The organism is Pseudomonas sp. D(2018) (genome assembly GCF_005502555.1).
GTDB classification, from domain to species: Bacteria; Pseudomonadota; Gammaproteobacteria; order Pseudomonadales; family Pseudomonadaceae; genus Metapseudomonas; species Metapseudomonas resinovorans.
In genome coordinates this window covers 1-55,444 of sequence record NZ_SCOK01000028.1, presented here as the reverse complement: position 1 = coordinate 55,444, position 55,444 = coordinate 1, and the positions used below count along the sequence as shown (strand labels likewise).

At 64.2% G+C, this 55,444-nt stretch carries 53 protein-coding genes, 1 tRNA gene and 2 pseudogenes (1 of these 56 cut by a window edge); 25 read left to right on the top strand and 31 right to left on the bottom strand.

Translation table 11 applies throughout. From position 1 onward, the window contains the following. The 15 genes from madM to FFS60_RS17970 form a co-directional block, all read right to left on the bottom strand. A protein-coding gene (gene madM, locus FFS60_RS18040) for a malonate transporter subunit MadM (protein WP_137822743.1) crosses the window boundary here: on the bottom strand, positions 1-641 show its 5' portion. It extends 124 nt beyond the left edge of the window; the window shows 641 of its 765 coding nt (coding positions 1-641); it begins with the start codon at positions 639-641; its stop codon lies off the left edge, out of view. 5 nt (positions 642-646) lie between these two features. After that, positions 647-1,048 (bottom strand): malonate transporter subunit MadL, encoded by a 402-nt coding sequence (gene madL / locus FFS60_RS18035; RefSeq protein ID WP_137822742.1) that lies wholly within the window; start codon positions 1,046-1,048, stop codon positions 647-649. Between the two features lie 61 nt (positions 1,049-1,109). After that, positions 1,110-2,030, bottom strand: coding sequence for a malonate decarboxylase subunit epsilon (gene mdcH / locus FFS60_RS18030; protein ID WP_028629125.1), 921 nt, complete (start codon positions 2,028-2,030; stop codon positions 1,110-1,112). Then, a complete protein-coding gene (locus FFS60_RS18025; RefSeq protein WP_028629126.1) occupies positions 2,027-2,644 on the bottom strand; it encodes a malonate decarboxylase holo-ACP synthase in 618 nt (205 codons plus the stop codon). Before FFS60_RS18025 ends, mdcH begins: the two co-directional genes overlap by 4 nt. Positions 2,645-2,732: 88 nt before the next feature. Further along, entirely contained in the window at positions 2,733-3,515 is a 783-nt protein-coding gene (gene mdcE, locus FFS60_RS18020) for a biotin-independent malonate decarboxylase subunit gamma (RefSeq protein WP_137822741.1), read from the bottom strand. Continuing rightward, on the bottom strand, positions 3,512-4,366 hold the full coding sequence (locus tag FFS60_RS18015) for a biotin-independent malonate decarboxylase subunit beta (protein WP_137822740.1): 855 nt from the start codon (positions 4,364-4,366) through the stop codon (positions 3,512-3,514). Before FFS60_RS18015 ends, mdcE begins: the two co-directional genes overlap by 4 nt. Beyond that, positions 4,359-4,676 carry a malonate decarboxylase subunit delta gene (locus tag FFS60_RS18010; RefSeq protein ID WP_028629129.1) on the bottom strand — a complete coding sequence of 106 codons (318 nt, stop codon included), beginning with the start codon at positions 4,674-4,676 and terminating at the stop codon, positions 4,359-4,361. Before FFS60_RS18010 ends, FFS60_RS18015 begins: the two co-directional genes overlap by 8 nt. 2 nt (positions 4,677-4,678) lie before the next feature. Further along, a complete protein-coding gene (locus FFS60_RS18005; RefSeq protein WP_137822739.1) occupies positions 4,679-5,530 on the bottom strand; it encodes a triphosphoribosyl-dephospho-CoA synthase in 852 nt (283 codons plus the stop codon). Next, positions 5,530-7,191: a malonate decarboxylase subunit alpha gene (mdcA, locus tag FFS60_RS18000; protein WP_137822738.1), complete on the bottom strand. Its 1,662-nt coding sequence runs from the start codon at positions 7,189-7,191 to the stop codon at positions 5,530-5,532. Before mdcA ends, FFS60_RS18005 begins: the two co-directional genes overlap by 1 nt. A 197-nt stretch (positions 7,192-7,388) precedes the next feature. After that, complete coding sequence (locus FFS60_RS17995) at positions 7,389-9,755, bottom strand: TonB-dependent siderophore receptor (protein ID WP_371926448.1); 2,367 nt, start codon at positions 9,753-9,755, stop codon at positions 7,389-7,391. Positions 9,756-10,041: 286 nt separating this feature from the next. Continuing rightward, complete coding sequence (locus FFS60_RS17990; RefSeq protein WP_137822736.1) at positions 10,042-11,046, bottom strand: FecR family protein; 1,005 nt, start codon at positions 11,044-11,046, stop codon at positions 10,042-10,044. Further along, positions 11,043-11,636, bottom strand: coding sequence for an RNA polymerase sigma factor (locus FFS60_RS17985; RefSeq protein ID WP_137822735.1), 594 nt, complete (start codon positions 11,634-11,636; stop codon positions 11,043-11,045). The genes FFS60_RS17990 and FFS60_RS17985 overlap by 4 nt, the downstream gene beginning before the upstream one ends. 148 nt (positions 11,637-11,784) lie before the next feature. Then, positions 11,785-12,756, bottom strand: a complete 972-nt coding sequence (locus tag FFS60_RS17980; RefSeq protein WP_137822734.1) for a sensor domain-containing diguanylate cyclase — start codon at positions 12,754-12,756, stop codon at positions 11,785-11,787. 75 nt (positions 12,757-12,831) lie between these two features. After that, on the bottom strand, positions 12,832-13,860 hold the full coding sequence (locus FFS60_RS17975; protein ID WP_137822733.1) for a DUF2955 domain-containing protein: 1,029 nt from the start codon (positions 13,858-13,860) through the stop codon (positions 12,832-12,834). Continuing rightward, entirely contained in the window at positions 13,860-14,921 is a 1,062-nt protein-coding gene (locus FFS60_RS17970; protein WP_137822732.1) for an HlyD family secretion protein, read from the bottom strand. The genes FFS60_RS17975 and FFS60_RS17970 overlap by 1 nt, the downstream gene beginning before the upstream one ends. Before the next feature lie 152 nt (positions 14,922-15,073). On the opposite strand from FFS60_RS17970, the gene FFS60_RS17965 reads away from it, so the two are divergent. After that, positions 15,074-16,039, top strand: a complete 966-nt coding sequence (locus FFS60_RS17965; protein WP_028629138.1) for a LysR family transcriptional regulator — start codon at positions 15,074-15,076, stop codon at positions 16,037-16,039. Between the two features lie 89 nt (positions 16,040-16,128). After that, the gene (locus FFS60_RS17960; protein WP_137822731.1) at positions 16,129-16,332 is read left to right on the top strand and encodes a hypothetical protein; all 204 of its coding nucleotides are present in this window, start codon (positions 16,129-16,131) and stop codon (positions 16,330-16,332) included. Between the two features lie 230 nt (positions 16,333-16,562). Here FFS60_RS17960 and desA read toward each other — a convergent pair whose 3' ends face one another. Beyond that, positions 16,563-17,747 (bottom strand): delta-9 fatty acid desaturase DesA, encoded by a 1,185-nt coding sequence (gene desA / locus FFS60_RS17955; protein WP_137822730.1) that lies wholly within the window; start codon positions 17,745-17,747, stop codon positions 16,563-16,565. Between the two features lie 172 nt (positions 17,748-17,919). Here desA and dibA point away from each other — a divergent pair, with 172 nt between their 5' ends. The 6 genes from dibA (at position 17,920) to FFS60_RS17925 (ending at position 24,221) form a co-directional block, all read left to right on the top strand. Beyond that, complete coding sequence (dibA, locus tag FFS60_RS17950) at positions 17,920-19,824, top strand: phosphodiesterase DibA (RefSeq protein ID WP_137822729.1); 1,905 nt, start codon at positions 17,920-17,922, stop codon at positions 19,822-19,824. A gap of 204 nt (positions 19,825-20,028) precedes the next feature. Further along, on the top strand, positions 20,029-20,211 hold the full coding sequence (gene oscA / locus FFS60_RS17945; protein WP_028629142.1) for a sulfur starvation response protein OscA: 183 nt from the start codon (positions 20,029-20,031) through the stop codon (positions 20,209-20,211). Between the two features lie 113 nt (positions 20,212-20,324). Next, positions 20,325-21,323, top strand: a complete 999-nt coding sequence (locus tag FFS60_RS17940) for a sulfate ABC transporter substrate-binding protein (protein ID WP_137822728.1) — start codon at positions 20,325-20,327, stop codon at positions 21,321-21,323. Positions 21,324-21,524: 201 nt separating this feature from the next. After that, complete coding sequence (cysT, locus tag FFS60_RS17935; RefSeq protein WP_137822727.1) at positions 21,525-22,343, top strand: sulfate ABC transporter permease subunit CysT; 819 nt, start codon at positions 21,525-21,527, stop codon at positions 22,341-22,343. Positions 22,344-22,353: 10 nt separating this feature from the next. Continuing rightward, complete coding sequence (gene cysW, locus FFS60_RS17930; RefSeq protein ID WP_028629145.1) at positions 22,354-23,226, top strand: sulfate ABC transporter permease subunit CysW; 873 nt, start codon at positions 22,354-22,356, stop codon at positions 23,224-23,226. Between the two features lie 5 nt (positions 23,227-23,231). Continuing rightward, complete coding sequence (locus tag FFS60_RS17925) at positions 23,232-24,221, top strand: sulfate/molybdate ABC transporter ATP-binding protein (protein ID WP_028629146.1); 990 nt, start codon at positions 23,232-23,234, stop codon at positions 24,219-24,221. 62 nt (positions 24,222-24,283) lie between these two features. On the opposite strand, the gene FFS60_RS17920 is transcribed toward FFS60_RS17925, so the two are convergent. Further along, positions 24,284-24,685, bottom strand: coding sequence for a hypothetical protein (locus tag FFS60_RS17920; RefSeq protein ID WP_028629147.1), 402 nt, complete (start codon positions 24,683-24,685; stop codon positions 24,284-24,286). A gap of 124 nt (positions 24,686-24,809) precedes the next feature. On the opposite strand from FFS60_RS17920, the gene FFS60_RS17915 reads away from it, so the two are divergent. Both FFS60_RS17915 and FFS60_RS17910 read left to right on the top strand, forming a co-directional pair. After that, on the top strand, positions 24,810-25,598 hold the full coding sequence (locus FFS60_RS17915) for a helix-turn-helix domain-containing protein (RefSeq protein WP_137822726.1): 789 nt from the start codon (positions 24,810-24,812) through the stop codon (positions 25,596-25,598). A gap of 120 nt (positions 25,599-25,718) precedes the next feature. Then, positions 25,719-26,471 (top strand): hypothetical protein, encoded by a 753-nt coding sequence (locus FFS60_RS17910; RefSeq protein WP_028629149.1) that lies wholly within the window; start codon positions 25,719-25,721, stop codon positions 26,469-26,471. Between the two features lie 322 nt (positions 26,472-26,793). On the opposite strand, the gene FFS60_RS17905 is transcribed toward FFS60_RS17910, so the two are convergent. Next, positions 26,794-27,318, bottom strand: a complete 525-nt coding sequence (locus FFS60_RS17905) for a DUF962 domain-containing protein (protein ID WP_137822725.1) — start codon at positions 27,316-27,318, stop codon at positions 26,794-26,796. An 84-nt stretch (positions 27,319-27,402) separates the two neighbouring features. Between FFS60_RS17905 and FFS60_RS17900 the strand changes: the two genes are divergently transcribed. Continuing rightward, complete coding sequence (locus FFS60_RS17900) at positions 27,403-28,095, top strand: Crp/Fnr family transcriptional regulator (protein WP_137822724.1); 693 nt, start codon at positions 27,403-27,405, stop codon at positions 28,093-28,095. 77 nt (positions 28,096-28,172) lie between these two features. Here FFS60_RS17900 and FFS60_RS17895 read toward each other — a convergent pair whose 3' ends face one another. Then, positions 28,173-29,180: an AraC family transcriptional regulator gene (locus FFS60_RS17895; RefSeq protein WP_137822723.1), complete on the bottom strand. Its 1,008-nt coding sequence runs from the start codon at positions 29,178-29,180 to the stop codon at positions 28,173-28,175. 100 nt (positions 29,181-29,280) lie between these two features. Here FFS60_RS17895 and FFS60_RS17890 point away from each other — a divergent pair, with 100 nt between their 5' ends. Both FFS60_RS17890 and FFS60_RS17885 read left to right on the top strand, forming a co-directional pair. Then, positions 29,281-30,354 carry a fatty acid desaturase gene (locus FFS60_RS17890; protein WP_137822722.1) on the top strand — a complete coding sequence of 358 codons (1,074 nt, stop codon included), beginning with the start codon at positions 29,281-29,283 and terminating at the stop codon, positions 30,352-30,354. A gap of 96 nt (positions 30,355-30,450) precedes the next feature. Beyond that, positions 30,451-30,615: a rubredoxin gene (locus tag FFS60_RS17885; RefSeq protein WP_028629154.1), complete on the top strand. Its 165-nt coding sequence runs from the start codon at positions 30,451-30,453 to the stop codon at positions 30,613-30,615. A gap of 99 nt (positions 30,616-30,714) precedes the next feature. Here the strand turns inward: FFS60_RS17885 and FFS60_RS17880 are convergent, their stop codons facing one another. After that, positions 30,715-31,638, bottom strand: coding sequence for an autotransporter domain-containing protein (locus FFS60_RS17880; protein ID WP_137822721.1), 924 nt, complete (start codon positions 31,636-31,638; stop codon positions 30,715-30,717). A 144-nt stretch (positions 31,639-31,782) separates the two neighbouring features. On the opposite strand from FFS60_RS17880, the gene FFS60_RS17875 reads away from it, so the two are divergent. Both FFS60_RS17875 and FFS60_RS17870 read left to right on the top strand, forming a co-directional pair. Further along, positions 31,783-32,685, top strand: a complete 903-nt coding sequence (locus FFS60_RS17875; protein ID WP_137822720.1) for a DMT family transporter — start codon at positions 31,783-31,785, stop codon at positions 32,683-32,685. A 61-nt stretch (positions 32,686-32,746) separates the two neighbouring features. After that, positions 32,747-33,667, top strand: coding sequence for a LysR family transcriptional regulator (locus tag FFS60_RS17870; protein WP_137822719.1), 921 nt, complete (start codon positions 32,747-32,749; stop codon positions 33,665-33,667). Here the strand turns inward: FFS60_RS17870 and FFS60_RS17865 are convergent. Then, positions 33,656-34,228: a TetR/AcrR family transcriptional regulator gene (locus FFS60_RS17865; RefSeq protein WP_137822718.1), complete on the bottom strand. Its 573-nt coding sequence runs from the start codon at positions 34,226-34,228 to the stop codon at positions 33,656-33,658. The genes FFS60_RS17870 and FFS60_RS17865 overlap by 12 nt on opposite strands. 187 nt (positions 34,229-34,415) lie before the next feature. Between FFS60_RS17865 and FFS60_RS17860 the strand changes: the two genes are divergently transcribed. The 3 genes from FFS60_RS17860 to FFS60_RS17850 all read left to right on the top strand — a co-directional run bounded on the left by FFS60_RS17860 (position 34,416) and on the right by FFS60_RS17850 (position 36,523). Further along, positions 34,416-35,006 (top strand): 2-hydroxychromene-2-carboxylate isomerase, encoded by a 591-nt coding sequence (locus tag FFS60_RS17860; RefSeq protein ID WP_137822717.1) that lies wholly within the window; start codon positions 34,416-34,418, stop codon positions 35,004-35,006. A 78-nt stretch (positions 35,007-35,084) separates the two neighbouring features. Further along, on the top strand, positions 35,085-35,825 hold the full coding sequence (locus FFS60_RS17855) for an SDR family oxidoreductase (RefSeq protein WP_137822716.1): 741 nt from the start codon (positions 35,085-35,087) through the stop codon (positions 35,823-35,825). Positions 35,826-35,932: 107 nt separating this feature from the next. Beyond that, on the top strand, positions 35,933-36,523 hold the full coding sequence (locus FFS60_RS17850; RefSeq protein WP_028629160.1) for a 2-hydroxychromene-2-carboxylate isomerase: 591 nt from the start codon (positions 35,933-35,935) through the stop codon (positions 36,521-36,523). 232 nt (positions 36,524-36,755) lie between these two features. Here the strand turns inward: FFS60_RS17850 and FFS60_RS17845 are convergent, their stop codons facing one another. From FFS60_RS17845 to gabD, 3 genes are all read right to left on the bottom strand, one after another. Further along, positions 36,756-37,967, bottom strand: coding sequence for an HDOD domain-containing protein (locus FFS60_RS17845; protein ID WP_137822715.1), 1,212 nt, complete (start codon positions 37,965-37,967; stop codon positions 36,756-36,758). A 227-nt stretch (positions 37,968-38,194) separates the two neighbouring features. Then, positions 38,195-39,472, bottom strand: coding sequence for a 4-aminobutyrate--2-oxoglutarate transaminase (gabT, locus tag FFS60_RS17840; protein ID WP_137822714.1), 1,278 nt, complete (start codon positions 39,470-39,472; stop codon positions 38,195-38,197). 168 nt (positions 39,473-39,640) lie between these two features. Then, positions 39,641-41,092 carry an NADP-dependent succinate-semialdehyde dehydrogenase gene (gabD, locus tag FFS60_RS17835; protein ID WP_028629163.1) on the bottom strand — a complete coding sequence of 484 codons (1,452 nt, stop codon included), beginning with the start codon at positions 41,090-41,092 and terminating at the stop codon, positions 39,641-39,643. Positions 41,093-41,413: 321 nt separating this feature from the next. On the opposite strand from gabD, the gene FFS60_RS17830 reads away from it, so the two are divergent. Next, positions 41,414-41,490: transfer RNA gene (locus tag FFS60_RS17830), tRNA-Arg, on the top strand. Between the two features lie 298 nt (positions 41,491-41,788). Here the strand turns inward: FFS60_RS17830 and FFS60_RS17825 are convergent. Genes FFS60_RS17825 through FFS60_RS17815 form a run of 3 tightly spaced genes read right to left on the bottom strand, consistent with a single transcriptional unit; the run spans position 41,789 to position 45,765 of the window. Then, positions 41,789-42,598: a hypothetical protein gene (locus FFS60_RS17825; protein WP_245586536.1), complete on the bottom strand. Its 810-nt coding sequence runs from the start codon at positions 42,596-42,598 to the stop codon at positions 41,789-41,791. A 20-nt stretch (positions 42,599-42,618) separates the two neighbouring features. After that, a complete protein-coding gene (locus FFS60_RS17820) occupies positions 42,619-44,208 on the bottom strand; it encodes a hypothetical protein (protein WP_137822713.1) in 1,590 nt (529 codons plus the stop codon). Positions 44,209-44,229: 21 nt separating this feature from the next. Beyond that, entirely contained in the window at positions 44,230-45,765 is a 1,536-nt protein-coding gene (locus FFS60_RS17815; RefSeq protein ID WP_137822712.1) for an OmpA family protein, read from the bottom strand. A 162-nt stretch (positions 45,766-45,927) separates the two neighbouring features. On the opposite strand from FFS60_RS17815, the gene FFS60_RS28725 reads away from it, so the two are divergent. Further along, positions 45,928-46,101, top strand: a complete 174-nt coding sequence (locus FFS60_RS28725; RefSeq protein ID WP_171016537.1) for a hypothetical protein — start codon at positions 45,928-45,930, stop codon at positions 46,099-46,101. A 72-nt stretch (positions 46,102-46,173) separates the two neighbouring features. On the opposite strand, the gene FFS60_RS17810 is transcribed toward FFS60_RS28725, so the two are convergent. The 3 genes and pseudogenes from FFS60_RS17810 to FFS60_RS17800 all read right to left on the bottom strand — a co-directional run. After that, a complete protein-coding gene (locus FFS60_RS17810) occupies positions 46,174-47,778 on the bottom strand; it encodes an inorganic phosphate transporter (protein WP_137822711.1) in 1,605 nt (534 codons plus the stop codon). A gap of 181 nt (positions 47,779-47,959) precedes the next feature. Next, positions 47,960-49,079: pseudogene (locus FFS60_RS17805) on the bottom strand (amidohydrolase). 99 nt (positions 49,080-49,178) lie between these two features. After that, positions 49,179-49,619 (bottom strand): annotated as a pseudogene (locus FFS60_RS17800) (MFS transporter); the annotation flags it as partial. Positions 49,620-49,695: 76 nt separating this feature from the next. Here FFS60_RS17800 and FFS60_RS17795 point away from each other — a divergent pair. Continuing rightward, complete coding sequence (locus FFS60_RS17795) at positions 49,696-50,784, top strand: porin (protein ID WP_171016538.1); 1,089 nt, start codon at positions 49,696-49,698, stop codon at positions 50,782-50,784. On the opposite strand, the gene FFS60_RS17790 is transcribed toward FFS60_RS17795, so the two are convergent. Beyond that, entirely contained in the window at positions 50,781-51,632 is an 852-nt protein-coding gene (locus tag FFS60_RS17790) for a LysR family transcriptional regulator (protein ID WP_137822709.1), read from the bottom strand. The genes FFS60_RS17795 and FFS60_RS17790 overlap by 4 nt on opposite strands. 54 nt (positions 51,633-51,686) lie before the next feature. Between FFS60_RS17790 and tnpB (FFS60_RS17785) the strand changes: the two genes are divergently transcribed. From tnpB (FFS60_RS17785) to FFS60_RS17770, 4 genes are all read left to right on the top strand, one after another. Next, positions 51,687-51,890, top strand: coding sequence for an IS66 family insertion sequence element accessory protein TnpB (gene tnpB / locus FFS60_RS17785; protein ID WP_256658109.1), 204 nt, complete (start codon positions 51,687-51,689; stop codon positions 51,888-51,890). Positions 51,891-52,401: 511 nt separating this feature from the next. Then, on the top strand, positions 52,402-53,670 hold the full coding sequence (ltrA, locus tag FFS60_RS17780) for a group II intron reverse transcriptase/maturase (RefSeq protein ID WP_137822708.1): 1,269 nt from the start codon (positions 52,402-52,404) through the stop codon (positions 53,668-53,670). A gap of 27 nt (positions 53,671-53,697) precedes the next feature. After that, positions 53,698-53,904 carry a transposase gene (gene tnpB, locus FFS60_RS17775; protein WP_256658111.1) on the top strand — a complete coding sequence of 69 codons (207 nt, stop codon included), beginning with the start codon at positions 53,698-53,700 and terminating at the stop codon, positions 53,902-53,904. A 19-nt stretch (positions 53,905-53,923) separates the two neighbouring features. Beyond that, positions 53,924-55,444: IS66 family transposase (locus tag FFS60_RS17770; protein WP_137822707.1), on the top strand; the 1,521-nt coding region annotated here is incomplete at its 3' end.

Sequence of the window (55,444 nt, the reverse complement as noted above, 5' to 3'; positions counted from 1 at the left end):
CCGCCCGCCACACCGCTGGAGGTGCCCATCAAGCCACCGAAGATGACCGCCGTGCGCGGGTTGTTCAGGCCGATCAGCGGCGCCACGAAGGGCGTCACCACCATCACCAGGATGGCCTTCACCAGGCCGGCGGCGATGGACAGCGCCATGACCTCGGAACTGGCGCCGATGGCCGCACCGGTCACCGGGCCGACGATGTAGGTGACTGCGCCAGCGCCGATGGTAGTCAGACTCACCGCATCCGTGTAGCCGAAGGCCAGGGCCACGCCGACACCGGCAACGAACGAAGTGCCGATGCCGAAGAACAGCGACACCACGCCCGACACGCCGGCACGTTTGAGCTCCTCAATATTCACCCCGAACGCCGTGGCGACGATGGCGAAATCCCGCAGCATCGCACCGCCCAGCAGGCCAATGCCGGACAGCAACGGGATATCCACAAGGCCCTTCTGCCCGCCGGTCATCACGCCGCCGACATAGGACAGCACCAAGCCGAGGAAGATGGCGATGGCCGAGCCGTGCAGGCGGCCACGGGTGAGCTTGTCGGAGAGCCAGTAGGACAGCCACATGGTCACGCCGATCACGGCGAAACCGCTGATCAGGCCGTAACCGTTGATCACTTTCAGCATGGATTCGTACATGGCGGTCACCGCTGGGCAGGATTCAGGGATTCAGCGGCGGCCGCCACCGGCTTCTTTTGCCCGAGACGATCGAGCACCGGGACCATGGCGAAGCCAAGCACCACCGCAGCGACGCCGGCGAGGATGGCCATGGGGCCGCCGGACAGCGCGCCAAGTACGTTCTGCTGGGCAGCCATGGCGACGACGATGGGGATGTAGACGGCGCTCCAGAACTCCACGCCCACTTCGGACTTGGCGCTCATGAGGCCGCGCTTGTGCAGGTAGCTGCCGACGAAAATCAGCAGGAGCATGGCGATACCGACGCCGCCGACATTGGCCGGGACGCCCAGCAGTTTGCCCAGCAGTTCACCGATGAACAGGCCTGCCAGGGTGCACAGGGCCAGGAAGGCCACACCGTAGATGATCATTGTTGTTGTCCTCGCATTCGGGTCGAAGTTGCTTGTTCTTGTCCTTCGAAGTGCACGGCGGTTATCGGGTCCGGCTTACCTCCTCACGCAGCAAGGCGTCCAGCGTATCCAGACGGGCGCCCTGGAAGGCGATCACCGTACCTTGGTCGAAGACCCGCCGCGCCAGGCCGCTGAGCACGGTGCCGGGCGGCAGTTCGATATGCAGGCGCACGCCGCGCTCGTACGCGGTGCGCAGGGTGGCGTGCCAGTCGATGACACGGCACATGTTGAAAGCGAGGTCGTCGCGCAGGCGCTCCGGATCGAAGATCGGCCGCGCCGTGCTGCCGCTGAGGTAGCGGATCGCCGGGCGGCGCAGTTCTACCCCGGCAAAGGCGTCGGCCAGCTCGCGGGCGGGTTGTTCCAGCAGTTCGCAGTGAGACGGCACGCTCATCGCCAGACGCTTCGCCGCACCGGCGCCGAGCACCCGGGCACGCTCGGCGACGGCGGCCATGGCGGCATCGCTGCCGGCGATCACCAGCTGGTTGTCGGCATTGATATTGGCGAGGTAGACCGGCCCTGGCGCGTCAGCCAGCAGGCGCTCCACGGTGCCCTGATCGAGCCCGATGATGGCGGTCATGCCATAGCCCTGTGGATACGCCTGCTGCATCAGTTCGCCGCGCAGGGCCACCAGGCGCACGGCATCGGCGAAGTCCAGCGAACCGGCGATCACCGCTGCCGCATAGGCACCGATGGAGAGCCCGGCGACATAGTCCGGCGCCGGGCTGCGTTCGAGCAGCAAGCGCGCGCACGAAACACCGGCCACCAGCAGGCAGAGCTGCACGGCACGGGTGGATTGCAGCGCCTCGGCCGAATCCAGCGCCAGCACGTTTTCGCCCAGGGCAGCGCTGGCTTCCTCCAGGACGTCGGCGGTTTCCGCCGGCAGCTGGTGGAGCATGCCCACCTGCTGCGCGCCCTGGCCAGGAAAGGCGAACAGGCTGCTCACGCGGCATGCTCCAGAACGTGCCAGGGGTTATCCACAAGGCGGGCCCCTTCGACGCATTTCAGCAGCACGCGACGCGCCTCACCGGCCCATTCGCGCAAGGCCACTGCGCCATTGGGGGTTTCCAGTTGCAGGTCGATGCGACACGGCGCGTCGTCCAGCACTGCCAGCAGCGCGCGGGCGTGCTGGCGGTCGATGGCACATGGGGTACGCAGGATCAGATCGAGGTCGCTGGCCTCGTGCAGCACGGCAATACCGGTGGCGAGCTGGAAGCCGACGCTGCCGGTGGGGCCCCAGGGCAAGCCGGTGGCGGCCAGTATCGGGGCAACGACTTCCAGCGCCCGCAGCGCCGGGAAATCGGCTACAGCACGAGGTCGCAGTTGTTCGGGGCTGAGCAGGCGCTGGATGGCATGGACCGGCATGACAGCAGCAAGGCGCTGGTCACGGCTGGTGCCACGGATGCCGACGGCAACCCAGCCGTCCGCACAAACAGCACGGCGCACCACCACAGGATGCCCGGCGGCCAGGGCCTGATGTGCCCAGGCAGGGGCATCAGCGGGGAGCTGGTCCGATGTCATGCCCCAGAGCAGGTCGTGGGGTTTTGGAGTCTTGTTCATTCGTGGCTCCTTGAAGTTCGGCGGCTCGGGCCTCCCCCTCACCCCCGGCCCCTCTCCCTGAAGGGAGAGGGGCCGGGGGTGAGGGGCTCTACCACTGCACCCTTAACATCTCCCTGACTCTCGAAGACGCCACACGGTTTTCCGCACCCAGCCTTCCAGCCAGATCCGTGCTCGCACCGGTGTCCTCGACTGCCCGCAGCAGGCACTCACGCACCCGGCCGATATCGGCTTCGTTCGGCTGCTCCGCATCACCCACGGCAACCCGCTCCCACAGCAATCCGAGGGAGGCGTAGTTCTCCAGGTCATAGGCCATCGGCGGCACCTTGGCGGCCAGCACTTCCAGCTCCTCCACACTACGCAGGGTGATGCGTGCGGCGGCGGCCTTGCCCATCGCGTGGACCATCACCCCGCTGTCATCCAGGGCGATCAGGCGCTGGGCCTGGTAGCCATGGGCGAGGAAGGCACCGGACATGGCCTTGCCCACCAACAGGCCGATCACCGGGTGGCCGGCAAGGCGGGCACGGGCATAGGCGTCTACCGCGCCGGCCAGTGCCTGGTGAATGCCAAGGGCTTCCTCGCGGCGGCCATAGGCCTGGCTGGGAACATCCACCAGGGCCACGAGCACGCGCTTGGCGCCGTCTCGATCAGCCTCGATGGCCTCATCCACCGCCTTGGCCAGGCCCCAGCCTTCCAGCAGGCCGACCTCGCCATTGCGGGCGCGGGGAAACGGGTTGTGCGGGTCGGGCACAACGGCGATGAAGCGCGCGGCGCGATTGCCCAGCTCACGGTCGATCACCTTCACCGAAGACGGGAAGCCTTGCAGGGTTTCGCCGCCGGCAAGGCCTTGCAGCCAGTTCAGTCCACGGCTCATGTCCGGTCTCCTTGGTAGAGGGCACGCACAGCGGCGGCGTCCAGTTGTTCGCACGCGTCGCCCAGTTGCGCCAGGCGCTCCAGGAACCAGGCGTGTCGGCGGCTGCGCGGCAGGCCCTGTTCCGGTTGCACGAGCAACGCTTGCAGGGTTTCGCGGATGGCGTCGATGTCGTCGGCGACATAGGCGTCCACCAGGCCGCTGGCCATGCGCTGCTCGCCACCGGTGATGCTCCAGATGAAGGGACGGTCGCGGGAGTCATATTCGTCGATGCCCGCCTCCTGCTCGATCACCTGCGGGCCGTTGAGGCCCAGGCGCGCTTCGCGGGTGACGATCAGGTGGCTGCACAGGCCGGCGGCGATGGACATGCCGCCGAAGCAACCCACCGGCCCTGCAACCAGACCAATCACGGGCTGGTACTGGCGCAGCTCGACGATGGCCGCCTGGATCTCCGCAATGGCGGCGAGCCCCAGGTTGGCTTCCTGCAGGCGCACGCCGCCGGTCTCCAGTAGCAGCACGGCGCAGGTCGGAATGCCCTGACGGTTGTCTTGCGCCGCCAGTTCCAGCGCACCGGCGATCTTGGCACCGCCGACTTCGCCCATGCTGCCGCCCTGGAAGGCGCCTTCGATGGCGGCGACCAGCGCCGGCTGGCCATTGATGCTGCCCTTGGCCACCACCACGCCGTCGTCGGCCTGGGGCACGATGCCCTGCTGCGGCAGCCAGGGCGAAATGACCCGGTCGAAGGGGCCGATGAGTTCGCGGAAGCTGCCGGCATCCAGCAGCTCGCGGGCGCGCTGGCGGGCGCCAAGTTCGACGAAGCTGCGCGCTTCGAGCAGGCGTGCGATATCAGTCATGTGCGGGCTCCTTTTGAGAAGAAAGGGCCTCCAGCCCCTGTTCCAGGCGCAGGCGCACCACGCCGGGCGTGGCGCCGAAGTCGTGGATGTCGATGTTCAGGGCCGGCAGCGACTGGCCGTCGAAGAGGCGCTGGAACAACTGCTGCCAGCGCGGGCCGCTGCCATTCACCGAGGTCACCACCTGGATCGACAGGGTGCCGGCGCTGCCGGGTTCCAGCAGCACTTCGAGGTCGCCGGAGCCGACGCAGCCGACCAGGGCGCGGCCTCGGGCCGGCTGCCCGGCGGGGAATTGGAAGGACAGGGTTTCCATGGTCACAGGCTCCCGGCTTTATCGAGGAACAGGCAGGCGGCCAACAGGTCGGCGGCACCACCCGGCGAGGCGTTGAGTTGCAGCAGGCGGGCGTCCAGCGCGCGCAGTTGGCGGCGGCCGGCGAGGCTGGCACTGCCACCGGCGTCGAGCACGGCACGGGCGCCCTGCTGCATGGCGGCGAGACCTTCCAGGCCGGCGCGCCAGAGCACGCAGGTGTCAGCCAGGGTGGTCATGATTGCCAGCAGTGCATCGAGGCGGGCGTTCTGCTCACCGGCACCGGCGGCACGGCTGCGGGCCAGTTGCGGCAGGCCCTGTTCGATCACGGTGGGGAAGCCGAGTTGGGCTTCTTCCCGCGCACCACGGGCACCGTAGCGGCGGGCGACCTGGGCACCGTGGCTGTCGTTGTGCGGCGCGGCGCGGTCGTCGATCAGCGCGATGCGCGCAGCGCGCAGGGCGATGGCATGGGCGGCGCGGCTAGCGGGTTTCAGCGCCAACGCCGCCACCAGCAGGCCCAGGGCCCAGATCGCGCCGCGATGAGTATTCACCCCGCCGGTGATGCTGAGCATCGCCGCTTCACCTTCGCGGCCAATCCGGCCAAGCGCTTCGCGCAGCGGCTGGCCGACTTCGCCATGCTCCAGCGCCGCCTCGGCCATCTGCTTGAAGCAGGGCCAGAGAGACAACGCAGAGGCATGCATCAGGCCCAGGTGCAGGTCGCTGTGGGCACCACTGCCACGGCGGTCAACCAGCGCCGGCTTGGGCGAGAGGTCGGCTTCGTCGATCAGGGCATCGACCGCCAGGTCCGCCAGCCAGTCGGCGAGCGGCAGGTCGGCGTTGCGTAGGACAAGTGCGCTCATCACCAACTCCTGAAGCGGGCTGGGGGGTTGTAAAGGCCGCCGGACCACTCCACCAGTTCGGCGATGCTTTTCGCCGCCAGCAGTTCCCGCGTGGCTTGTGTACGGCGGATGCCGAGGTCTTCCGGCAATGCAATCAGTCCCTCGCGGCGCATGCGCAAGGTGTCTTTCGGGTCGTGGCGCAGGCCGATGGTGGTGACACCGGCGACCGCCGCGATCATTGCGCGACGCTCTTCGAGGCTGCGCGCCTTGTAGAGGTAGGCGATGCCTTCCTCGGTGAGCAGGTGGGTGACGTCGTCGCCGTAGATCATCACAGGTGCCAGGGGCATGCCGGCCTTCTTCGCCACATCGACGGCATCCAGCGTCTCGACGAAGGTGGGTTTGCCGCCTTCCTGGAAGGTCTCGACCATCTGCACCACCAGCTTCTTGCCGCGTTCGAGCATCGTCACCGGCTCAGTCATGTCGAGCCAGGCGGGCGTGGCGTGACGACGGCCGCGCGGGTCATGGCCCATGTTCGGCGCGCCGCCGAAACCGGCCAGGCGGCCCCGGGTGACGGTGGAGGAATGACCATCGCCATCCACTTGCAAGGTGGCGCCGATGAACAGGTCGACCGCGTACTGCCCGGCCAGTTGGCACATCATCCGGTTGGAGCGCATGGAGCCGTCGCGGCCGGTGAAAAACACGTCCGGGCGCTGGGCGATGTAGTCCTCCATGCCCAGTTCGGTGCCGAAGCAGTGCACGCTTTCCACCCAGCCGGTCTCGATGGCGGGGATCAACGTCGGGTGCGGGTTGAGCGTCCAGTTGCGGCAGATCTTGCCCTTCAGGCCGAGGGATTCGCCGTAGGTGGGCAGGATCAGCTCGATGGCGGCGGTGTTGAAACCGATGCCGTGGTTGAGCGACTGGACCTTGTGTTTCTCGTAGATGCCACGAATCGCCATCATCGCCATCAGCACGTGCACCGGCTTGATGTGGCGCGGGTCGCGGGTGAACAGCGGCTCGATGTAGAAGGGCTTGTCGGCGACCACCACGAAGTCGACCCAGGACGCGGGGATATCCACACGCGGCAGGTCGCGCACGTCGTCCACCAACTCGTTGACCTGGACGATGACGATGCCGTCGCTGAAGGCGGTGGGTTCCACCAGGGCAGGGGTGTCTTCGGTGCTTGGGCCGGTGTAGATGTTGCCTTCGCGGTCGGCCATGAAGCCGGCCACCAGGGCGACGTTGGGGATCAGGTCCACCAGCAGGCGCGAGTAGAGCTCGATGTAGGTATGGATGGCGCCCACTTCCAGCAGGCCGTCTTCCAGCAACTGGCCGATGCGCAGGCTCTGTGGGCCGGCGAAGGAGAAGTCGAGCTTGCGGGCGATGCCGCGTTCATAGAGATCAAGGTGCTCGGCGCGGCTGACGCTGGGCATGATCATGTGCAGGTCATGCAGGCGGCCGGGATCCGCCTTGGCCAGGGAGCGGGAAAGGAAATCCGCCTGCTTCTGGTTGTTGCCTTCGAGCACCACACGGTCGCCTGGGGCGATCAATGCTTCGAGGGCTTCGACGATCCGCTCACTGGGCAGCACGACGCCATCGGCGAGGTTGCGTACCTGGTCGAGACGGCGCTGCTTTTCTGTGCGCCGACGCGACCATTGCGGCGGGGGAGAGGGTCTTGTTGTCATGGTGGCTCCACGAGTTCCGCTGTCGTGGGGCCCACATTAGGAGCGCGACCGGTTGGTCATCAATCAAGCCCGCGAGGGGGTCGTTACGGCGAAGTTAACGATCCGACATGGGCCTCGTCGGGTGGGTCACGCTTCACCGACCCACCAATCGGAGCCGGCCCGAACACCTGAGGGTGGAAGTGAAAAGCGCAGCGCGGTCAGAACTCCAGAGTGGTCGCTACCTGCACCTGGCGCGGATCGCCGATGGAGACGTTGAGGTTGTTCACCGCCGAACTGTAGTAGGTCTTGTCGAACAGGTTCTTCACGTTCAACTGCACCTTGAGACGATTCTCGCCCAGCGGTGTTTCGTAGCTGGCGAAGGCATCGGCCACGGTATAGGCGTCCAGGTCGAAGGTGTTCTCCGCATCCCCCGCGCGTTTGCCCACGTAGCGCGCGCCGACGCCGGCACGCAGCCGGTCGCCATCGAACAGCGGGCCGAAGTCATACACCGCCGACAGCGAGCCGGTGTGGCGGGCGACGTTCTGCAGGCGATTGCCTTCCAGCACCGGGTCCTGGGTCACTTCGGCATCGATGAGGGCGAAGCTGCCGATCAGACTGATCTCGTCGGTGAGCTGGCCGGTGAGGTCCAGCTCCAGCCCGCGCGAGCGCACCTCGCCGGCGGCAGTGGCATAGGCGATGCCGTCGATGCTCTGGGTCACCAGCACGTTGGACTTGTCGATGTCGAACAGCGCCAGGGTGCCAGTCATGCGCCCCGGCAGGTCCAGCTTGGCGCCGATCTCCCAGCTCCTGCCCTCCTCCGGATCGACGCCGTTGATGGAGGCATTGCCGGTGAGCGGGGCGATGGTCGAGTTGGGCTTGAAGGACTCGCTGTAGCCGCCGTAGAACGACAGCGAATCGCTCCACTTGTAGACCAGCCCGGCGCGCGGCACCCAGGTCTGGCCGTTGATATCGGTGTTTTTCACGAACGGGCGACCGCGTCCGGCAAGCTGGTCGTAGAGCTGGTAACGGGCGCCGGCGACGAATATCCAGCGATCGGTCAGATGCAGCGAATCCTGGATGAACGCCGACTGGGTTTCGATGCGGTCGGTCTGGTCGCTGTCGCTGGCGACCACGGTGGTGGGCACCGGAACCTGGCCGTAGACCGGCGCGTTGTAGTTCAGCTGCTGACGGGTGGTCTGGCGGATGAGGTCCTCGCGGAAGAACTTGCGGTACTCGTGGTCCACGCCCATCAGCAGGTCATGTTGCATGCCGCCAAGCTCGATCTTGCCGTCCAGGTCGAAGGTGGCGAAGTGCTCGGTGCTGACGGCGCCACGGGTGCCGTCGAGGCGACGGATAACGGTGCCGTCGTTGTTCACCCGGGTCACCCGCGCCTGGTAGTCGTCGTAGGTGTCGCGGTTGTAGCTGTAGGCGAAATGGGCGTTCCAGTCGTCATTCAGGCGGTGCGCAACGTCGAAGATGGTCAGGTCCGAGCGGCCCTCGGTGATGTTGTAGGGCTCGTCCAGACGGCGCTCGGCAGGAATCGCCAGGGGCTTGCCGTTGACGAACACCGTGCCTCGGTCGAAGGGCACGCGGTACTCGCGATGCTCGTAGCTGAGATTGATCGTGGTGTCCTCGCCGAACCAGGCGAAGGACGGTGCGATGGTTTTCTCGCGGCTGTGGCCGAAGTTGCGCCAGTAGTCGGCATCGTCATAGTCGGCGATCAGGCGGTAGGCCAGGCCGGTTTCACTCAGCGGGCCGGTGACATCGAGCTGGCCACCACTGCCGTTCTTGCCGTCGCCATAGGTGGACGCACGGCCGGTGATGGCGTGGTAGGCCGTAAGCTGCGGTTTCTTGCTGATGACGTTGATCACCCCGCCCGGATCGAGAATGCCGTAGAGCATGGAGGCCGGCCCCTTGAGCACTTCGACGCGGTCGGCCGTGGCGGTGAGGTTGCGGCCCTGGATGGTGCGCATGCCGTCGCGCAGGATCGAGCCGTCGCGGTTGTCGCCGAAGCCACGCTTCATCACCGCATCCAGGGTGCTGCCGAGGGTGTTGGCCTGGGTGATGCCGCTGACGTTGAACAGGGCATCGTCGAGGTTATGCGGTTGCTGGTCTTCGAGCACCTGGCTGGGCACCACCGCAACGGCCTGGGGAATTTCCAGCAGCGGCGTCTCGGAACGCATGATCGAGGTCTCGGGCGGCGGCTGGTAGCTGTCCACCCGGCTCAGGCGCGAGTCGATGTTCACCGCATCCAGTTTCAGGGCGCCATCGTTGCCGCTCGGTTCCAGGGTCAGGGTGCCGGCGCCCGCCTGGCGCCAGGTGAAACCGGAACCGGCAAGCAGCCGGCCAAGGGCTTCGTTCGCGCTCATACGGCCATTCACCGCCGGGGCAGTGAGCCCGTAGGGCGCATCGACGGTATAGACCACGCTGAGGCCGGTGACACGGCTGAAGGCATTCAGTGCCTGGGGCAGCGGCTGGGCGGGAATCGCGAAGTCGTAGGCCGTTGCGCTGACCTGCGCCGAGGCCGCCTGGGCCAAGCCCGCCGCCAGCGGCAGCAACGCCCCCGCCAGCAGCAGAGAGGCCATCCCCAGGCCCCTGAGCCCACCACCTTGCACCCGCGTTGTCCTGTACTTCATGAGGTCGTTCACCCTTGGCGTATTGGCTTCTTGTTTGCGAATAACTCGCATTACAAGCACTACACGGATGCCGCCATGAAGTACCTCAGTGACCACGCGAAAAAGTTTCGGGAAGCCCGGTTACACCCGTCGGGAGCGTTCATTCGCAACTGGCCCCTGTTGCCTTCCAGGGCCAGCTTGCAGCGTGCTTGGCGAATGAATCCGCCCCTACAAGGTTTCCCTGGAAGCAAAGGCCTCAGCGCAGGACCATCACCCGCCCCAGCAATTCATCCTGCTCGAACCCCACCACCGCTTGCAGCGAGGCGAGCACCGCCGCCGGATCGTTGCTGGGGAAACTGCCGCTGATGCGCCGGCTGGCCAGATCGCGGTCGAGCAGGACGATGCGGCCGGGGTAGTAACGATCCAGCTCGGCCAGCACCTCGCCCAAGGGCGTGCGGTAGAAGGTCAGGCGACCTTCGCGCCAGGACAACTGCGCCGGAGCGTCCACCGCCTCCACGGTACCGGCCCGGCCGTCCGTGAAGAGCACTTGCTGGCCGGCGCCCAACACCTGTTGCGCATCGCCGGGATGGGCGCGCACGCCGACGCGGCCCTGTTCCACCGTAACCCGCGCACCGGCCGGTCGCAGGCGCACTTCGAAACGGGTGCCGAGTACGCGTGCCTCGCCGCCGTTGGCCGTGACCACGAAGGGAACCTGCCCCGGCGTGACCCTGAAGAAAGCCGCCCCACGACGCAGTTCCACCTCGCGGACCTGGGCGCCGTAGTGGATGGCCACCGCGCTGTCGGCATCCAGGGTGAGCACCGAGCCATCGGCCAGGGTGACGTCGCGCACCTCACCGGCGGCCGTTACGTGGTCGGCGCCGAGGTCGTCCAGCCGATACAGGGGTTGCCAGCCCCCCGCCCAGACCACCAGCAACAGACTCGCGGCCATGGCCAGGGCGGCGCCCCAGCGGCCTGCGCGACGACGCGGCGGGGCGTCCATGCGCGCCAGCAACGCATCCAGTTGCTCGGCTTCGTCGACCGCCAGGCGCGAGGCGCCGGGCTGGGTCATCCGCCAGAGATCCTCGGCACGGGTATACGCGTCGACATGCTCGGGCGCTGCGTAGAGCCACGCTTCGAACGCCTCGCGCAGGGCTGGCGCCGGCTGCCCCTGTAAACGTCCGAGCCAGAGCCAGGCGACCTGATCCAGGTCGGACTCGGGGCCGCCCTCGACGGCGCGCAATGGCGGTGGTTTGAGGCTCATGGCTTGGCGCTCCGGCTGCTGTGACGCGCCTGTGCGGCCTGGGTGAGGCTCGCCTTGCAGGCATCCAGGGCGCGCATCATATGTTTTTCCACCGCGCTCTGGGTCAGCTCCATGGCACGGGCGATCTCACCGTAGGTACGGCCATGAATGCGGTTGAGCAGGAAGATCTGCCGCGTCCGCTCCGGCAGCCCGCGCAGGGCCGCCTCCACATGGCGCAGCTCGCTGCCGGCTTGCAGGGCGGCCTCGGGCGAGGCGGGCTCGGCCAGGTGCTGCTCGGGCAACAGCGCGTTCTCGGCGCGGCTGCGCGAACCCTCGCTGCGCATATGGTCGATGGCCATATTGTGGGCGCTACGCAGCAGGTAACTGCCCAGGTCCTCCACCGGCGTATCAGGCCGACGCCAGAAGCGCAGGAACAGGTCCTGCACCAGGTCCGCAGCCGTGGCCCGGCACCCCACCTTGCGGCGGACTACCGCTTCCATCTGTTGCCGGTGGGCCAGGAAGGTCCGCAGGAAATCCTCGCGGCGCAGGAGCTCGCCGGACGCATAGGCGTCACTCGGCGGGGCATCGGCCGGGGAAGGACGTTCGGACATGGCGGCTGACGCGGAATCGGCTGAGGCTGGAAAGGCAGAAAATGATAATGCTTATCAAATAGACTTGCATAGCGAAGTGACGGGTGTAGGGGTTCTGCTGGTTGGGTTTCGCCCTGCCCAACCGACAGGAGAACCGTGATGCGCCGGTTCAATCCGCCAAGACGATCTGGTTCTTTCCGCCGCGCTTGGCCTGGTACATGGCCGCATCGGCACGGGCGTAGAGGCTGTCGAGGTTGCCGTCGTCGCGAAGATTCGCCAGGCCCTGGCTGACGGTGACGCCAAAGCTTTTGCCGTCGACTGTGAAGCCCATCCGCTGCACTTCGCGCTGCAGGCGCTCGGCGATCTGCCACGCCAGCTCCGGCGGACAACCAGGCAGGACGGCGGCGAACTCCTCGCCGCCGATGCGACCGAACAGGTCGCCCCGGCGCAGGGTGTTGCTGCCGCACTGGGCGATGCGCTGGAGCACCTGGTCGCCGGTCTGGTGGCCGTGGGTGTCGTTGATCTTCTTGAAGTCATCGACGTCCAGCAGGATGAACGCCAGCGGGCTGCCGAACTGGATCGAGTGCTCGAACTCACGCTGGGCGCATTCGAAGAAGTGCCGGCGGTTGCTGCTTTTGGTCAGCACGTCGGTGGTGGCCAGGCGATGCAGTTCGCCTTCCAGCTGCTTCTTCTCGGTGATGTCTTCGGCGATACCGACGACTATGGTCGGCTGGCCTTCACCGCCGCCTTGGCTGACGAAGCATTTGTCGCTGATCCAGCGCAGCTGGCCGTCGGCGCGAATGATGCGGTACTCGCGGGCCTCGATGGCGCCCTTCTCCAGCACCTCGGCAAAACTCTGCGCGGCGTACTCGAGGTCGTCCGGGTAGATGCAGTTGCGCCACTCGTTGTAGTCCGCCAACAGCAGGGCAGCGGAGCGGCCGAACATGCTCTCGTAGGCCGGGCTGACATAGATGATGCGCTGCGCCTCCCAGTCGAAGGCCCAGAGCACCGCATTCACACTGCCCAGGAGGCTGCTGTAGATGGCCTCGCGCTCACGCAGCCGCTCCACCTCGCCCCGGCTGTGCAACAGGGCAAGGGTGAGTTTTTCCAGTTCGCTTGGCGATTCGAGGGACGTTTCCATTCGGCCGCTACCTTCATAGGACCTGCCTTGGACAGATTAGGCAGGCAAAAGTGCGTCCGGCAATCCACCCGACGGTCAGGCATGACTGGCATGACGGAAGGCAGCGAACCGATTGAGCAACCGGTGCAGGGCGAACACCGCCACCAGGGTGATGAACACCGCCACGCACACCGAACTCAGGCGATAGGCAATGGAATAGACCACGTCGTGCTGCGGCGTGAGGTACTGGCCGAAGACGATGGCCAAGGTGGTCAATGCACCGAAGCCGATACCCTGGGCGCCTTCCAGCACATGCAGTCGCGCGCAGCAGAAGGCCGCCGTCCAGTACATCAGGGTGACCAGCGGCAGCACGTCGTAGTGGCTGTAGAGCACCAGTTGCAGCACCAGCCCGATGGCGCAGCCGAGCAAGGTGCCCAGGGCCCGGATGCGTCCGGCGAAGCGGATGCCGTTCCAATGCATGGGGAACAGCACCAGGATCGAGGCCACCTGGGCCGACAGCGAGTCCTGCAGGTCGAAGCTCTGGAACAGCATGAACGACAGGGTGGCGATGGTCGCTCCGAGCACCGCCTCGTGGCGCTGGCTGGGCTGGTCCTTGGCCGGCATCGGCCTGGGGGGTCGTGGCTCGGCGTCGGGGAAGAGGAAGAACATCAACCAGGCAATCAGCACCGTCAGGCCGGCGGCCACCAGGTTGCTCGTCACCAGGTCGTAGAGGTGCGTATCCGGATAGCTGGCGAAGTGCAGCTGGATGGAAAGGAACACGCTCCCCAGGGCGCCGAACATGAAAGACGAGCCCTGCGCCATCAGGCGGAAGCGCCAGAAGAAAGCGAGGAACGCCAGCGGCACCATCAGTTGCGGGCGGTCGCCGAACAAGCCGTAGATCACCAGCACCTCGATGCTCACCACCACCGCCTGGAGCAGGAACTGGCGGACGACGTGGGCATTGATGCTCGGCGTAAGGCCGAGCAGGAGCATGGGATAGACGCAGAAGAACGAACCATTGTCCCAGCCCATCAGCTTGCAGATGAACAGCCCGAGGGTTCCGCCACCGGCCAGGCGCAGGCACTGGCGCAGGTCGTTCTCGGTCAGCGCGGTCCGGCGACTCATCAGTACACGTAATGCAGGAGGCTGATGACGGCGATCTGCAGACGGCCGAACAGGTCCGCCAGGCGCGAGTCGCGCGGGTAGAGCTGGACCGTGGCCTTGGCGCCGCTGGGCAGGTTGTAGGGCAGCGCCTCGATCAGGCTAACGTGCAGGCGCTGGCGCTGGGCATCGCGCACCCAGCGGTCGGAAACAGCGGGGGCGGCCAGGTCACCGTTGGCGTCGAGCTGACCTTCCTTCACGCCGGCGTCGATGGCACTGACCTTAGCCGCGAAGATGTGCCCGGGCAGGGCGTCGAACACCACCGAGGCGCCGTCCTCCAGACGCACGTAGCGCAGGGCCTTCTCGCGGAAGTCCGCGCTGATGTCCGCGTCATCCGCGACCAGTGCCGCCACCGGGTTGCCGGCGTGCAGGAAGGCGCCGGGGGAGAGTTGCAGGTTGCTCAGGGTCCCCGCCCGTTCGGCACGCACTTCGCTGTACGCCAGTTGCAGACGGGCCTGGTCCAGGGCATTGCGCGCCTGGCGCAGGCGCAGGTTGTCGTCGCCGCTGGCGCCGCGCTGGGCCGCCAGTTCCCGAATGCGTGCAGCAGCGGCGGCCAGCTTGGCCTGGGCGGCCTGCCGCTGGGCTTCGGTCTGTTCATAGAGCTGGCGCGACACGTGCTGGCTCTGCACCAGGCGGCCGAGGCGCGCCGTCTCACGCTGCAACTCGCTGGCCGAGGCCTGGGCGGCAACCTGCTCGGCACGGGCGGCGGCGATGGCGGCGTCGAGTTGAAGGTTGTCCTGTTCGGCCTGTTCCAGCGCCAGCTCGGCGGAGCGCACGGCGAGTCGAAAGGGTTCCGGGTCGAGGCGGAACAGCAACTGGCCGACCGCGACGTGCTGGTTGTTGGTGACGGCGACGTCCAGCACCTGGCCGTCCACGCGAGGAGCGATTCGCAGCACCGGGCGGGTCAGTTGCGCCTGCGGTGTGATGGGCATCCACAGGTCCGCCGCAAGGAAATAGGCGAACAGCAGGACGAACAGGACGATGGCCGCCTGAACCCGACGGGCGAAGCTTTGATCCGGAGTCATGCGTACCTCGAAGGGACCCGCGGAGCACGCGGGTGGGAATGACGGGAACGGCAAGACCTCGGCCATTGCCGCTTAGGGGTACGAAGTATATTTATCGAGGAATCGTGGATAATCTCGCGATTGCGAGAAGCAGCCTTACACGGGGAGTAACAATGGACACGCTCCACAGCATGCGGGTTTTCGTGCGGGTGATAGACACCGGCAGCTTCACCGCCGCCGCACAGGCCATGGACCTGTCCACCGCCCAGGTGTCGCGCCTGGTGTCGGAGCTGGAGCAGCAGCTCCAGGCCCGCCTGTTGCACCGCACCACCCGCCGCCTGGCACTGACTGAAGTGGGCGAGCGCTACCTGCAGCGCTGCCGGCAGATCCTCGGCGAAGTAGACGAAGCTGCTGCCGAAGCCCGTGGTGCGCATCTCAAGCCGCATGGGCGACTGCGCGTACACACCATGACCGGCCTCGGCCTGCAGCACCTCACCGCCCTGGTGGCGCGCTACAGCGAGCGCTATCCCGAGGTGGTGGTGGAGCTGACCCTGTCGCAGCGCACCCCCGACCTGCTGGAAGACGGTCATGACGTGATCATCACCTTCGCCCGAGAGCTGCCCGACTCGCAGATGGTGGCCCAGGTGCTGGGGCCGATGTTCAGCGTGCTCTGCGCCGCCCCTGACTACCTGAAGAAGCACGGCGTGCCCATCGGGCCGGCGGACCTGCAGCATCACCGCTACCTGCGCCTGCTGGACCCGCTCTATGAGGACAGCTGGGTCTTCAATGGCGAACAGGGCGAATTCAACGTGCTGCCCGCCGAAAGCTTCCAGGTGAATGTGGCCGAATCCCTGGCCAAGGCCGCCCAGGCCGGCATGGGCGTCTGCCTGCTGCCTTCCTTTGTCGCCTGCCCGCACGTGCGCGAGGGCAAGCTGCTGCGGCTGCTGCCGGAGTACCGCCTGCGCGAGCGCAGTATCTATGCGATCTACCCGTCGCGGCGCTTCCTCGATGCCAAGATCAAGACCTGGGTGGAATTCCTCAAGGCCGAACTGCCGCCGCTGCTGGCCCAGGACGAGGCGCTGCTCGAAGACCCGAAGCAATGGGCAATCAACTCGAAATTGTTGCGTCGCGAGAAATAGTCATTCACTGAAAGCGCTATTTTTCGCCTGTCATGACCTCCCTAAGATGGCGCCATGTTTCGCAAGAAACCATCCAAGAGGTTCAAGATATGCAACGTAACCTGATTTTTACTGCCGTTTTCGCCGTATTTACCCTGTTTTTCTCGCAGCTGACCCTGGCCGAAGAATCCAACGCCTTTGTTGCACGTAATGCAGCGCTGGCCGAGCAGCGCGCCGACGCCGCCCAGCAGCAGGCCATCGCCAAGCAAGGCGCCGAGCAGCAGAAGCAGTCCGACGTCCACCAGGACAGCTGATCCCTGCCCCTCCCCGTTCTCCACCTCCTGACGTTGATGCGTGACAGCTCCTATATCAACGTCCTGTTCAGGCCGCTCACGATGAGCGGCCTTTTTTTGCCTGCGGGAAATGCCGTGCGGGTGGGGTGCCTCGCGGAGCAGCTGCGCTGCCCTTGGCGATGTATCCACAAAAAGCCAGAAAGCAAAAAGGCCGGCGTGTCTGCCGGCCTTTTCGTTGGTGCTGTCCCGTGTCAGGCGGTGGCCGGACGCAGGGAGTAGGTCTTCAGCTGTTCGGCGAAGTCACGCAGGGACTGGATGCCGCTGGCTTCGGCCTCATGCACCCACTGCTTCATGGCTTCGAGCATGTCGTGGCCGTTGGCGCTGGTCTTGACCCAGATCTGCTGCAGCGCCAGGCGCTTCTCGTAGATCACCTTCAGGGCCTGGCTCTGCTCCAGCATGGCGGCGATACGCGCCTGGTGGCCTTCGTCGAGCAGGCTGGTCTCGCGGGAGAGCAGGCGCTTGGCGCGGCGGAACGAGTGGCGAACCGATGCGTCGGCCTTGGCCAGCTCCTGCTTCACCAGCGGGCCGATCACCAACTTGCGGTACTGGGCCATGATCTGGAAGCGGTTGTTGAGGATGGCCATGGCGGTATCCATGTCCAGGTTGCCCTTGCCTTCGACGCGATGGGCAATGGGGGCGACGCGCTGCACCTTGGCCATGCCCAGCAGGCTGAACAGCTTGATCCAGGCCCAGCCCATGTCGAACTCCCACTTCTTCACCGAGAGCTTCGCGGAGTTCGGGTAGGTGTGGTGGTTGTTGTGCAGCTCTTCGCCACCGATGAGGATGCCCCAGGGCACAAGGTTGGTGGCGGCATCGCGGCATTCGAAGTTGCGGTAGCCGATGGCATGGCCCAGGCCGTTGATGACGCCGGCGGCCCAGACGGGAATCCACATCATCTGGATGGCCCAGATGGTGATGCCGCCCGCGCCGAATAGCGCCAGGTCGATCAGCGCCATCAGGGTCACGCCACCAATGGGGTAGCGGCTGTAGACGTTGCGCTCCATCCAGTCATCCGGGCAGTTCTTGCCGTAGATGCGCAGGGTTTCTTCGTTCTTGGCCTCTTCCTGGTAAAGCTCGGCGCCCTTGCGCAGGACGGTCCAGACGCCCTTGACCACCGGGCTGTGGGGGTCGTCGGCGGTTTCGCACTTGGCGTGGTGCTTGCGGTGGATGGCGGTCCACTCGCGGGTGTTCATGGCCGTGGTCAGCCACAGCCAGAAACGGAAGAAGTGCTTGAGCGCAGGATGCAGCTCCAGCGAGCGGTGCGCGGAGTAGCGGTGCAGATAGACGGTGACGCTGACGATGGTGATATGGGTCATCACCAGGGTGACCGCCACCAGTTGCCACAGCGACAGGTCGAGAAAACCGTTGTACCACATGGATGGAGTTGCCTCGGGTGAAGTGATCGGGGCTTGTAGCGCTAGCTACGCTCGGATTATCACAAAGCCCCCGGAGAAAACCATCCCGTCTTTTAGATAGAAGCCCCCCGGTCGTCGGTTGCCCCTATAATGCGCATCCTCACGTTTTGCCCAAGCCAGGAAGGCCGCGCCCATGCGTTCCAAGTTCAGCGCCCTCAGACTGGTGCTGCCCTACTTCATTCTTGCCAGCCTCTGGGTACTGTTCAGCGACCGTGTACTGGTCGGCCTGGTGGGCGACCGCGCGCTACTGAACGAGTTGCAGACCGCCAAGGGCCTGTTCTTCGTCCTGGTCACCAGCCTTCTGCTGTTCGGCCTGGCGTGCATGCACCTGCGCAGCCTGAAGGGCTACCTGGACGCCCGCCGCGCCCACGAAAGCAGCCTGCGCCAGGCCGCCGCGGTGTTCGACAGCACCCAGGAAGGCGTGCTGGTCACCGATGCCGATAGCCGCATCGTGCACGTCAATCGCGCCTTCGCCCGCATCACCGGCTTCGAGGAGGCCGAGGTGCTGGGCAAGAACCCGCGGATCTTCAGCTCCGGCCGCCACGAGCCGGCCTTCTACAAGGCCATGTGGCACGCCCTGGAGAACCGCAGGGAATGGAGCGGCGAAGTGTGGAACCGGCGCAAGAACGGCGAGATCTACCCGCTCTGGCAGAACCTGCGCGCCATCCATGACGAGGAAGGCCGGTTGACCCATTACGTGGCGGTGTTCTCCGACATCAGCGCCATCAAGCGTTCCCAGCACGAACTGGACTTCCTCGCCCACCACGACCCGCTGACCAGCCTGGCCAACCGCCTGCTGTTCACCGAACGCGTCGAGCAGGTGCTGGAGCGTGCCCGCCGCGAACAACAGCGTGGTGCCGTCCTCCTGCTGGACCTGGACCATTTCAAGCACATCAACGAAAGCCTCGGCCATTCCCAGGGCGACCTGCTGCTGAAGATGGTCGGCGTCCGCCTGCAGGGCCTGCTGGAAGGCGGCATGACCCTGGCTCGCCTCGGTGGCGACGAATTCGGCCTGCTCTGGGACAACTGCCCCCAGGCCGACCAGACGGCGGCCCTGGCCGAGCGCATCCGCAGCGAGCTGGCGACCCCGTTCCGCCTGGGTGGCCAGGACATTTTCATCAGCACCAGCCTGGGCATAAGCCTGTTTCCGAACGACGACTCCACTGTCGAGCAAGTGATGCGCAATGCGGACTCGGCACTGTTCAAGGCCAAGAGTGCGGGGCGCGATTCCTATGCGTTCTACAGCCAGGAGCTGACCGAGCAGGCGCGCCAGCGTGTCGAGCTGGTCAGCGCCTTGCGCCGGGCACTGGAGCACGACCAATTGCGCGTGCACTACCAGCCCATCCGGCGCCTGGCCGACAACCACCTGATCGGCTTCGAAGCCCTGGTGCGCTGGGAACATCCCCAGCGCGGCCTGGTGCCACCGGGTGAGTTCCTGCCGATTGCCGAAGAAAGCGGACTGATCGGCCACATCGATGCCTGGGTGCTGGAACAGGCCTGCCGGCAGATGCAGCAGTGGCGGGTCCAGGGCCATGAGCTGACCTTCATTGCCGTCAACCTGTCATGCCGCCTGTTCCGCCGCACCGAGCTGTATGACGATGTGGCTCGCGTGCTATCCGCCACCGGCCTGGAGCCGAAGTATCTGGAGCTGGAAATTACCGAAGGCGCTGTGATGGAGGCCCCGGAAACCGCCGAGGCCCTGCTATCGCGCCTGCGCGACCTCGGCGTGCGGCTGGCCATCGATGACTTCGGCACCGGCTACTCCTCGCTCCAGCGCCTCAAGCGCCTGCCGGTGCACAAACTGAAGATCGACCAGAGCTTCATTCGTGGCCTGCCGGCCGACCCGAATGACATCGCCATCGCCCGCGCCGTTACCGCCCTGGGGCACAGCCTGGGCCTCAGCGTGCTGGCCGAGGGGATCGAGGAAGATGCCCAGGCCGACTTCCTTCGCGAGCTGGGCTGCGACTACGGCCAGGGCTATCTGTTCAGCCGCCCGCTGCCAGTGGAAGAGGTCGAGCGGCGCTGGCCGGCCGCCTGATAGTCCTTGCAGGACCACTGCACGCATGGCCCTCACCGCGCCTGGCGAGCCGGGTGCATCTCACACAGATCAATACTTTTGGTTATATAAAAATTCTTAAACAGTATTTTTAAGAATAAACCAACCCTGCCTAATATTCGCTCCACGCCACGCGGAACCCCTTCCCCGTCCATCGCCGCGGGCCCCATTTCAAGGAGCACGACCATGAGCGCATCCCTTCGTAGCGTGGAAGGCCAGGACGAAGCCAGCATCTTGCGCGAAATCCAGAGTGCCCTGCTTGGCCTGCGTTTCGGCTCGGTGGAGATCACCGTGCACAACGGCCAGGTGGTGCAGATCGAGCGCAAGGAAAAATTCCGCCTGCAGCAACCAACCCCACGCAACAGCTGATCCACCGAACTCTTCCGAGCCCTGCGCAGCAGGCTCGAGGCCCGACCGGACAGCCGGAGGGCGTATCGACGAAAAACCAGCCAACACAAAAATCCAGTTCCAGGAGCTTGATAATGTCGATTCGCCGTTTCGCCCTCGCCGCCCTCGCCAGCGCCTTGATCGCCGGCCCGGCCGCCGCCGCCACCGAACTGCTCAACGTGTCCTACGACCCGACCCGTGAGCTCTACCAGGAATACAACGCTGCCTTTGCCAAGCACTGGAAGGCCGAAGGCGGCGAGGATGTGAAGGTGCAGCAATCCCACGGTGGCTCCGGCAAGCAGGCCCGCGCCGTGATCGACGGCCTGAAGGCCGACGTGGTGACCCTGGCGCTGGCCGGCGACATCGACGAGCTGCAAAAACTCGGCAAGCTGGTCCCGGAAAACTGGCAGGCCCGTCTGCCGGACAACAGCACCCCCTACACCTCGACCATCGTGTTCCTGGTCCGCAAGGGCAACCCCAAGGGCATCAAGGACTGGGGCGACCTGACCAAAGAGGGCGTGGAAGTCATCACCCCGAACCCGAAGACTTCCGGCGGCGCCCGCTGGAACTTCCTCGCCGCCTGGGCCTGGGCCAAAAAGCAGTACGGCAGTGACGCCAAGGCCCAGGAATACGTGAAGGCGCTGTACCAGCACGTACCCGTGCTGGATACCGGCGCCCGTGGCTCGACCATCACCTTCGTCAACAACCAGATCGGCGACGTGCTGCTGGCCTGGGAGAACGAAGCCTTCCTGGCCCTGAAGGAACAGGGTGGCGAGAACTTCGAAATCGTCGCACCGAGCCTGTCGATCCTCGCCGAGCCGCCGGTATCGGTCGTGGACAGGAACGTCGACAAGAAGGGCACCCGCAAGGTCGCCGAAGCCTACCTGCAGTACCTGTACAGCGAGGAAGGCCAGCGCATCGCGGCAAAGAACTTCTACCGGCCGCGTAACGAGAAGGTCGCGGCCGAGTTCGCCAGGCAGTTCCCGAAGCTGGACCTCGTGACCGTGGACAAGGACTTCAACGGCTGGAAGGAAGCGCAACCGAAGTTCTTCAACGACGGCGGCATCTTCGACCAGATCTACCAGGCGCAATAACGTTGATGGGTTTCGCAAGCTCTACCCATCCTACGAGACCAGTTCCGTAGGATCGGTAGAGCGGAGCGAAACCCATCGCGAGAGTTCCAGGGAAGGAGCGAAAACCAGGCCTGATCCACGGATCGGGCCTGTTTGCCGGATACGGCTCGACAGGGCCTGCTCCGGAAAACCAAGCGTTCCAACGCAGAGTAAGGACAGAACATGTCGCGACGCATTTCACCGGTCATACCCGGCTTCGGGCTGACCCTGGGATACACCCTGGTGTACCTCAGCCTGCTGGTCCTGATTCCCCTCGGTGCCCTGTTCCTCAAGACCACCGAGCTGACCTGGCCTCAGTTCTGGACCATCATCAGCGCCCCTCGCGTGCTCGCCGCCCTCAAGCTCAGCTTCGGCACCGCGCTGGCCGCCGCCGTGATCAACGGCCTCATCGGCACCCTGCTGGCCTGGGTGCTGGTGCGTTACGACTTCTTCGGCCGCAAGGTCATCGACGCCATGGTCGACCTGCCCTTCGCCCTGCCGACCGCGGTCGCCGGTATCGCCCTCACCGCGCTCTACGCACCGGCCGGCCTGGTGGGCCAGTTCGCTACCGACCTCGGTTTCAAGATCGCCTACACCCCGCTTGGCATCACCCTGGCGCTGACCTTCGTCACCCTGCCCTTCGTGGTGCGCACGGTGCAGCCGGTGCTGGCGGACATCCCCCGCGAAGTGGAGGAAGCCGCCGCGTGCCTGGGCGCCAAGCCGTTGCAGACTTTCCGCCATGTGCTGCTGCCGGCCCTGCTCCCCGCCTGGCTGACCGGTTTCGCGCTGGCCTTCGCCCGCGGCGTGGGCGAGTACGGCTCGGTGATCTTCATCGCCGGCAACATGCCGATGAAGACCGAGATCCTGCCGCTGCTGATCATGGTCAAGCTGGACCAGTACGACTACACCGGCGCCACCGCCATCGGCGTGCTGATGCTGGTCGTCGCCTTCGTCCTGCTGCTGCTGATCAACCTGCTGCAGCGCCGTATCGAGACCCCTTGAGGAGAAGGCCATGAGCACCGCAAGCCTGACCGCCGCGTCCTCCGCCAATGCTGCCCGCCGGGGCAGCGCCTGGGGTCGTCGCATCCTGATATCCAGCGCCTGGCTGGCCTTCGCCTTGTTCCTGCTGCTGCCGCTGCTGGTGGTGCTGAGCGAAGCGCTGAAGCAAGGCCTGGGCACCTTCTTCACCGCCATCTTCGAGCCGGACGCCCTCTCCGCGCTGAAGCTGACCCTGATCGCCGTGGCCATCTCGGTGCCACTCAACCTGGTGTTCGGCGTGGCCGCCGCCTGGTGCGTGAGCAAGTACGAGTTTCGCGGCAAGAGCCTGCTGGTGACACTGATCGACCTGCCGTTCTCGGTGTCGCCAGTGATCGCCGGCCTGATCTACGTGCTGCTGTTCGGTGCCCAGGGTTACTTCGGCGAGTGGCTGCAGGACCGCGACATCCAGATCGTCTTCGCCGTCCCCGGCATCGTCCTGGCCACCCTTTTTGTGACCGTCCCCTTCGTCGCCCGCGAGCTGATCCCGCTGATGCAGGAACAAGGCACCCAGGAGGAAGAAGCCGCTCGCCTGCTGGGCGCCAACGGCTGGCAGATGTTCTGGCACGTGACCTTGCCGAACATCAAATGGGGCCTGATCTACGGCGTGGTGCTCTGCACCGCGCGGGCGATGGGCGAGTTCGGCGCGGTGTCGGTGGTTTCCGGACACATCCGCGGCGTCACCAACACCCTGCCGCTGCACGTCGAGATTCTCTACAACGAGTACAACCACGTCGCCGCCTTCAGCGTCGCCAGCCTGTTGCTGGCCTTGGCGCTAGGCATCCTGCTGCTCAAGCAGTGGAGCGAGTCGCGTCTGTCCCGTCTCAAGTCGAATGCTGATGAGGAGTAACCACCGTGAGCATTGAAATCCGCAACGTCAGCAAGAACTTCAACGCCTTCAAGGCCCTCGACGTGATCAACCTGGATATCCACAGCGGCGAGCTGGTGGCGCTGCTCGGGCCCTCTGGCTGCGGCAAGACCACCCTGCTGCGGATCATCGCCGGCCTGGAAACCCCGGACGCGGGCAGCATCGTGTTCCACGGCGAGGACGTCTCCCAGCACGACGTGCGCGATCGCAACGTCGGCTTCGTGTTCCAGCACTACGCACTGTTCCGTCACATGACGGTATTCGACAACGTCGCCTTCGGCCTGCGCATGAAGCCCAAGCGCGAGCGTCCGAGCGAGTCGGCCATCAAGGCCAAGGTCCACGAGCTGCTGAACATGGTGCAGCTGGACTGGCTCGCCGACCGCTACCCGGAGCAGCTCTCCGGTGGCCAGCGCCAGCGCATCGCCCTGGCCCGCGCCCTGGCGGTGGAACCGAAGATCCTGCTGCTGGACGAGCCCTTCGGCGCCCTCGACGCCAAGGTGCGCAAGGAGCTGCGCCGCTGGCTGGCGCGCCTGCACGAGGAGATCAACCTGACCTCCGTGTTCGTCACCCACGACCAGGAAGAAGCCATGGAAGTGGCCGACCGCATCGTGGTGATGAACAAAGGTGTGATCGAACAGATCGGCTCGCCCGGCGAGGTTTACGAGAACCCGGCCAGTGACTTCGTCTACCACTTCCTCGGCGACTCCAATCGCCTGCACCTGGGCGACGACCAGCATCTGCTGTTCCGCCCCCACGAAGTGTCGCTGTCGCGCTCCGATGTGGACGAACACCGCGCCGCCGAAGTCCGTGACATCCGCCCCTTGGGCGCCATCACCCGGGTAACCCTGAAGGTGGACGGCCAGGATGAGCTGATCGAGGCCGAAGTGGTGAAAGACCACGACAGCCTCGTAGGCCTGGTACGCGGCGAAACGCTGTTCTTCAAGCCCAAGGCCTGGCAGAAGGCGGCGGGGTTCTGAACCTGGCCGCCTGACCGCAGGTTGGGCTGAGCGCCGCGCAAAGCCCAACGCAGCGCTGCCCTTCACGCAGTCACACTCGGGCAACGGCGCAAGCCGAAGAACTCCAGCTCCGCGAGCACGGCCACCGCCACCGCCTGGCCGATCACGAAGACCTTGCCCAGCAGGGTCGGCTCCACCCAACCGAGGGCGAGCAGCGAGAGGCTGTCGATCACCCACACCGCATTGATCGCCAGCACTGCCCAGATCCAGCCGCGCCGCACGGTTGTGCGATTGGCCAGCCAGCCGAGGACGAGCGCGAAGGGCAGCAGGCCGATACCCGCGCCCAGCAGCAGCGAACGCGGCAGGCCCAGCAGTTCTTCGAGCGGTCCGGCGGCCAGCGCGAGCAGCAGGCCCATGGCGCCGCTGGCCAGGGCATCGGCTTGCAGGGCACGGCGCAGCAGCGGGGACATGTCGAGATGAGTCATGGTGGTTCTCCTGTCGATGGGGCGCCGACCTGGCGCTTGGCGACAGATTTCCGCGAAACCCGCAGCGGGTCGATTACCTGCCAGGTAATGGCCGAGCTTCCCTCCCTGGACTATCGTCGGTGCCATGAATACATCTGCCCACCCCGTCGGCGCCCTGTTGCGCCAATGGCGCCAGCGGCGCCGCCTCAGCCAGCTCGACCTCGCCTGCGACGCGGAGATTTCCACGCGTCACCTGAGTTTCGTCGAGACCGGCCGCGCCCACCCCAGCCGCGAGATGCTGCTGCACCTGGCCGAGCAACTGGAGATTCCCCTGCGCGAGCGCAACCGCCTGCTGACTGCGGCCGGCTATGCACCACTGTTCCCTCAGCGCGCGCTCGACGACCCGGCCCTGGCGGGTGCCCGTCAGGCGATCGATCAATTGCTCAAGGCCCACGAACCCAATCCGGCGCTGGCGGTGGACCGCCACTGGAACCTGCTGGCGGCCAACGGTTCCGTTGCGCCCCTGCTCTCGGGCGTGGCACCTGAACTGCTGGCGCCACCACTCAACGTGCTGCGCGTGTCGCTTCATCCACAAGGCCTGGCACCGCACATCGTCAACCTCGGCCAATGGCGCGCGCATCTGCTGGAGCGCCTGCAGCGGGATATCGAGGTCAGCGGCGACCGCGAACTGCAGGCCCTGTTCGATGAACTCGCGGACTACCCCGCCCCGCCTCCGCCAGCCGGCTTGCCCAGCGATGCCGTGCTCGTGCCGCTGCAACTGCGAACGCCGTTGGGCGTCATCAGCTTCATCAGCACCATCACGGTGTTCGGCACTCCGGTGGACGTCACCCTCGCCGAGTTGGGGCTGGAGACCCTGTTTCCCGCCGACCCGTCCAGCGCGGCGCTGCTGCGCAAACTGCTGGACGGCGCCTGAAAACATCGATCGCCCCACAGCAAATCACTCTTTCGGGTAATAGCCTCCAGGCCACGACACAGTAGGCTGTGCCGGCACCTCCAACGACTCCTCAGAACAACAAGAACAGGAGCACCCGCCATGATCCGCAAGGTTCTGCTGTACCCGCTGTTGGGCCTTCTCCTAGGCCTCGCCCTGCCTGCACCCGCAACCGAGCTGGCACCGCTGGAACTCGCGCAGGTGCACGCCTGCCGCGCCACCAGCAGCCTGCTGCTGTTCCGCGGCGAAGGCTTCCAGGACGCTCACTCGACCCGCATGCGCGACGACCTCAAGGCACTGGACGCCGCCTTCCAGCGCATCGCCGAGCCGAGCGAGGACCTGCGCAAGACCCGTGACTCACTTGTTACCCAACTCGATCGGGGCGTTTCCTTCGGCCACAAGGAAGAAGACGTGCCCTGGCGCTATCCCCAGGAACTGGCCAAGGCCCTGCGCGATTTCCTGATCGCCGCCCGCATCCAGGCTGGCGCCGCCGGGGTCGAGGATCTGCCGGCCAAGGTGGAATACCTGAACGTGCAGTACCTGAGCCGGGCCTACATCGGCACCTTCGAAATCGCCCGCGAGAACGGCGACACCTACATCGGTCAGGACGAGCGTCTGCTATTGCCGGACATCGACCAGGAACTGGCACCCCTGGATGACAAGGCCGACCCGGCTGTGGCCAAGCTGAAGACCCGCTGGAGCTTCCTGAAGGCGGCATTGAGCGATATGAACAGCCAGAGCAGCGCCCTGGTCAGCGCCTCCGGCCGGCCCTACGCGCCGATGGTGGTGGACCGTCATGCGCGGTCGATGAGCAGGCAGTTGCTGGCGCTGGGCGCCCTGCCCCCCGCTCCCTGATTGGTGGCACCAACCCTGTAGGGGCGAACTCATTCGCTATGCCTACGTTAACTGTTGCGAGAGATTTACCGTCGGGCCAAGAGCTTTGTAGGAGCTGGCTTGCCGGCGAAGCGGGGCCATTCGCTGGCAAGCCAGCTCCTACGGGCAATGCAGCTGCCTACAACATGTAATTCTGCCGTTGTGGGAGCGACCTCAGTCGCGAAGATCAGCGACAAGTCATGGGCGATACCGCGCGGCGGGCAGTACCCTCACCCCAGCCCTCTCCCAGAGGGAGAGGGCGCAATCCGTGCAGGTCGAATGGTGAGTGCCGGGAAACCATTGCTCAAACCGCCGCATTCTTCTCGCGAATGCAGGTCGGCCCCGCGCGCTCTTCCACGGCGTGCTCGACTTCCTTGCGCAGCCCCAGCAGGAAGCCCAGTTCGGCCACCACGAACAGCGGCCCGATGATCAGGCCCGTCAGGTCATCGACGAACGCCGGTTTGCGCCCTTCGTAGTAATGGCCGATGAACTGGATCACCCAGCCCACCACGAACATCCCCAGCCCGGCGCCAAGCCAGGCGGCAGTGCCCTGCACCGCGAGGGCGGCGCCTATCCACAGGCTGAGCGCGAGCAGCGCAGCCATCACCAGGCCGTAGCGCAGGTCGAGGCGGAAGTAGTACAGCGCCGATACCAGGCTGACCCCGGCCGCCGGCGACAACCAGAGGCCGAAGGCTTCGGTACCCGGGCGCGACAGCAACACGGCGACGGCGACCACGATCAGCGGAATGCCGACGAAGTGGGTGGCGATGTTGCGGCGGTCACGGTGGTACTCGGCGTACTGGCCAAGTTGGTCGATGAGGGTTTTCATTATTGTGTCCTCGGGTTGGCAGGCAGTTGCGTCGATAATGGCGCCACGCCCCAGGCAACCTCTGTCAGCTAGCCGACAAAGCCCATGACCCCATTCAAGCACCACCGCGATCTCCTGCTCACCGGCCAATGGTTCAGCCAGTTACCGGCACGCCTGCAGGACGACCTTCTGACCATGGCCCAGCTGCGCCAGCTGGAGCCTGGCCAACGGCTGTTCCGTCGTGGCGACCCACCCTGCGGGCTCTATGCCGTGCTAGATGGCGCGATCCGGGTCGGCAGCATCAGCGAGAGCGGCAAGGAGGCCTTGCTGGTGCTGGTGGAGCCACCGCACTGGTTCGGCGAAATCTCCCTGTTCGACGGCCAGCCGCGCACCCATGACGCCTTCGCCGAAGGCCCCGTGACCCTGTTCAACCTGCCCCAGGCACCGTTGCTGGCCCTCTTGCAACGACGGCCGGAGCACTGGCGCGATTTCGCCTTGCTGATGAGTCAGAAGCTGCGCCTGGCCTTCATCGCCCTGGAAGAGATGAGCCTGCTGCCGGCGCCCCAGCGCCTGGCGCGACGGTTGCTGATGATCGCCGAGGGCTATGGCGCAGGCACAAGCCAGCGGCGGGTCATTCACCTGGCCCAGGAGCAGTTGGCAATGATGTTGGCGATCTCCCGACAGACCACCAACCAGATCCTCAAGGAACTGGAAGCCCAAGGGGCCCTGCGCCTGAACTACGGGGAAATCGAGATCCTCGATCCAGAGCTGCTGCGCCACGCAGCCCAGAAACCCTAGGTCGGCAGTGAATTCTGTAGGGTGGGCTTCAGCCCACCGGCAGGGACCAATGGTGGGCCGAAGCCCACCCTACCGGTTCAGCGCAACAGGCTGTCCCGGTACTGGCTGGGGCTCTGTCCGGTCCAGCGCTTGAAGGCGCGGCTGAAGCTGCTGGTATCGGCGAAACCGAGCAGGTAGGCGACCTCGCTGATGGAACAGCGTGGGTCACGCATGTGCGACAGGGCCAGCGCCTGGCGGGTATCGCCCAGCAGTTGCTCGTAGCTGCAGCCCTCATCGGCCAGGTGTCGCTGCAGGCTGCGCAGGCTGAGGTGCAAGGTTTGTGCGATGCGCTCGGCGGAGGGCTCCCCGTTGGGTAGCTGAGCCTCCAGGCAAGCGCGCACCCTGCGCGACCAGGTGGGCTGCTGCAGCTGCTCCAGAGTGCGCTTGAGCACCGCTTCGTTGTGTTCGGCCAGCTCGGGGTTGGCGTCGTCCAGCAGTCGCTCGAAATCCTCCACCGCGAACTCCAGCCGATTCTCATCGGCGCCGAACACCAGCGGCGCGCGGAAGACGTCGTGCCACGGCTGCGGGTCCGCAGGCGCCGGTCGGCGCAGGTACACGGCCAGCGGCGCGTAGTCACGACCGATACGGTTGCGGCAGGTGCGGACATAGATGGCGACGAAGGCGTCCACCGCTTCCGGTGCGGGCTCGATACCGTCGGCGCGCACCCGCAGACGGAACAGGTAACGTTCGCCCTGGCGACTGAGGTCCAGCTCCAGGGCGTCGCTGACCACCTGGTGGTAACGCACGATGCGCTCGAAGACTTCCCGCAGGCTGGCGCTGGCCACCAGGGCATAGCCCAGGGCGTGGAAGGTGGTGGGGCTGACGTAGGTGGATATCTTCAAGCCCAGGGCCGGGTCGCCGCTGGCTGCTACCGCCAGCTCCCAGAGCCGGGTGGTGGCCGAAAGCGGGTAACGCGCATTGGGGTCGTCCATCAGCGCCGGGTCGAGTTGGGCCTGGCGGCACAGGTCGGCGCTGTCGAGCCCAAGCGCATCCAGCTGCTTGCGCAGGGCACGGGTCCAGCTGGCGAGGGTGGTGGGTTCGCTCATGCAGGTTGGCGTATCCGGTCAACAGGTTGGCGTGCTCGGTCGGGCGCGGCGACGGCCCGGAACGGCACAGTAGAACCATCTCCAACAAGAGGATGGAAGCATGTCCACCACGCCTGCAAGCCCCCGCACGCTGAATGACCAGCAGCGATCAGCGCATATTCGTGAAGTGGTGATGGCCCGCGGCAACGCGCTGCGCCAGCGCTACCCCGTGTTGAAACATCAGGACGCCATCGGCGCCGGCATTCTCGCCTTCGCCCTGGCCGGCATGGTCGGTTCCGCCCTGCTCTACCTGAACGAGCAGATCGCCTGGTGGGCCTGCCTGCTGCTCAATGCCTTCTTCGCGTCGCTGACCCACGAGCTGGAGCACGACCTGATCCACAGCATGTACTTCCGCAAGCGCAAGGTGCCGCACAACCTGATGATGGCGCTGGTCTGGCTGGCGCGGCCGAGCACCATCAACCCCTGGATACGCCGTCACCTGCACCTCAACCACCACAAGGTGTCCGGCACCGAGACCGACATGGAGGAGCGCGCCATCACCAACGGCGAACCCTGGGGCCTGGCGCGCCTGCTGATGGTGGGCGACAACGTGATGTCCTCGCTGATCCGCATGCTGCGAGCCAAGACCTGGGCGCACAAGCGCAGCATCCTCTGGCGCACCCTGAAGGTCTACGCGCCGCTGGCGCTGCTGAACTGGGGCACCTGGTACGTCTTCCTCGGCTTCCACGCCATCGACACCCTGGCCTGGGCCCTGAATGCGCCCATCGCCTGGTCGGCTGGAACCCTGGAAGCGATGCACCTCGTCAACATCGCAGTCGTGGTGCTGGTAGGCCCGAATGTGCTGCGCACCTTCTGCCTGCACTTCGTCAGCTCCAACATGCACTACTACGGCGATGTCGAACTGGGCAACGTGATCCAGCAGACCCAGGTGCTCAACCCCTGGTGGATGTGGCCGCTGCAGGCGTTCTGCTTCAACTTCGGCAGCACCCATGCCATCCACCACTTCGTGGTCAAGGAGCCCTTCTACATCCGCCAGATGACCGCGCCAGTGGCGCATAAGGTGATGCGCGAGATGGGCGTTCGCTTCAACGACTTCGGCACCTTCGCCCGCGCCAACCGCTGGAATCCGAAGGAGCAGGCGGCCACGCAACCGGCCCAACCCACCCTTGGTTAGGGCACCGGCGACCCAGCACCGCGCCTATGATCGCGACAACGCGCGCCTCCGGGCGCGTGCCTTCCCCGAGCACAGCTGCAAGCATGAGGTAGCGGCATGAAAACCTGGATTTGTGTGGTCTGCGGCCTGATCTACGACGAGACCAAGGGCTGGCCCGACGAGGGCATCCCGGCCGGCACCCCCTGGGCCGACGTGCCGGATGACTGGATCTGCCCGGATTGCGGCGTCGGCAAGAACGACTTCGATATGCAGGAAATCTGAGTGCGACGCGATTCAGGGCTCTCTCGTAGGATAGGTTGAGCGGAGCGAAACCCATCGCCGGATTGATGGGTTTCGCAGGCTCAACCCATCCTACATAGGTCATAACCGCAGGCTCAGCCGCGCCGCCAGCCCATTGTCCCGCGCGTCTTCGGCATAGGTGCCGTTGTAGAACAGCCCTACATAGGCCTGGTCGGTGAACTGGTAGTCCAGCCCCATATCCAGGCGGAAAGCGTCCCGGGTCAGTGCCACGGCGGCACCACTCTCGTCTTCCAACCGACTGTCACTGAACGCATGACGCCAGCCCGAGCTGATGCGTGCAGTCAGGCGCCGGCCCGATTCAAGCTCGATGCGCGTGGTGCCTCGCAGGCCGAAGGTGCTGTAGCCGATCTCGTCGCGCTGGCTGTCGATGGCGGCTTGTGAATCACTGTCCAGCCGCACATAGGCCAGCTCGCTGAAGCCCTCGGCGCTGAAGTCGCGGAAATCCAGGGAGTAGCTGAGCTCGCCGAATACCTGACCACTGTTCGCATCGGCGGCGCGCCGGTCACCATCATGACCACTCCAGGCCGCCCCCAGCTTTACGCCGATCTGGTTGTAGACCTTGGTGCCGGCATAGGCACCCAGATGCAGGCTGTGGATATCCGCGTCCGCGCCCTGCACCTCCACCGACGTTGCCGAATAGCCGCCCATTCCACCGACCAGCCAATTGCCCAGCTTGCGTTCGCTACCCAGCAGCAGCCCACCGACATCACGCTCCCGGCGCGGTGCGCGGTGGTCGGCGTCTACCGAACCATGGCTGCCGAAGGCGCGCGCCCAGGCGGGTGATTGCCCCTCCTCCAGCGGCGGTTCGCGGAAGGAGAAACGAATCTGCTGGATGCGCTCGGACGCGGCGTCGCGCACGAAGTGGCTGTCCTCCAACAGGCTGGCGCGGCTGGCGACAGCGAGGGAGTCGCCTAGGGCCGGTGCGGCCAGCAGCAAGGCGCACAGTCCGGCGAGGGTGGCGAGCGGCGATTGATCCTGACCCATGACGGGCATCTCCAGATGGGCGTGTGGATAACTCTAGCGCCATGCTGGGCGATTCAAATTCCCGAATCCACTCTCGACTTTCTGATTTGCCGGGAAATCGCCGCGCTGGCGCAATGGCCACCTGCATACAGACGGAGCCCCACCATGCGCCAGTCCCTCTCTCCAGGCTTCAACGCCCACGCCTCGATGCTGCTCTGGGCACTGTTGGTGGCGCTCTCGTTCTTTGCCGCCGCCGAGGTGAACCCCGCACTCGACGCGCTGCCGTTGACCGCACTGCGCCTGCTGCTCTCGGGCGGCCTGTTCCTGCCCTTTCTGCTGTTGCGCCGCCCCGGACTTCCCAACGGGCGCGCGCTGTTGGCCCACGTGGTGCTGGGCGGGCTGCTGGCGCTCTATTTCGGCAGCCTGTTCGAGGCACTGAAACACACCAAGGCACTGGACACCGCGCTGCTCTATGTCAGCGTGCCGCTGCTGACGCTTGGGAGTGAGCGGATGCTGCTAGGCAAACCGGTACTGCAACGACTGTGGCCAACCCTCGTCGCCGCCCTTGGCGCGCTAGCCCTGCTCGGGCTCGATAACGCCCACTTCGACGCCTACGCCTATGGCCTCTACGGCATCGGCTGCCTGGCCATGGCCATTTACGGCCCGCTCAGCCAGCGCCTCAAACCCTGGCTCGGTACTGAGCGCAGCGCCGCTTCCCTGGCCTGCGGCAACCTACTGGCCGGCGGCCTGCTGCTGGCCCTGACGGCGACCCTGGGCCAGCGCTGGGAGGGGCTGCAAGGCATTGCCCTGCGCGACATCGGCTGGCTGCTCTACCTGGCCTTGACCGCTACCCTGGCCACCTTCTGGCTGCTGCACCGAGCCATCCACTGGCTGCCCCCGGCCACGGTGATCGCCTACAGCTACCTCAGCGGCCTGTTCGCCCTGCTGCTGCAGTGCTTCTGGCTGCACCGGGCACCCGCGCCGCTGGCCTGGGCCGGCGCTGTGCTGATCGTCCTCGGCATGCTCTGGCTGGCGCGCCTGAGCCCGGCGCGCACGGCGACAGCCTGAGTGGCTTGCCATGTCGATCGGGGCAGGTTCTGATGGCGCTCCCGCTCAATGGATCCCCACCATGCTGCTCGCCAATGGACTGCGCAAGATCGATATCCAGGACTTGCTGGTCTTCCTCGAAATCTACGAGCGCCAGCACTTGGGCGACGTGGCGGAGGCGCTGAATCTCAGTGCCTCCAGCGTCAGCTACAGCCTGAAGAAGCTACGCGGCGCCCTGGACGACGAACTGTTCATCGCCACCCGCAGCGGCATGCGCCCCACCCGCAAGGCGATGGCCATGCGCCCCCACGCCCGCAGCATGATCGAGCTGATGAACGCCTGCTTCAGCGAAGCCAGCGCCTTCGACCCGTGCCAGGCGCCGCGTACCTTCCGCCTTTGCGCACCGGAGTATTTCGAGCTGCTGATCCTGCCGCCATTGCTGCGCCGGTTGAGCGAGGCGGGATACCCCATCAGCCTGGAGGTCCAACGCCTTGGCCGGGAGATCCCCGTCGATGCGCTGGTACAGGGCGAACTGGACCTGGCCCTGGGCTTCGGCCCGCACCAGCACCGCGCCCACCCCGGCCTGGTCAGCCTGGCCTTGCTGAAGGACGACCTGCTCTGTGTCCGCGCCGCCGGTAGCGCGGCGGTGGATGACCTGGATGCGTTCTGCGCACGGCGCCAGGTGTTCCCCACACCCTGGGACTCGGAGCGCAACATGATCGATGGCTGGCTGCAGCAGCAGGGCCGCTCCCGACAAATCGCCGCACGGACCAACAACTACCTGGCCGCCTTGCAACTGATTCCGGCCAGCGAGCTGTTGCTGGTGCTACCCGCTCGGGTCCACGCGCTGCTGGGCGATGCTCGCACCACCACCAGCCCGCTGCCTGACCTGCCGAGCTTTTCCCTGGAGATGCTCTGGGCCCAGCCCTTCGACCAGGACCCGGCGAACATCTGGTTGCGGGAGCAGATTCTCAGCGTCTGCGCCGAGCAGTCACTTCTCTAGCAGGTCATCCAGCGCCCGGCCGAGAAAGCCGCGGCTGGCGTCCAGGACTTCGGCCTGGGTTTCTTCGCGGGCCAGCATGCGCGCGACCACCAGGGCGCCAACGCACTGGGAAATCATCGCCCAGGCCAGCTCGCCGTCTTCGAGAATTTCCGCCCAGGCACGCTGCAATTGCAGCATCCAGTGCTCGGCCTCCTCACGCACGGAAAGATCGGCGCGGGCGATTTCCGCGCCGAGCGTCGGGATGGCACAGCCCGAGTCGGGGTTCTGCAGATGGGCCATGCTCAGGTAGCGATCGAGGCAGCGCTCCAGCTTGTCGCGGCAGAATCCTTCGCCACGGGCGACATGGCCGATCAGGCTCTGGGATAGCTCGCGCTGGACGATGGCGGTGAAGAGGTCGTTCTTCGACGGGAAGTGGCTGTAGAAGGCACCGCCGGTCAGGCCGATGGCCTTCATCAGGCCGTCGACGCCGGTGGTGGAGAAGCCGCCGCGCTTGGCGATGGCACCACTGCTTTCCAGCAGCTTCTGCCGGGTTTCTTCCTTGTGGGTGGCTGAATAACGCACGACGACCTCCGGTGGACTGGCTTGACGCGTTGGCGAGCATAGCATAACGTCCGTTCAGCTAACGATCGTTTACCAACTTAACTACAGCCACCCGACGCTTGGTCCGCACGCTGAGCCTTGCGCCAACAGGACCGCATCAAGCTATGGAAATGGGCGCTGTACTCACCTGAAAGGCAAGGGACGCGAAATGAGTAAATCCGTTGAATTCTTCTTCGACTTTGGAAGCCCGACGAGTTATCTGGCCAATACTCAGCTTCCGTCGATATGCGCCAGAGCGGGCGCCCAACTGATTTACCGCCCGATTCTCCTGCGCTCACTTTTCGAGGCGACCGGCAACAGCTCGCCCGTTCGAATTCCGGCAAAAGGCCGCTACTTGTTCAATGACTTCCAACGTTTTGCCAGGCGGTATGAAGTTCCGCTGTCTTTCAACCCGAACTTCCCGATCAACACCTTGCCACTGATACGCGGGGCCATTGCCCTGCAGCTCCGGGGCGAAACGCGCTTTGCTGAGTACGTAGAGGCAATGTACCGGGCCATCTGGGTTGAAGCGCGCAACCTGAACGATTCCGCCGTGTTGGCCGAAACACTGCGCACAAACGACTTCGACCCGGAAACCGTTCAAGCCGATGCGTCCTCGCAGGACGTGGACGCCGTACTGGAGACCAACATCCAGGACGCTGTGGCAGGCGGTGTATTTGGCGTGCCGACTATGTTCGTCGGCGATGAAATGTTCTTCGGTCAGGACCGGCTGGACTTCGTATCCGAAGCCTTGGCCTGAACCCCCAAGCACAGGCGACTGGACCACAAGGCCCAGATCGCCCCTCACCCCCTAACGATCACCCGGAGAACAGCCACCATGACGTCCAAGGGCAACAACAAGAAAGTCGTATTGGTGATAGGAGCAGGCGATGCCACGGGTGGTGCCATCGCCCGGCGCTTTGCCCGCGAGGGTTATGTGGCCTGCGTGACCCGGCGCAGCGCTGACAAGTTGCAGCCGCTGGTGGACGCCATCCGCGCCGAAGGTGGCGAGGCCCACGGTTTTGCCTCTGATGCACGCAAGGAAGAGGAAGTCGCCGAGCTGGTGGAAACCATCGAGCGTGACATCGGCCCGATCGAAGCCTTCGTCTTCAACATCGGCGCCAACGTGCCCTGCAGCATCCTCGAGGAAACCGCGCGCAAGTACTTCAAGATCTGGGAGATGGCCTGCTTCTCCGGCTTCCTTACCAGCCAGGCAGTCGCCCGGCGCATGGTCACCCGCGAGCGCGGCACCATCCTCTTCACCGGCGCCACTGCCGGCCTGCGCGGCGCCGCCGGGTTCGCGGCCTTCGCCGGGGCCAAGCACGGCATCCGCGCCCTGGCCCAGAGCATGGCCCGCGAGCTCGGCCCGCGGAACATCCACGTCGCCCACGTGGTGGTGGACGGTGCCATCGATACCGATTTCATCCGCGACAACTTTCCCGAGCGCTACGCGCTGAAGGACCAGGACGGCATCCTCGATCCCGACCACATCGCCGAGAACTATTGGTACCTGCACAGCCAACCGCGGGATGCCTGGACGTTCGAGCTTGATCTGCGGCCATGGATGGAGCGTTGGTGACCCCGCAGGCGCGAGCTTGCTCGCGAAATGCCCCCGCACGGCCTCGTTCGCGAGCGAGCTCGCTCCTACCTGGCCTTAGCCGATAACCAACGACGAGAACGCACCTCATGACCAAAACCGTCGAATTCTTCTTCGACCTCGGCAGCCCGGCCAGCTACCTGGCCTGGACCCAGTTGCCGGGCATCTGCGCCCGTCATGGCGCCGAACTGCGCTATCGCCCCATGCTGCTGGGCGGCGTGTTCCAGGCGACCGGCAACGCCTCGCCCGCCGCCGTTCCCGCCAAGGCGCGGCACACCATGATCGACATGCAGCGCTTCGCCCGTCGCTATGGCGTGCCGATGCACTTCAACCCCTTCTTCCCCATCAACACGCTGACGCTGATGCGCGCCGCCATTGGCGTGCAAATGCGCCAGCCGGAGCGCTTCGAGGCCTATCTGGATGCCATGTTCCGCGCCCTCTGGCAGGACAAGCGCAACCTCGGCGACCCCGCCGTGCTGGGCGCGACTCTCCAGGCCGCCGGCTTCGACCCGGAGGCGCTGCTGGCCCTGGTGGGCGATCAGGAAGTGAAGGACGCGTTGAAGGCAGCGACCGAAGAAGCGGTGAAGCGCGGCGTATTCGGTGCGCCGACCTGCTTCGTCGGCGAGGAAATGTTCTTCGGCCAGGATCGGCTGGACTTCGTCGAGGAAGCGCTGGCCTAGCTCGACGAAGTCAGCTTCGGCAACGACGCCAGCAGCGCGGCGTCGAGGCCGAGCATGTGCGCCGCCTTGTGCCTCGCCAGGCGGCTGGCGTCCTCGCCCTTTGGATATCCGCCATGCGAGGCCTCGGCATCCAGCTCCGCTGCAGCTTCCCCGGTAGCACCGGGAGGGCTCGTAAGACTGACGAGCCTTTGCGCAGGCTAGTCAATGACCGTGCCGTAGGCCATTAGCCTCATCAGGGCAGAAGGCGTTGCGGCAGCCGCTTCAGCACGGCGGGGTCGAGTCGCAACAGCCTCGCGGCCCGTTCATCCAGAAGCAGTGCGAGATCCTCTCCGCTCGGCAGACGTAGCAACGCGGCGCAGAGGTTGAGCACCAGGGCTTCGCGGGAGAACACGCCAGCGCCGAGCCCGTGGAACGCAGCCACCAGTTCACGCAGGCCAAAGGGCAGCCGCCAACGGATTCGCAAGGCGGAACCAAAGCCCGCCGAGCGGCGTTTCATCACATCGTGCAGCTCTTCATTGCTCAGGCTGCCGCCGGCATCCTGCCAGTCCTGCAGGCTGCGCAGCAGGGCCAGTTCGCCCATGTTGTGCAACAGCCCGGCGGTGTAGCAGAGCTCGGCATCCAGCTCCAGCTCGCTGGCCAGCCAGTAGCCCAGCTCGGCGCTGCGCTGGGCGGCCTGCCAGACCAGTTCGGCCAGCTCCGCCAGGCGCGGGTCGTGCAGCCGCGCATTGCGCTCCAGGGCCATGCCCAGCACCAGGTTGAGTACACGGGTAACGCCCAGGCGCTGCATGGCCTGACCCAGCGTCTGGCAGGGCATGCCGAGGTGCTGTGCCGCGCTGTTGGCAGCAGCGATCAACCGCGCAGTGATCTGCGGGTCGCGGGAGAAGATTTCGTCGAGGTCGCGCAGGTCGACCTGATCGGCCTGCAGGCACTGGCTGACGGTTTCGCGCACGTCGTCCAGTAGGGGCGCGCCCTGGCCTTCCTCGCGGACGCTGTCGAGGTACTCCTTCAGACTGTTCACCAGCAACGCAGGTGCCTTTCGCGCCGCAGCGGCATCACCGGCCGGCAGCAGGCTGCTGAGGCGCTTGCGCAGCTTGGCGGCGTTGAAGGGCTTGCCGAGGTAGGCGGAGGGCGCCAGCGGCCGCACGGCGCGCACGCTGGCAGCATCCACGCGGGCGCTGATCAGTACGAAAGGCAGCGCCGGGGTACGCGGGTGGCGGCGCAACTGGCGCAGCAGTTCTACGCCGTCGATCCCAGCCAGTTCGCCATCGGCAATCACCAGCTCCGGCAGGCGCCGCTTGCAGCGCGCCAGGGCCTCGCGACCATCGGCCACCTGCACCACCTTGGCATCGCCACGGATATCCAGGACGAGCTGGGTGAGCAAATCCGACGTCCAGGGGTCGGCCTCGGCAATCAGGATTTCCGGAACCTGGGCGGCGGTGGGCATGGATACCTCGAGTGGCGGGTGGGTCATCCGTGACGAACCATGCAGAGCCGGGAATCGGCAGACGCGCAGGTCGGATTCGTCGTATGAATCGAAGCCGGGCAGTCTAAACCGGGGCCTGGGCGGCGGATAGTGGTGTAGACCAAGGTCGAGCTGCAGCCCGTGCCACTCTCTATCATCCAGGCAAAAAGAGACCCGCCGGAGCGGGTCTCTTTTCACTAGCTGAGCAATCAGGCCAGTTCGTCGAAGCACTCAGCGACAATGGCCAGGCCCTTGTCGAGTTGCGCGTCGGGAATGGTGACCGGCATCAGGAAGCGGATGACGTTGTAGTAGGTACCGCACGACAGCAGGATCAGGCCTTTCTCACGAGCACGGGCCACAATCTTGCCGACCAGTTCGGCAGCCGGCTTGCTTTCGTCGCCGCCTTCGAACAGCTCGATGGCGATCATCGAACCCAGGCCACGGACGTCGCCGATGACCTTGTGCTTGGCCTGGATTTCACGCAGGCCAGCCTTCAGGCGCTCGCCTACAGCCTGGCTGCGCTCCAGCAGTTTCTCTTCCTCGAACACCTTCATCACGGCCAGGGCCGCGGCGCAGGCGATCGGGCTGCCAGCGTAGGTGCCGCCCAGGCCGCCGGGAGCGATGCTGTCCATGACTTCGGCCTTGCCGACTACGCCGGAGATCGGGAAGCCACCGCCAACGGATTTGGCGAAGGTGGTCAGGTCAGGCACGACGCCCAGTTGCTCGGTGGCGAAGAAGGTGCCAGTACGGCCAGCGCCGGTCTGTACTTCGTCGGCGATCAGCAGGATGCCGTGCTGGTCGCACAGGGCGCGCAGACGCTGCATGAAGGCCTTGGAGTTGACATAGAAACCACCTTCGCCCTGGACCGGCTCGATGATGATCGCTGCGATGTCCTGGGGCTGGGCGTCGTTCTTGAAGATGCGCTCGATGCTGGCGATGGAATCGTCTTCGCTGACACCGTGCAGTTCGCACGGAGCCAGGGCACGGAACACGCCGCCCGGCATCAGGCCCATGCCAGCGGAGTACGGGACCACCTTGCCGGTCAGGGACAGGGTCATCATGGTGCGGCCGTGGTAGGCGCCGGTGAAGGCGATCACGCCAGCGCGGCCGGTGGCGGCTCGGGCGATCTTCACGGCGTTTTCGACGGCTTCGGAGCCGGAAGTCACCAGCAGGGTCTTCTTGGCGAAGTCACCCGGTACGCGCTTGGCGATCTCTTCGCAGAGCTCGATGTAGGGCTCGTAGGCCAGCACCTGGAAGCAGGTGTGGGTCAGCTTGGTCAGCTGCTCCTGTACGGCCGCGATCACTTTCGGGTGCAGGTGGCCGGTGTTCAGTACGGCGATGCCGCCGGCGAAGTCGATGTACTCGCGACCGTCGACGTCCCAGACGGTGGCGTTCTCGGCGCGCTCGGCGACGATCGGGTGGATCTGGCTGACACCGCGGGCAACAGCAGCGGCACGGCGTTTCAGCAGGGATTCGTTCTTGCTCATAAGTTCCTCACGGCCGCTCATCGGGCGGCGCAGTCTCAAGGATAAATGCCCCCGGTAGGGGCCAGCGCAGCATTCGATGATCGACTGCGCGGGCTTGCCGGAGGCTCGTTCGCTTTAGGGTGAAGCTGGGGCGCCGCGCGCTCTTTCGCGCCTTGCCCCGTCTTTGGATCAGATACCGCCGAGGCAGAGATACTTGATCTCCAGGTAGTCCTCGATGCCGTATTTGGAACCTTCGCGACCCAGGCCAGAAGCCTTCACGCCGCCGAAGGGCGCCACTTCGTTGGAGATCAGGCCGGTGTTGATACCCACCATGCCGTACTCCAGCGCCTCGGCCACGCGGAACACGCGGCCCAGGTCACGGGCGTAGAAATAGGAAGCCAGGCCGAACTCGGTGTCGTTCGCCATGGCGATGACGTCGGCTTCGTCTTTGAAGCGGAACAGCGGCGCCAGCGGACCGAAGGTTTCTTCCTTGGCCACGGCTGCGCTCGATGGTACGTCGACCAGGATGGTCGGCTCGAAGAAGGTGCCGCCCAGGCTGTGCGGCTTGCCGCCGGCCAGGACTTTGGCGCCTTTGGAAACGGCGTCCTGGATGTGCTCCTGGACCTTGGCCACGGCTTTCTCGTCGATCAGCGGGCCAGTGGTGGTGCCATCTTCCAGGCCATTACCGATTTTCAGCTTGGCCACGGCGGCCTTCAGCTTCTCGGCGAAGGCGTCATAGATACCGTCCTGCACGTACAGGCGGTTGGCGCAGACGCAGGTCTGGCCGTTGTTGCGGTACTTGGAGATCAGCGCGCCTTCCACTGCGGCATCCAGGTCGGCGTCATCGAAGACGATGAACGGAGCGTTGCCGCCCAGCTCCAGGGACACTTTCTTGATGTCCTTGGCGCATTCGGCCATCAGCTGGCGACCGATTTCGGTGGAGCCGGTGAAGGACAGCTTGCGCACGATCGGGTTGCTGGTCAGCTCACCGCCCACTTCGCCGGCACTGCCGGTGACCACGCTCAGCACGCCTTTCGGGATGCCCGCGCGCTCGGCCAGCTCGACCAGGGCCAGTGCGGAGAACGGAGTCTGGGAAGCGGGCTTGATCACCATGGTGCAACCGGCGGCCAGGGCCGGGCCGGCTTTGCGGGTGATCATCGCGGCGGGGAAGTTCCACGGGGTGATGGCGGCGGTCACACCGATCGGCTGCTTGATCACGATCAGGCGCTTGTCGGGCTGGTGGCCGGGGATCACGTCGCCGTAGACGCGTTTGGCTTCTTCAGCGAACCACTCGATGAAAGACGCGGCGTAGGCGATCTCGCCCTTGGCTTCGGCCAGCGGCTTGCCCTGCTCGATGGTCATCAGGCGGCCCAGGTCGTCCTGGTTCTCCATCAGCAGCTCGAACCAGCGACGCATCTTGTTGGCGCGTTCCTTGGCAGTCAGCGCACGCCAGGCCGGCAGAGCACGCTCGGCAGCCTCGATGGCGCGGCGGGTCTCGGCGGTGCCCATCTTCGGCACGGTGCCGATGATTTCGCCAGTGGCCGGGTTGTTGACCTTGATGGTCTGGCCGCTGTCGGCGTCCAGCCAAGTGCCGTCGATATAGGCTTGCTGGCGGAACAGCTTGGCGTCTTTCAATTGCATCTCTGTCTCCTTCACACCGGCACTTCACGGGTGCCGGGGCAAGTTGTTGTTCTTCAGCCAATGCGGGATTGGCCATGACGGAGTGATTGGAACGGCCCGGCTTATGAAAAGGCGAGGGGGCGTTTGAAATCTCAAACGGAATCCTAGGGCGCTGAAAACCCAAGGGCAATAGCCCGTTCGATAAAATCAACAAAAAGTCGGTGCTGTTTGTCGAAATCCTGATCAAAGATGACCAGATGCAGGACCATCGTTCAACATTGCGAACAAGCTGCTACTGCATGGACGCCAGGCATCTAGATGAGTATCATGGCGCCCCCATACGCATCCGTAGCTCAGCTGGATAGAGTACTGCCCTCCGAAGGCAGGGGTCGTGGGTTCGAATCCCGCCGGATGCGCCAGAAATGAAAAGGCCCCAGGAGAAATCCTGGGGCCTTTGTTTTTGGGCTGTGTAAAGATCGAGATACCTTGTGGTGCCTCGGCCCAGGCTCTAGCGAGCCAATTTCTGGTACAGCGGTAGAACCTTCGGCATCGCCGCCTGGAGCCCCTCAATCCTTGATCATGGTGCGGGATGGGCACTCATGGACTCGGGCTGCACCCCACTACCGGCCTTGCTCATTTCCCCAAAGGCTGATTGATGCTCGCGGGTCGTAGCAGCATTGAAATGCGGCTAAAGGCGCGTTTCTTCAGCCATCAACCTCAGCGAAGATCGGTGCTCAAACTCGGCGTACCGAATCCAGCCAGAGTCGCGTTCGAAGCACTCAGGTACTGAGACCAGAACTGATTGAGTGCGTCCATGGTCTTGCCCGAGCGGTAGGCATGCTTCACCGAATCGGTGACCAGGCCAGCGCCCGAAACGTAGACACGAGAGCCCTGCAGATCGGCGTACAGTCCTTTGCTTTGCGCGAGCTTCAATTCGTTGTTCACGTTGAGCTGCTTGATTTGGTTGGCTGCATAGAAGCTGGTGTATTCGGAGTGCTCAAGCATGTCCGAGATCAGGAAAATCACCCGATCATTCACGCCTTGCTCACGCTGCATGTCCTCGCCCACTTTTCGCAGGGAGTTCATGATCTCGCTCTTCGGAATGTCCTGGCGTGCTTGGCGTAGTCCGTTGACGAACTGCTTGCCAAAGCCAATCTGGAACGCCTTCTTCTGAGTGGTCAGGCATTGGTCCAGGCTACGCAGCTTGCGCTGGCTCACGTCATCACGGATTTCTCCTTCGAGCGGCATGTCCATCTCACCGGCATAGGTCAGGCGCAGATACTCGCCTGGCAGGAATGCGGAGAAGGTATATAGCTTCACGCGATCGCCAGCCTGTACGAAGCGATCGATCTGCCCCCAGCTGCTGCGCTGCAGATCCTCGGGCATCGGGATGGTTTGGTCGATAATGACCACCAGCTCGCGCCCGTTAGCAGCCGGTTTGATTTCGGTCAGACCGCTACGGTCGTAGCAGCTCTGCAGGTCGTTCCGCTCGGCAGCCAGCGCTGCACAGGGCAGCGCCAGCGCCAAGATCAATACCTTGGCCGCCCTCACGACAGTACTTCCTCTTTCTTAGCCGGGAACAGGCCCAAAGTTTTCAGGGCAATCTGCTGATCGCGGATGTCACGCAACTGGACTTCAGTGACACTCAGAGCACGGCTCGCGGCTGCAAGGCTTTCTTCCGGCAGGCCAGTGACATCATGGAAGTCGGTCGCCTTGATTGCGGCAGCAGGCTCAGCAGTCGGAGCAGGGGCGGCCGCCGCTACGGCAGGAGCAGCTTCTACTGGCGCTTCTTGCGCTACCGGAGCCGCTTGAGCGACGGGCGCCGACTGAGCTACAGCTTTCTGCGACACCTTGCCAGCCTTGTACTCGACGTAGGCCAGGAAGTTGCGGTGGGCCGAGTTCTCGCCTTCCAAGGCGCTGAGTACGCCATTGTTGGTATGGTCGCGGCTGGAAAGCGCTGTCTGTAGACGGCGCAGCTTGTCGTCAGCATGGCTAGCGACGGCAATGCGCTGCTGGTCCATGGCGTCCATCATTTCCTCAGCAGTAGCGTACTCATGAGTGAGGCGCCATGCGGTGTGGGAATGGGTACCAGCAAAGTGGTACTTGCTGGCCAGCCAGATGCTGATGCCTTGGATAGCGATGTATATCAGGGACAGCATGACGTAGGTGGTCAGGCTGGCCTGGCGGATGGCATCCATCTTGTCTTCGATGGTGGCGTCTTGAGCTTCATCGTTGATGGCCTGGGACTCATCCGGCAGGTCAAACGGCGAGCCAACGCTGCTGTCGCTCTGAACGGATGCCTCAGCTTTCATGCTGTTGACCATCTCAGTCTCAATGCTGTCCAGGGTGGCGGAGCGGACAACAAAGGCGCCAATGGCCATACATGTGACAAAGGCGCCACAAATAATCAGCCAGAGGAACTTGCGGGACACGTTGGAGTTAACGTCCGCCACACGATTCAGCAATTGCTCATAGTCAGGCTTGCCGCTGTCGCTGAAAGAATCTTCCAGGTTGATTGCTTTGCCAGACTTCAGAGTACGGGAGCGCTTGCTCGGTTCTTCGCCCTGCCACCAGTGACGTGCACGGGCAATCAGGGTGTTGTGGTGCACGGTATGACCAGCAGCCTCGGCAAAAACAGCCGACGCCACTGCCAGCAGGATGGCTGTGCCGGCCGTCAGAAGGTGACGGTCATTGGTCGAGGCATCCATGTTCATCCAGCCAGCCAGCACATAGGCAAAACCCATCGCCTCGATCAAGACCAGAGCAACTACCAGGAACAGAACCCAAGCCGGACGCGGAGAGCGACCTGCTTCACCGGCCTTGGCCAGGTAGTCGAGAGAGGCGTTATAGGCCTCCGGGCCCTTCATGTACTTCTTGAACTCGCGGTAGTACACGTTAGCGAGAGTAACTTCGTGGTTGATCCAGCCATCGCTATCGACCGATGACGGCTTGCGCGACAGGCGGGCGACAGTACCGATCAGGGGGAAGCTATGCCAAGCACGGATCAGGAAGTAGGAAACCTGTTCCCAGTACTTCCAGACGACCACGGCACTCACGAGAAGCGAGACGATGCCGGCGGTCAGCATTTGGTTTGCGAGGATCAACGATTTAAGTGCAGCTAGTGATAAGTCTTCCATATAGGACTTCCATGACTTGTTTTATTTGGTTGCGGGGATTGGCACGTAAGTAGCCACATAGGCATCCGAACCGGCGGCATAGAACAGGGCGCCTTCAGTAACCTTGGCGTTGCCCTTGCTGAACACGAGATCCATGCAGGACACGGATGCCTTCGCATCGCGGGCAAACACTCGGTACAGCACCTCGCTTTCACCCTCGTAGGTGTTTGCTACAGCCTTGATCGTTTGCGCCCTGTTTTTGGTGTTTTGGTCGTAGTTCTCAACAACCTGCAGGATCGGCTGACGATCCACTTGTGCGCTCTCGCGCAAGATCGAGACCGGCGACACGGTAACCAAGTGACCGTTAACGGTGTTGGCCCACACGCGATTGTTGTAGCCCGGCAGGTAATCCTTGGTGGCATGACGCTGCAGAGGCTTGTCATCCGCCATGCTTAGCACTTCACCGGCACTACGCGGCATGTCAGCTTCGCAGCTGGCCATAGGCATTTCGTTTGCGTGAGCAGAGCTGACTAGCTCAAAGCCACTGTTCTTCGGCTTGATCTTCTGGGCCATGGACCAGTTGTAAGCATCAGTAGGCTTTCCAGCGAAGTCGACAGCAGGACTTGCCTTGGAAGCCGGCTTAGCAGAGCTGCTGGTGCTGGCGACTGTAGTTGAGGACGTAGATGACTGAGTGGCTGCCGGTGCGCTCGTGGAGGCTGGGGACTTGATTGTCGGAGCGGCAGCAACACTTGCCTTGGGTACCGTGGAGGTACCGTACTGCAGGTACTTGGTGTTGCCTGCCTCAGCCTGCGTACGCATAACCAGCGCTTGATCGTTGGCCAGTTCAACGATTTCTACGCGGCGGTTCTGGCCACGAACGAACACATCACTGTTATCGGCGATTGGTCGAGAAGCCCCTGCACCTTGGTAATAGATCGAGCTAGCCGGGATACCAGCAGCTACGAGCACTTTGCCTACGGTTTTAGCCCGACGCTCAGAGAGCTTTTGGTTGTACTCAGCGTTGCCGGTGGCATCGCTGTGGCCAACAACCAGGAGGCGACGCTCCTTCGCTTCTTTGGCCGCTGCTTGCTGGTCAGTCGCCTTAGGCTTGGCGTACATCTCGGCCAGCTTGCTCACTGCACGCTTGCCGCTTTCGGTAAGCTCTGCAGAGTCGGTGGCAAACATGCCGGTGTCTTCGATCTGAGTGACCAAGCCCGCTTCTTTCGGGACTGCAGTTGCAATCGCGCCCTCGGCGACGGTTAGCTGCTCGGTCTGGATCTTCAGGTTCTCTTCTTTGGCGATTCGATCCAGCTCTTGAAGACGGGACTGCCACACGTAGCCAAGCGCACAACCAAGCGCGCCACCAACGGCGACACCAGCAAGGACACCGTCCTTACCCTTCAGGGCATACCCTGCAGCAGCGCCACCAACGACGCCGACGCCGCAAAGAACTGCCATACCATAGTCTTTGCCAACGCTATTAACGGATTCCTGTAGGTCTTGCATTTGCTGACTGGAGCAGCCAGCTGCCGTAAGAAAGGCGCAACTGAGCGCCGTAAGGCGAAACGATCTGTGCATGACGGCTCCTTGCCGATCAAACTTCTTGACGGTGGCATTTTGACATCCAGCCACGCGCGGAATTTACAGAGAGATGCAGCACATTGCCACTACAAACCAGTCGACTCAGAGTCCGGTTCTTTCTGACCAGCTAGGCATGTGGAGCTGCAGGATTGCGCGGATATGCGCCTGAACGCGGCTCGGGGCCTGTTGCACAGCCTGGCAAGCATGACGCCGGGCGACGTGGATGGGCGCGACCTGATGCACATCGCCGATGCCGCGCAGTTGCTGCTGACCGATGCCTGCGACCTGGAGGCCGCAGCGCGGAAAGCGGCCCGCCGGGAAGCCGGCCGCTGATGGGGGAGCCCACGAGAATCGAGGCTCCACTGCGCCAGCACCAAGGTACCGCCGCCCACCAACGCCAAGGCATCAGAACAGGTTTCGGAGCACCAGGAAGGCACCGGCGCTGAGCAGCGCGGCGGCGGGCAGGGTGATGATCCAGGCGAGGCCGATGGGCTTCATCAGGCCCCAGTTGGTCTGGCGGTTGACCAGGCCGATCCCGAGCACGGCGCCGATCAGGATGTGGGTACTGGATACCGGCAGGCCCATGACCGAGGCCGCCATCACCACCGCGGCAGCAGCCAGCTCGGCGGAGAAGCCTGAGGCCGGATGCAGTTGGGTGAGGTTGTGGCCCACGGTCTGGATCACTTCCTTGCCGATGAACCAGAGGCCGACGATCAGCGCCACGCCGAAGGTGATCATGGCGACGGTGGGGATGGCCGCCTGGGAGCCGGTCTCACCGGTGCGCAGCACGTCGATGATGGCGGCGAAGGGGCCAATGGCGTTGGCGATATCGTTGGCGCCGTGGCTGAAGGCGAAGCCGCAGGCAGTGAACACCTGCATCCAGCTGAAGATGAGGAAGGTGGCGCGGCCCAGGGGTTCGTCCCGCAGGGACCGGGCGAAGACGTAGGTGGACATCCACACGCCGACGCCGATCATGCCCAGCAGCAGGTAGCTGTTAAGGGTGGTGAGGCCCAGTTCGAGGTTCTTCAGGCCTTTGAACAGCAGCATGGAGCCAATGACCATCGCACCAATGGCAGCCACCAGCGGCACCCAGGTTTCCAGGGCGCGGTGGGAGGCGATGTCTTCACGCTGGCGATCCAGGTGGTAGAGGCCCTTGAAGTAGTCGGACTCCAGGTCCTCGGGGTCGAAATCACGGTCGCTCATCAGCTGCTGGTCGCGCGCCATGGCGTGGGTATAGGCGACCTTTTGCAGCTCGGAGAGACGGTCAAAGCCTTCCTGGTGCTGGGCCTTGTGGGCGCGCTTCTGCTCCCGCAGGGCTTCCAGACGATCTTCGGCACGCTCGTTGTAGGTCAGGATGTGTTTCTTGATCTGGTTGAACAGCAGGTAGGCCACCAGGCCACCGAGCAGCGGCGAGAGCACCCAGGAGATGACGATTTGGCCTATCTTGTCCCACTGCACCAGTTCGAGGGCGGCCTCGCCTCCCTGCATCAGGATGCCGAGGGCGATAGAGCTGCCGACGATGGCGCCGATGATGGAGTGGGTCGTGGAGACCGGGTAGCCGCGCTTGGTGGCGAACAGCAGCCAGAGCGCGGCGGCGATCAGCGCCGACATCATGATGTAGACGAAGTCGAGCGGCGCTACCTGCATCGCCCCCAGATCGACGATGCCGCCGCGGATGGTCTGGGTGACGTGGCCACCGGCGATGATAGCTCCGGAGACCTCGAACACCGCGGCGACGATCAGCGCCTGCTTGATGGTCAGGGTGCCAGCGCCCACCGAGGTGCCGAAGGAGTTGGCGACGTCGTTGCCGCCGATGTTGAAGGCCATGAACACGCCGAACAGCGTGGCCAGGACGAACAACAGGATATGGTTGCCCTGGACGTAGTCGACGCCCCAGAACAGGAAGTAACCAGTGACGGCGATGAACAGTGCGCTGAAGAACAGGCTGATGGGCGAGATGCCAGGCGTGCCAAGTGGCGACACACTGCGGGTGGTCGTGGGGTTGGTCATGAATGGCTCCGAAGCAGGACCGGTTGTCGTCGAGCCGGAGCCAGGCGGGCCTGGAACTGCCGCTCGACGGCACGAACCCCTTGGGGGTTCGTCGTCGCGCAAATTAAGACAGTTTCATGACCATTTGATGACAGTTCTTACATCGCCCGTATGACGGGGCCTCTTTCACCCCGGGGCGGCTTCAGGCCAGGTAGTCCTCCACCAGCTTGACCCAGCAATCGGAGCCGATGCGAACCAGCGCGTCGTTGAAGTCGTAGTGGGGGTTGTGGACCGAGCAGCCGTGATACTCGCCCTCGCCGTTGCCCAGCATGAAGTAGCAACCCGGCACCTCGGTAAGCATCCAGGCGAAATCCTCGGTCCCCATCACTTTGGCCGCGCGCGGCAGCACAAGCCCTGGCTCGAACAGCGGGGTGAGGCTGGTGCGCAGCAGCTCGGTCTCCGCTTCGCTGTTGACCAGTGCAGGCGCGAGCTGGGTGATTTCCAGCTCGATCTCGACGCCGAACAGCTGCTCGTGGCCGCGGACGATCTCCTGCAGCCGCTGGTTGATCTTGCGCTGGGTGGCGGGGGTGTCGGTGCGCACGCTGACCAGCATCCGCGCATCGTCGGGAATGATGTTGTAGACGGTTCCCGCCGCCACCGTGCCGATGCTGATGACCGCGTACTCCTCCACCGCGAGGTTGCGCGACTTGATGGTCTGGATGGCGTTGATCAGGCTGGCCAGTACCGGTATCGGATCCACCGCGAGCTCGGGCATGGCACCGTGGCCGCCACGCCCCTTTATGTGGAGCCCAACACGCTCCGAGGACGCCATGGTGGGACCGGACTGGACCACGGCGGTGCCCACCGGGATGCCGGGCATGTTGTGCAGGGCAAAGATGGCATCGCAGGGGAAGCGTTGGAACAGTCCGTCTTCCATCATGGCGCGGGCGCCACAAAGCCCTTCCTCGTCGGGTTGGAAGATGAGATTCAGGGTGCCGTTGAAACGGGGTTCCCGCGTCAGGCGCCAGGCAGCGGCAAGCAGAATAGCGGTGTGGCCGTCATGGCCGCAGGCATGCATCCGGCCTGGAATGTGGCTGGCATGGGCGAAGTCGTTCTTCTCCTGCATGGGCAAGGCATCCATGTCGGCCCGCAGGCCCAGGCGACGGCCACCTTCGCCACGACGCAGCACGCCGACCACGCCATGGCCCCCAATTCCGCGATGCACCTCGTAGCCCCAGGCTTCGAGCCTGCTGGCCACGAGGTCGGCAGTGAGGGGGGTGTCGCCGCCCAGCTCCGGGGGCTTGGTGGATATCGCGGCGCAGTTAGACGAAGGCGTCGAGGTCCAGCTTGGCGCCGGGTTGGATCAGTGCATTCATGGGGTCACTCCCGTCCGGGGTTTTCAGGGAACAGAGCCAGGCAAATATCACCGGTAAGGTGATGGTCCAGGCGAGCAGCTTCTTGCGCAGTACATGGCGGTCGGCGAAACGGCCGGCCAGGGGCGTGATCACCGCCAGGCAGGTGCTGGCGACACAGGCGATGGCCAGCAGGGTATGACGCAGATCGATCTGGTTGCGCCAGTGGCCCCTTTGGTTGGCGGGCTCAGCCTCGTGGGTTTCCGGCAGGCAGCGGCGGATGTACCAGCCCACCGGACCGATCAACAGGCCGATGGTGAGACTGAGGGCCGCCTTGCGCCCGTGACGGCCTGCGAAGCGGCCAATGACCATAGCGCCCACCGGACGCATGAGGAAGCCGACGCCGAAGGTGGTGAGGGACATCAGCAGCGAGGCCATTTCCGACTGGACCGGGAAGAAGTTCTTCGCGATCACCACGGCAAAGAAGCTGTAGATGGTGAAGTCGTACATCTCCAGTGCATTGCCCAGGGCACAGGCCACCGTGGCTTTTCTGGAACCGCTGGCCGATCGAGCGCCGACGCTGGGAATGGGTCTTTCCTTGCAGGCCTCGGCCGAGGGTTTTCCCGCCCTGGCGCGGGTGGCGTCGGGGTTCGGCTACTGCAACGTCGACAAGGGTTTTGACGATCGCATGGCGCTCTACGGGACCCTGGGCGCCTTCACCAGTTATCACGACTCGGAGCACCACAGCGGCTTCCGTCTGGAGGGTGGCGGCGCCTGGACTAACAAGCTGGGGGCTTACCTGCGTAAGGCCATGGACGAGGAGACGGTATTGGAGCTGGATGTGGAAGAAGGCTTCAACCTCAACGGCCAAGCCTTGGACCAGCACTGGAAACAGATCGGCAGCCTGCGCCTGGCGGTGGCGGCGCTGCGCAACAAGCGCTTCGGCAAGGTGGAATACGGGAAGACCTACGGAATGGGGACGCCTACCTACGCAGACCCGTTTCTGGCGGTCTACGGTTCGCCCTATACCTTCCTCACCCTGCCGCCGCCGGGTAGGGGTGCCTTCTACCTGGACATGCGGCCCAAGCACACCCTGGCCTATACAACGCCGTCGCTGGCGGGATGGAGCCTGGGTACAGCGATGACCTTCGGTTTCAACGATACGGCCAGCTCCGGGAAGACCCTGCGCGGCCAGGGCGTGAAGCTGCAGTACAACTCGCCGTCGTTGATGTTGCTTGGCTCCTACAACCAGTACCTGAGCGACCCCTGGGACGACAACGGCCACAACCGGCAGACCCGCAACCACTACAGCAGCGCATCGGTGTTCTACGACTTCGGTCCGCTGGCCTCCAGCCTGACCTGGCAGCGCCAGGACGTGGACTACGCCACCACGCCGAGCATGGAAGCCCGGACCCTGGGATTAATGGCGCCCGTAGGCCGGACGGATGTGGCGCGTTTGCTGCTGGTTCACCGGGACCTGGAGTTCGGTGAGCGGGATGCCACCGGGGTGATGCTGGGCTACGACCATTTCCTGCAATCCAACCTCGCCCTGTACCTGCGGGTGGCACTGATCGACAACCAGTCGCAGTCTTCCCTCAGCCATGCAGGCATTCCACTGGAGCAGCCCGGGGACGATCCGCACAACGTGGCGATAGGCGTCTACTACCACTTCTAGACCTGGGGCAAGGCGAGCTCGCTGACCGCCAGGCGGGCCTTGAGGCTGTAGAACAGGTCCCGAGCCGGGGAGGTAAGCGAATGCCTGTCGATGCAGACCAGGTAGATGGGGTACTCGGGAATGATCTCTTCCACCTTCACCTGGACCAGATTGGTGTTCAGCGCGCCCGGCATGACGTTGGCTAGGCCCAGTTCGATGAGGGTCATGAAGGCTTCACCCCGCCGCAGAAACCGCAAGGCCAGCATCACTGAGGAGCACTCGATGATGCGCTGGGGCGCGTGAATGTCGTTGACCTCGAACATCTGATAGAACTGCGAGGAGCGGTCGTCGATCTCGTCAAGGCTGAGCCAGTTGGCGTATTGCAACTGGCGCAGGGAACGGGAATGGCGCAGGGGGTTGTCGGTGCTGCAGACCACCACACCACGGATGCGGTTAAGGGCTTCCCAGTCGAGATTGAGCCGCTGGGTGTTCTGCTGCGAGGTGATTGCGAAGTCGAGGGTACCCTCGCGCAGGCGCTGAAGGATCTGGCTGGGGCGCAGGTCCACCAGCTTGAGGCGTACGCGGGGGTTTTTCGTCTGGAAGACGGTGAGGCTTTCCTCCAGCCCATCCAGCATGGCGGTCAGAGAGGTGACACCGATGGAATTTTCTCCAACGGTCATGGCCTGGATGTTCTCGGCCTCGATCTGCAGGCGCCGCAGGCTCTCCACTGCCAGTTGGGCGTGGCGGATTACCCACCGCCCTTCCTCGATCAGCGACATGCCCTTGTAGGAGCGCTGCAGCAGGGTGAGCCCAAGCTCCCTTTCCAGGTCTTTGATGGAACGTATGCGCTCCACAAACCCCACCTTCATTTGAACTGACCGCTTGCGGATGCTGGGCTCCCATTTTCCCAGTGGAGCCCCGTCATGATGCGTCCGGACGCCAAGGTCAAAGCCGTCTATCTCTATCCGAAACCCGTGGACTTCCGGAAATCCATCGATGGCCTGGCGGCCCTGGTGGAGCTGGATATCAAGGTGGCCGTGTTCGACCCGGTGTTGTTTGTCTTCCTCAACAAGACCCGCAATCGGGTAAAAATTCTTTACTGGGGTGTGTCACGAACGCTGGCGTAAGCCAACGATGCTGTATCAAAGATGGGAGCAGGCCTCCCGGAGTCTGCTTGCAGGAGCTGGCTTCAAACCGCCCGGTGCTGCTGCGTTCAAAAGGCGTGGTGGTGAGCGACCGTTGGAAAAGGCGCCGATAACGGCGTCAGGTACGTATTGAGAAGATGAGCGAAAGCAAACCGTCCGAAGACGCATCGTTAAGGATTCAAATGCTGTCAAAACCGAGGTCGCCCAGTAGTCTCGGGATCAGTCTGGAAGATACCTGTCTACTGTCCAGATGGCAGCCGGTGTATAGGCGGCATGAGCTCAATACAGGCTTTGATAGGGAACGTGAGAACCTCGCCTTTGATGCCAAGGGAAATGACAAGCGGCTACCACCGCAAGGAAGAATACCGATGCAAAGGTCGAGGGGCGGAGCCATTCGTAGTAGTGATGAAGTTCTTGTAATGAGAATGGAGCGAAGGGATGGCGTTGCCCAGCTCGCCTGTGTCGTCAACCTGCTTCGGCGGGGAGGAGCGGCATGAGCGCAGCAAAGTCGTACAGCATTTCCAAACTGACAGTTTGGGAGGCCTTCCAGCGAGTGAAAGCCAATCGAGGAGCCGCTGGGATAGATGAACAGTCTATTGCCCAGTTCGAGCAGAAGCTGCAATGCAACCTGTACAGGGTCTGGAACCGGATGTCATCGGGCTCCTATTTTCCGCCAGCGGTACGGCAGGTGGAAATTGCGAAGCAATCAGGAGGCAAACGCAAGCTGGGTATTCCGACAGTCGCTGACAGGGTGGCTCAGACAGTGGTCAAGCTTCTTGTAGAACCTGGTCTGGACAGGCTGTTTCATCCGGATTCTTATGGATACCGGCCTGGAAAGTCAGCCAAGCAAGCGGTTGAGATCACTCGAAAGCGCTGCTGGAATTTAAGTTGGGTGGTGGAGTTTGATATTAAGGGAGCCTTCGATCACATTGATCATGGGCTGCTGCTCAAAGCGGTAAAACATCACATAAAGGACGAGTGGATTCTGTTGTATATCGAACGGTGGCTTAAGGTGCCGTTCGAGACTACTGACGGCGTTCAGGTACCGCGTGAAAGTGGTACGCCCCAAGGCGGGGTTGTCAGCCCCTTACTGATGAATCTGTTTATGCACTATGTATTCGATACCTGGATGCAACGGAATTTCCCGGGCTGTCCATTCGCACGCTATGCCGATGATGCGGTGGTTCACTGCCGCAGCGAAAAGCAGGCGTGTGAGGTCATGGCGGCAATCAAGGCACGGTTGGAAGAGTGCTTGCTGTCCATGCACCCGGAAAAGTCGAAGATCGTCTACTGCAAAGACAGTAACCGTAAAGCAGCTTACCCAACGACGCAGTTCACGTTTCTGGGATTCACCTTCCGGCCACGGGAGGCATGGGGCAATCATGGACGCAGGTTTACCAGCTTCCTGCCCGGTGCCAGTAACGAGGCTCTGAAACGGATGCGCCAACAAACTCGCAGCTGGAATATCCAGCGGCAAACACCGGCCAGCCTTCTCGAATTGTCACAGCAGTACAACGCTACCCTTCGAGGGTGGCACCATTACTATGGTGCCTTCTATAAAACGGTCATGCGCAAGGTTTTCAATCACTTTGATTTGAAGCTGCAACGCTGGGCCCGTCAGAAATACAAATCATTGGCGGGGCATAAGCGTCGCAGTGCTGACTGGCTCAACCGGATGAAGAAGGTATGTCCATCGTTGTTCGTGCACTGGCATGTCTTTGGAAATGCAGATCGACTGGGTAACGGGAGCCGTATGAGTTGAGAGACTCATGTACGGTTCTGCGAGAGGCTGAGGGTGAAACTCCCTCGGCCTACTTACCAGCGCAATGGCTTCTGCCTGTGGTTCAAGCGCCTGCAGGCCGAGCGCTTCAAGACCAAGCCCAATGCTGAGGAACCCATTGTGTTGACAGTGCGGGAGCTGAATCAGCTGCTGGCCGGTTTCGACCTCTGGGGGAACCAGCCACACCAGGTGCTGACCCCGCGTTTTGTGAGCTGAGCCGGTATAATCCGGCGCCATGAAATCTGGCGCCGACTCCCTTCCCGACGATCCCGTCCTACTCAAGGCCCTGGTTCTGCAATTGCAGGAGCAGGTCGCTCTGCTGCGCCACAAACTGTTCTCGCCAAAGTCCGAGCGCAGTCCCGAGGATGCCGACTCCCCGCAACTGGCCATGTTCAACGAGGCAGAGGAGTTGCTCGAAGAAGCTGCTGGCGGATCGGGTGAGGCCGAAGCCGAAGCCGAAGCCGAAGCCGAAGCCGAAGAAGTCGTCGCCCCCGTGAAACGACGTGGCAAGCGCAAGCCCCTCCCGGCTGAGCTGCCGCGCGTGGAAATCGTCCACGAACTGCCCGAGCACGAGCTGACCTGCGCATGCGGCTGCCGCAAACAGGCCATCGGCGAGGAAACCAGCGAACAGTTGGAAATCATCCCGATGCAGGTACGGGTGATTCGCCATATCCGCAAGACCTACGCCTGCAAAGTCTGCGAAAGCGCCCCGGTCACGGCCGACAAGCCAACCCAACTGATCGAGAAAAGCCTGGCCAGTCCCAGCGTGCTGGCCATGCTGCTGACCACCAAGTACGCCGATGGCATCCCGCTGTATCGTTTCGAGAAGATGCTCAGCCGCCACGGTATCGACATCCCCCGCCAGACCCTGGCGCGCTGGGTGATCCAGTCCGGCGAACAGTTGCAACCCCTGCTCAACCTCATGCGCGACCAGTTGCTGGGCTACCCGGTGTTGCACTGCGACGAAACCCGGCTCCAGGTACTGCATGAGCCTGGGCGCGATCCCACGGCGCAGTCCTGGATGTGGGTGCAAAGCGGCGGCCCACCGGAGCAACCGGTCGTCCTGTTCGACTACAGCACCAGTCGTGCGCAGGATGTACCGTTGCACCTGCTCGCAGGCTATCGCGGCTACCTGATGACCGACGACTATGCCGGCTACAACGCCGTGGCCGCGCAAGCAGGGATCGAGCGCCTGGCCTGCTGGGCTCACGCCCGGCGCAAGTTCATCGACGCGCAGAAGGTGCAGCCCAAGGGCAAGATCGGGCGTGCCGACATGGCCTTGAACCTGATCAACAAGCTCTACGGCATCGAGCGCGACCTGAAAGAGGCTAACGACAGCGTACGTCTGGTCGCCCGTCAGCAACGTAGTCAGCCACTGCTCGATCAACTCAAGGCCTGGCTGGACAAGACTCAGCCACAGGTCACCGCGCAGAACGCCCTGGGCAAGGCGGTGAACTACCTGGCCGGCAACTGGAGCCGGCTCGTGCGCTACGTCGAAGGCGGGCATCTGCCCATCGACAACAACCGCGCCGAGAACGCCATTCGCCCCTTCGTGATCGGCCGCAAGAACTGGCTGTTCAGCGACACGCCCAAGGGCGCCACAGCCAGCGCGCAGCTCTACAGTCTGATCGAGACCGCCAAGGCTAATGGGCAGGAGCCCTATGCCTGGCTGCGCTATATCCTCGAACGCCTGCCCTTGGCCAATAGCATCGAAGACTTCGAAGCCCTGCTGCCGTGGAACTGCCCGCCGACGAGC

Coding starts and splice junctions, on each gene's coding strand:
- madL (WP_137822742.1), bottom strand. CDS start 1,048: ATGATCATCTACGGTGTGGCCTTCCTGGCCCTGTGCACCCTGGCAGGC.
- FFS60_RS18025 (WP_028629126.1), bottom strand. CDS start 2,644: ATGAACAAGACTCCAAAACCCCACGACCTGCTCTGGGGCATGACATCG.
- mdcE (WP_137822741.1), bottom strand. CDS start 3,515: ATGAGCCGTGGACTGAACTGGCTGCAAGGCCTTGCCGGCGGCGAAACC.
- FFS60_RS18015 (WP_137822740.1), bottom strand. CDS start 4,366: ATGACTGATATCGCACGCCTGCTCGAAGCGCGCAGCTTCGTCGAACTT.
- FFS60_RS18010 (WP_028629129.1), bottom strand. CDS start 4,676: ATGGAAACCCTGTCCTTCCAATTCCCCGCCGGGCAGCCGGCCCGAGGC.
- FFS60_RS18005 (WP_137822739.1), bottom strand. CDS start 5,530: ATGAGCGCACTTGTCCTACGCAACGCCGACCTGCCGCTCGCCGACTGG.
- mdcA (WP_137822738.1), bottom strand. CDS start 7,191: ATGACAACAAGACCCTCTCCCCCGCCGCAATGGTCGCGTCGGCGCACA.
- FFS60_RS17995 (WP_371926448.1), bottom strand. CDS start 9,755: ATGGCCTCTCTGCTGCTGGCGGGGGCGTTGCTGCCGCTGGCGGCGGGC.
- FFS60_RS17990 (WP_137822736.1), bottom strand. CDS start 11,046: ATGAGCCTCAAACCACCGCCATTGCGCGCCGTCGAGGGCGGCCCCGAG.
- FFS60_RS17985 (WP_137822735.1), bottom strand. CDS start 11,636: ATGTCCGAACGTCCTTCCCCGGCCGATGCCCCGCCGAGTGACGCCTAT.
- FFS60_RS17980 (WP_137822734.1), bottom strand. CDS start 12,756: ATGGAAACGTCCCTCGAATCGCCAAGCGAACTGGAAAAACTCACCCTT.
- FFS60_RS17975 (WP_137822733.1), bottom strand. CDS start 13,860: ATGAGTCGCCGGACCGCGCTGACCGAGAACGACCTGCGCCAGTGCCTG.
- FFS60_RS17970 (WP_137822732.1), bottom strand. CDS start 14,921: ATGACTCCGGATCAAAGCTTCGCCCGTCGGGTTCAGGCGGCCATCGTC.
- FFS60_RS17965 (WP_028629138.1), top strand. CDS start 15,074: ATGGACACGCTCCACAGCATGCGGGTTTTCGTGCGGGTGATAGACACC.
- FFS60_RS17960 (WP_137822731.1), top strand. CDS start 16,129: ATGCAACGTAACCTGATTTTTACTGCCGTTTTCGCCGTATTTACCCTG.
- desA (WP_137822730.1), bottom strand. CDS start 17,747: ATGTGGTACAACGGTTTTCTCGACCTGTCGCTGTGGCAACTGGTGGCG.
- dibA (WP_137822729.1), top strand. CDS start 17,920: ATGCGTTCCAAGTTCAGCGCCCTCAGACTGGTGCTGCCCTACTTCATT.
- oscA (WP_028629142.1), top strand. CDS start 20,029: ATGAGCGCATCCCTTCGTAGCGTGGAAGGCCAGGACGAAGCCAGCATC.
- FFS60_RS17940 (WP_137822728.1), top strand. CDS start 20,325: ATGTCGATTCGCCGTTTCGCCCTCGCCGCCCTCGCCAGCGCCTTGATC.
- cysT (WP_137822727.1), top strand. CDS start 21,525: ATGTCGCGACGCATTTCACCGGTCATACCCGGCTTCGGGCTGACCCTG.
- cysW (WP_028629145.1), top strand. CDS start 22,354: ATGAGCACCGCAAGCCTGACCGCCGCGTCCTCCGCCAATGCTGCCCGC.
- FFS60_RS17920 (WP_028629147.1), bottom strand. CDS start 24,685: ATGACTCATCTCGACATGTCCCCGCTGCTGCGCCGTGCCCTGCAAGCC.
- FFS60_RS17915 (WP_137822726.1), top strand. CDS start 24,810: ATGAATACATCTGCCCACCCCGTCGGCGCCCTGTTGCGCCAATGGCGC.
- FFS60_RS17910 (WP_028629149.1), top strand. CDS start 25,719: ATGATCCGCAAGGTTCTGCTGTACCCGCTGTTGGGCCTTCTCCTAGGC.
- FFS60_RS17905 (WP_137822725.1), bottom strand. CDS start 27,318: ATGAAAACCCTCATCGACCAACTTGGCCAGTACGCCGAGTACCACCGT.
- FFS60_RS17900 (WP_137822724.1), top strand. CDS start 27,403: ATGACCCCATTCAAGCACCACCGCGATCTCCTGCTCACCGGCCAATGG.
- FFS60_RS17895 (WP_137822723.1), bottom strand. CDS start 29,180: ATGAGCGAACCCACCACCCTCGCCAGCTGGACCCGTGCCCTGCGCAAG.
- FFS60_RS17890 (WP_137822722.1), top strand. CDS start 29,281: ATGTCCACCACGCCTGCAAGCCCCCGCACGCTGAATGACCAGCAGCGA.
- FFS60_RS17885 (WP_028629154.1), top strand. CDS start 30,451: ATGAAAACCTGGATTTGTGTGGTCTGCGGCCTGATCTACGACGAGACC.
- FFS60_RS17880 (WP_137822721.1), bottom strand. CDS start 31,638: ATGGGTCAGGATCAATCGCCGCTCGCCACCCTCGCCGGACTGTGCGCC.
- FFS60_RS17875 (WP_137822720.1), top strand. CDS start 31,783: ATGCGCCAGTCCCTCTCTCCAGGCTTCAACGCCCACGCCTCGATGCTG.
- FFS60_RS17870 (WP_137822719.1), top strand. CDS start 32,747: ATGCTGCTCGCCAATGGACTGCGCAAGATCGATATCCAGGACTTGCTG.
- FFS60_RS17860 (WP_137822717.1), top strand. CDS start 34,416: ATGAGTAAATCCGTTGAATTCTTCTTCGACTTTGGAAGCCCGACGAGT.
- FFS60_RS17855 (WP_137822716.1), top strand. CDS start 35,085: ATGACGTCCAAGGGCAACAACAAGAAAGTCGTATTGGTGATAGGAGCA.
- FFS60_RS17850 (WP_028629160.1), top strand. CDS start 35,933: ATGACCAAAACCGTCGAATTCTTCTTCGACCTCGGCAGCCCGGCCAGC.
- FFS60_RS17845 (WP_137822715.1), bottom strand. CDS start 37,967: ATGCCCACCGCCGCCCAGGTTCCGGAAATCCTGATTGCCGAGGCCGAC.
- gabT (WP_137822714.1), bottom strand. CDS start 39,472: ATGAGCAAGAACGAATCCCTGCTGAAACGCCGTGCCGCTGCTGTTGCC.
- gabD (WP_028629163.1), bottom strand. CDS start 41,092: ATGCAATTGAAAGACGCCAAGCTGTTCCGCCAGCAAGCCTATATCGAC.
- FFS60_RS17820 (WP_137822713.1), bottom strand. CDS start 44,208: ATGGAAGACTTATCACTAGCTGCACTTAAATCGTTGATCCTCGCAAAC.
- FFS60_RS17815 (WP_137822712.1), bottom strand. CDS start 45,765: ATGCACAGATCGTTTCGCCTTACGGCGCTCAGTTGCGCCTTTCTTACG.
- FFS60_RS28725 (WP_171016537.1), top strand. CDS start 45,928: ATGCGCCTGAACGCGGCTCGGGGCCTGTTGCACAGCCTGGCAAGCATG.
- FFS60_RS17810 (WP_137822711.1), bottom strand. CDS start 47,778: ATGACCAACCCCACGACCACCCGCAGTGTGTCGCCACTTGGCACGCCT.
- FFS60_RS17795 (WP_171016538.1), top strand. CDS start 49,696: ATGGGTCTTTCCTTGCAGGCCTCGGCCGAGGGTTTTCCCGCCCTGGCG.
- FFS60_RS17790 (WP_137822709.1), bottom strand. CDS start 51,632: ATGAAGGTGGGGTTTGTGGAGCGCATACGTTCCATCAAAGACCTGGAA.
- tnpB (WP_256658109.1), top strand. CDS start 51,687: ATGATGCGTCCGGACGCCAAGGTCAAAGCCGTCTATCTCTATCCGAAA.
- ltrA (WP_137822708.1), top strand. CDS start 52,402: ATGAGCGCAGCAAAGTCGTACAGCATTTCCAAACTGACAGTTTGGGAG.